At 69.8% G+C, this 54,829-nt stretch carries 48 protein-coding genes and 2 tRNA genes; 23 read left to right on the top strand and 27 right to left on the bottom strand.

The annotated features are described in order from the left end of the window. On the top strand, positions 1-303 hold a 303-nt coding region (locus ABZZ22_RS17335; RefSeq protein WP_354933521.1), incomplete at its 5' end, for an HNH endonuclease signature motif containing protein. Positions 304-804: 501 nt separating this feature from the next. Here ABZZ22_RS17335 and ABZZ22_RS17330 read toward each other — a convergent pair. The 3 genes from ABZZ22_RS17330 to ABZZ22_RS17320 all read right to left on the bottom strand — a co-directional run bounded on the left by ABZZ22_RS17330 (position 805) and on the right by ABZZ22_RS17320 (position 2,817). Continuing rightward, on the bottom strand, positions 805-1,434 hold the full coding sequence (locus tag ABZZ22_RS17330) for a response regulator transcription factor (protein ID WP_354933523.1): 630 nt from the start codon (positions 1,432-1,434) through the stop codon (positions 805-807). A gap of 32 nt (positions 1,435-1,466) precedes the next feature. Then, on the bottom strand, positions 1,467-2,612 hold the full coding sequence (locus ABZZ22_RS17325; protein WP_354933519.1) for a DUF5931 domain-containing protein: 1,146 nt from the start codon (positions 2,610-2,612) through the stop codon (positions 1,467-1,469). A gap of 132 nt (positions 2,613-2,744) precedes the next feature. After that, positions 2,745-2,817, bottom strand: a tRNA-Glu gene (locus ABZZ22_RS17320). A gap of 115 nt (positions 2,818-2,932) precedes the next feature. Here ABZZ22_RS17320 and ABZZ22_RS17315 point away from each other — a divergent pair. The 3 genes from ABZZ22_RS17315 to ABZZ22_RS17305 all read left to right on the top strand — a co-directional run bounded on the left by ABZZ22_RS17315 (position 2,933) and on the right by ABZZ22_RS17305 (position 7,940). After that, positions 2,933-3,006: transfer RNA gene (locus ABZZ22_RS17315), tRNA-Phe, on the top strand. A gap of 122 nt (positions 3,007-3,128) precedes the next feature. Next, a complete protein-coding gene (locus tag ABZZ22_RS17310) occupies positions 3,129-6,572 on the top strand; it encodes a hypothetical protein (protein ID WP_354933517.1) in 3,444 nt (1,147 codons plus the stop codon). A 33-nt stretch (positions 6,573-6,605) separates the two neighbouring features. Continuing rightward, positions 6,606-7,940: a hypothetical protein gene (locus ABZZ22_RS17305; RefSeq protein ID WP_354933515.1), complete on the top strand. Its 1,335-nt coding sequence runs from the start codon at positions 6,606-6,608 to the stop codon at positions 7,938-7,940. A 69-nt stretch (positions 7,941-8,009) separates the two neighbouring features. Here ABZZ22_RS17305 and ABZZ22_RS17300 read toward each other — a convergent pair whose 3' ends face one another. Further along, positions 8,010-8,201 carry a DUF3073 domain-containing protein gene (locus tag ABZZ22_RS17300; protein ID WP_179659908.1) on the bottom strand — a complete coding sequence of 64 codons (192 nt, stop codon included), beginning with the start codon at positions 8,199-8,201 and terminating at the stop codon, positions 8,010-8,012. A gap of 286 nt (positions 8,202-8,487) precedes the next feature. On the opposite strand from ABZZ22_RS17300, the gene ABZZ22_RS17295 reads away from it, so the two are divergent. After that, complete coding sequence (locus ABZZ22_RS17295) at positions 8,488-10,626, top strand: PhoX family phosphatase (protein WP_354933513.1); 2,139 nt, start codon at positions 8,488-8,490, stop codon at positions 10,624-10,626. A 141-nt stretch (positions 10,627-10,767) separates the two neighbouring features. Here the strand turns inward: ABZZ22_RS17295 and purM are convergent, their stop codons facing one another. Further along, positions 10,768-11,832, bottom strand: coding sequence for a phosphoribosylformylglycinamidine cyclo-ligase (gene purM, locus ABZZ22_RS17290; protein WP_354933511.1), 1,065 nt, complete (start codon positions 11,830-11,832; stop codon positions 10,768-10,770). Between the two features lie 14 nt (positions 11,833-11,846). Then, a complete protein-coding gene (gene purF / locus ABZZ22_RS17285; protein WP_354933509.1) occupies positions 11,847-13,364 on the bottom strand; it encodes an amidophosphoribosyltransferase in 1,518 nt (505 codons plus the stop codon). A gap of 179 nt (positions 13,365-13,543) precedes the next feature. On the opposite strand from purF, the gene ABZZ22_RS17280 reads away from it, so the two are divergent. From ABZZ22_RS17280 to ABZZ22_RS17270, 3 genes are all read left to right on the top strand, one after another. Further along, positions 13,544-15,433 (top strand): HAMP domain-containing sensor histidine kinase, encoded by a 1,890-nt coding sequence (locus ABZZ22_RS17280; RefSeq protein WP_354933507.1) that lies wholly within the window; start codon positions 13,544-13,546, stop codon positions 15,431-15,433. 48 nt (positions 15,434-15,481) lie between these two features. Further along, positions 15,482-17,317, top strand: a complete 1,836-nt coding sequence (locus ABZZ22_RS17275; protein ID WP_354933505.1) for an ATP-binding protein — start codon at positions 15,482-15,484, stop codon at positions 17,315-17,317. A 183-nt stretch (positions 17,318-17,500) separates the two neighbouring features. After that, positions 17,501-19,315 carry a HAMP domain-containing sensor histidine kinase gene (locus tag ABZZ22_RS17270; protein WP_354933503.1) on the top strand — a complete coding sequence of 605 codons (1,815 nt, stop codon included), beginning with the start codon at positions 17,501-17,503 and terminating at the stop codon, positions 19,313-19,315. A 102-nt stretch (positions 19,316-19,417) separates the two neighbouring features. Here the strand turns inward: ABZZ22_RS17270 and ABZZ22_RS17265 are convergent, their stop codons facing one another. Both ABZZ22_RS17265 and ABZZ22_RS17260 read right to left on the bottom strand, forming a co-directional pair. Beyond that, a complete protein-coding gene (locus ABZZ22_RS17265; protein ID WP_354933501.1) occupies positions 19,418-20,779 on the bottom strand; it encodes a dipeptidase in 1,362 nt (453 codons plus the stop codon). Between the two features lie 31 nt (positions 20,780-20,810). Further along, positions 20,811-21,167 carry a sterol carrier family protein gene (locus ABZZ22_RS17260; protein WP_354933499.1) on the bottom strand — a complete coding sequence of 119 codons (357 nt, stop codon included), beginning with the start codon at positions 21,165-21,167 and terminating at the stop codon, positions 20,811-20,813. A gap of 62 nt (positions 21,168-21,229) precedes the next feature. Here ABZZ22_RS17260 and ABZZ22_RS17255 point away from each other — a divergent pair, with 62 nt between their 5' ends. Beyond that, a complete protein-coding gene (locus ABZZ22_RS17255) occupies positions 21,230-22,012 on the top strand; it encodes a serine hydrolase (RefSeq protein WP_354933497.1) in 783 nt (260 codons plus the stop codon). A 43-nt stretch (positions 22,013-22,055) separates the two neighbouring features. Next, a complete protein-coding gene (locus ABZZ22_RS17250; protein WP_354933495.1) occupies positions 22,056-22,616 on the top strand; it encodes a GNAT family protein in 561 nt (186 codons plus the stop codon). Here ABZZ22_RS17250 and ABZZ22_RS17245 read toward each other — a convergent pair. After that, entirely contained in the window at positions 22,596-23,552 is a 957-nt protein-coding gene (locus tag ABZZ22_RS17245) for a YafY family protein (protein ID WP_354933493.1), read from the bottom strand. The two genes, ABZZ22_RS17250 and ABZZ22_RS17245, sit on opposite strands and share 21 nt — an antisense overlap. A gap of 214 nt (positions 23,553-23,766) precedes the next feature. On the opposite strand from ABZZ22_RS17245, the gene ABZZ22_RS17240 reads away from it, so the two are divergent. Genes ABZZ22_RS17240 through ABZZ22_RS17230 form a run of 3 tightly spaced genes read left to right on the top strand, consistent with a single transcriptional unit; the run spans position 23,767 to position 27,131 of the window. Further along, positions 23,767-24,780 carry an ATP-binding cassette domain-containing protein gene (locus ABZZ22_RS17240; RefSeq protein ID WP_354933491.1) on the top strand — a complete coding sequence of 338 codons (1,014 nt, stop codon included), beginning with the start codon at positions 23,767-23,769 and terminating at the stop codon, positions 24,778-24,780. Then, the gene (locus tag ABZZ22_RS17235; protein WP_354933489.1) at positions 24,777-25,583 is read left to right on the top strand and encodes an ABC transporter permease; all 807 of its coding nucleotides are present in this window, start codon (positions 24,777-24,779) and stop codon (positions 25,581-25,583) included. The genes ABZZ22_RS17240 and ABZZ22_RS17235 overlap by 4 nt, the downstream gene beginning before the upstream one ends. Positions 25,584-25,634: 51 nt before the next feature. Then, on the top strand, positions 25,635-27,131 hold the full coding sequence (locus tag ABZZ22_RS17230; protein WP_354933487.1) for a DHA2 family efflux MFS transporter permease subunit: 1,497 nt from the start codon (positions 25,635-25,637) through the stop codon (positions 27,129-27,131). 155 nt (positions 27,132-27,286) lie between these two features. Here ABZZ22_RS17230 and ABZZ22_RS17225 read toward each other — a convergent pair whose 3' ends face one another. Continuing rightward, positions 27,287-28,354 carry a CAP domain-containing protein gene (locus ABZZ22_RS17225; protein WP_354933485.1) on the bottom strand — a complete coding sequence of 356 codons (1,068 nt, stop codon included), beginning with the start codon at positions 28,352-28,354 and terminating at the stop codon, positions 27,287-27,289. A 20-nt stretch (positions 28,355-28,374) separates the two neighbouring features. Then, on the bottom strand, positions 28,375-29,109 hold the full coding sequence (locus ABZZ22_RS17220) for a TetR/AcrR family transcriptional regulator (protein ID WP_354933483.1): 735 nt from the start codon (positions 29,107-29,109) through the stop codon (positions 28,375-28,377). Between the two features lie 103 nt (positions 29,110-29,212). Here ABZZ22_RS17220 and ABZZ22_RS17215 point away from each other — a divergent pair, with 103 nt between their 5' ends. Then, a complete protein-coding gene (locus tag ABZZ22_RS17215; protein WP_354933481.1) occupies positions 29,213-29,962 on the top strand; it encodes a DUF2306 domain-containing protein in 750 nt (249 codons plus the stop codon). On the opposite strand, the gene purL is transcribed toward ABZZ22_RS17215, so the two are convergent. Together purL and ABZZ22_RS17205 are read right to left on the bottom strand one after the other, a co-directional pair. Then, entirely contained in the window at positions 29,881-32,169 is a 2,289-nt protein-coding gene (purL, locus tag ABZZ22_RS17210; protein ID WP_354933479.1) for a phosphoribosylformylglycinamidine synthase subunit PurL, read from the bottom strand. The genes ABZZ22_RS17215 and purL overlap by 82 nt on opposite strands. A gap of 56 nt (positions 32,170-32,225) precedes the next feature. Beyond that, positions 32,226-32,870 carry a hypothetical protein gene (locus ABZZ22_RS17205; RefSeq protein WP_354933477.1) on the bottom strand — a complete coding sequence of 215 codons (645 nt, stop codon included), beginning with the start codon at positions 32,868-32,870 and terminating at the stop codon, positions 32,226-32,228. 211 nt (positions 32,871-33,081) lie between these two features. On the opposite strand from ABZZ22_RS17205, the gene ABZZ22_RS17200 reads away from it, so the two are divergent. Further along, positions 33,082-34,434: a glycoside hydrolase domain-containing protein gene (locus ABZZ22_RS17200; protein WP_354933475.1), complete on the top strand. Its 1,353-nt coding sequence runs from the start codon at positions 33,082-33,084 to the stop codon at positions 34,432-34,434. 73 nt (positions 34,435-34,507) lie between these two features. On the opposite strand, the gene ABZZ22_RS17195 is transcribed toward ABZZ22_RS17200, so the two are convergent. Together ABZZ22_RS17195 and ABZZ22_RS17190 are read right to left on the bottom strand one after the other, a co-directional pair. Then, positions 34,508-35,014, bottom strand: a complete 507-nt coding sequence (locus ABZZ22_RS17195; RefSeq protein ID WP_354933473.1) for a general stress protein — start codon at positions 35,012-35,014, stop codon at positions 34,508-34,510. 28 nt (positions 35,015-35,042) lie between these two features. Beyond that, entirely contained in the window at positions 35,043-35,594 is a 552-nt protein-coding gene (locus ABZZ22_RS17190; RefSeq protein WP_354933471.1) for a TetR/AcrR family transcriptional regulator, read from the bottom strand. A gap of 170 nt (positions 35,595-35,764) precedes the next feature. Between ABZZ22_RS17190 and ABZZ22_RS17185 the strand changes: the two genes are divergently transcribed. Together ABZZ22_RS17185 and ABZZ22_RS17180 are read left to right on the top strand one after the other, a co-directional pair. Next, complete coding sequence (locus tag ABZZ22_RS17185; protein WP_354933469.1) at positions 35,765-37,204, top strand: MFS transporter; 1,440 nt, start codon at positions 35,765-35,767, stop codon at positions 37,202-37,204. 92 nt (positions 37,205-37,296) lie between these two features. Continuing rightward, complete coding sequence (locus ABZZ22_RS17180) at positions 37,297-38,652, top strand: glycoside hydrolase domain-containing protein (RefSeq protein ID WP_354933467.1); 1,356 nt, start codon at positions 37,297-37,299, stop codon at positions 38,650-38,652. 101 nt (positions 38,653-38,753) lie between these two features. On the opposite strand, the gene purQ is transcribed toward ABZZ22_RS17180, so the two are convergent. Together purQ and purS are read right to left on the bottom strand one after the other, a co-directional pair. Next, positions 38,754-39,422, bottom strand: a complete 669-nt coding sequence (gene purQ / locus ABZZ22_RS17175; RefSeq protein ID WP_354933465.1) for a phosphoribosylformylglycinamidine synthase subunit PurQ — start codon at positions 39,420-39,422, stop codon at positions 38,754-38,756. Next, on the bottom strand, positions 39,419-39,670 hold the full coding sequence (purS, locus tag ABZZ22_RS17170) for a phosphoribosylformylglycinamidine synthase subunit PurS (protein WP_183547970.1): 252 nt from the start codon (positions 39,668-39,670) through the stop codon (positions 39,419-39,421). Before purS ends, purQ begins: the two co-directional genes overlap by 4 nt. A gap of 79 nt (positions 39,671-39,749) precedes the next feature. Here purS and ABZZ22_RS17165 point away from each other — a divergent pair, with 79 nt between their 5' ends. After that, entirely contained in the window at positions 39,750-40,982 is a 1,233-nt protein-coding gene (locus ABZZ22_RS17165; protein WP_354933463.1) for an MFS transporter, read from the top strand. A 68-nt stretch (positions 40,983-41,050) separates the two neighbouring features. Here the strand turns inward: ABZZ22_RS17165 and ABZZ22_RS17160 are convergent, their stop codons facing one another. Next, the gene (locus tag ABZZ22_RS17160; RefSeq protein WP_354933461.1) at positions 41,051-42,613 is read right to left on the bottom strand and encodes a long-chain fatty acid--CoA ligase; all 1,563 of its coding nucleotides are present in this window, start codon (positions 42,611-42,613) and stop codon (positions 41,051-41,053) included. A 114-nt stretch (positions 42,614-42,727) separates the two neighbouring features. Then, positions 42,728-43,636 carry a phosphoribosylaminoimidazolesuccinocarboxamide synthase gene (locus ABZZ22_RS17155; protein WP_354933459.1) on the bottom strand — a complete coding sequence of 303 codons (909 nt, stop codon included), beginning with the start codon at positions 43,634-43,636 and terminating at the stop codon, positions 42,728-42,730. A gap of 53 nt (positions 43,637-43,689) precedes the next feature. On the opposite strand from ABZZ22_RS17155, the gene ABZZ22_RS17150 reads away from it, so the two are divergent. Beyond that, entirely contained in the window at positions 43,690-44,286 is a 597-nt protein-coding gene (locus tag ABZZ22_RS17150) for a hypothetical protein (RefSeq protein WP_354933457.1), read from the top strand. 28 nt (positions 44,287-44,314) lie between these two features. Here ABZZ22_RS17150 and ABZZ22_RS17145 read toward each other — a convergent pair whose 3' ends face one another. Further along, the gene (locus ABZZ22_RS17145; protein ID WP_354933455.1) at positions 44,315-45,523 is read right to left on the bottom strand and encodes an MFS transporter; all 1,209 of its coding nucleotides are present in this window, start codon (positions 45,521-45,523) and stop codon (positions 44,315-44,317) included. 85 nt (positions 45,524-45,608) lie between these two features. Here ABZZ22_RS17145 and ABZZ22_RS17140 point away from each other — a divergent pair, with 85 nt between their 5' ends. Continuing rightward, the gene (locus tag ABZZ22_RS17140) at positions 45,609-45,941 is read left to right on the top strand and encodes a transcriptional regulator (RefSeq protein ID WP_354933453.1); all 333 of its coding nucleotides are present in this window, start codon (positions 45,609-45,611) and stop codon (positions 45,939-45,941) included. Positions 45,942-45,945: 4 nt separating this feature from the next. Here the strand turns inward: ABZZ22_RS17140 and ABZZ22_RS17135 are convergent, their stop codons facing one another. From ABZZ22_RS17135 to purB, 6 genes are all read right to left on the bottom strand, one after another. After that, positions 45,946-46,524, bottom strand: a complete 579-nt coding sequence (locus tag ABZZ22_RS17135; protein WP_354933451.1) for an antibiotic biosynthesis monooxygenase — start codon at positions 46,522-46,524, stop codon at positions 45,946-45,948. 98 nt (positions 46,525-46,622) lie between these two features. After that, entirely contained in the window at positions 46,623-47,519 is an 897-nt protein-coding gene (locus ABZZ22_RS17130) for an oxygenase MpaB family protein (protein ID WP_354933449.1), read from the bottom strand. Positions 47,520-47,559: 40 nt separating this feature from the next. Beyond that, complete coding sequence (locus ABZZ22_RS17125; RefSeq protein ID WP_354933447.1) at positions 47,560-47,961, bottom strand: NUDIX domain-containing protein; 402 nt, start codon at positions 47,959-47,961, stop codon at positions 47,560-47,562. 13 nt (positions 47,962-47,974) lie between these two features. Next, entirely contained in the window at positions 47,975-48,745 is a 771-nt protein-coding gene (locus ABZZ22_RS17120; RefSeq protein WP_354933445.1) for a hypothetical protein, read from the bottom strand. Then, positions 48,742-49,323, bottom strand: coding sequence for a sigma-70 family RNA polymerase sigma factor (locus tag ABZZ22_RS17115; protein ID WP_354933443.1), 582 nt, complete (start codon positions 49,321-49,323; stop codon positions 48,742-48,744). Before ABZZ22_RS17115 ends, ABZZ22_RS17120 begins: the two co-directional genes overlap by 4 nt. A 43-nt stretch (positions 49,324-49,366) precedes the next feature. Continuing rightward, on the bottom strand, positions 49,367-50,800 hold the full coding sequence (gene purB, locus ABZZ22_RS17110) for an adenylosuccinate lyase (protein WP_354933441.1): 1,434 nt from the start codon (positions 50,798-50,800) through the stop codon (positions 49,367-49,369). Between the two features lie 47 nt (positions 50,801-50,847). Here purB and ABZZ22_RS17105 point away from each other — a divergent pair, with 47 nt between their 5' ends. The 3 genes from ABZZ22_RS17105 (at position 50,848) to ABZZ22_RS17095 (ending at position 53,733) form a co-directional block, all read left to right on the top strand. Further along, complete coding sequence (locus ABZZ22_RS17105) at positions 50,848-52,062, top strand: DUF4032 domain-containing protein (RefSeq protein WP_354933439.1); 1,215 nt, start codon at positions 50,848-50,850, stop codon at positions 52,060-52,062. Positions 52,063-52,139: 77 nt separating this feature from the next. After that, a complete protein-coding gene (gene purD, locus ABZZ22_RS17100) occupies positions 52,140-53,426 on the top strand; it encodes a phosphoribosylamine--glycine ligase (protein ID WP_354933437.1) in 1,287 nt (428 codons plus the stop codon). A 22-nt stretch (positions 53,427-53,448) separates the two neighbouring features. Beyond that, the gene (locus ABZZ22_RS17095) at positions 53,449-53,733 is read left to right on the top strand and encodes a hypothetical protein (RefSeq protein ID WP_354933435.1); all 285 of its coding nucleotides are present in this window, start codon (positions 53,449-53,451) and stop codon (positions 53,731-53,733) included. 4 nt (positions 53,734-53,737) lie between these two features. Here ABZZ22_RS17095 and ABZZ22_RS17090 read toward each other — a convergent pair whose 3' ends face one another. Beyond that, positions 53,738-54,649 (bottom strand): hypothetical protein, encoded by a 912-nt coding sequence (locus ABZZ22_RS17090; protein ID WP_354933433.1) that lies wholly within the window; start codon positions 54,647-54,649, stop codon positions 53,738-53,740. Positions 54,650-54,829: the final 180 nt, after the last annotated feature.

Raw genomic sequence — 54,829 nt, 5'->3', positions numbered from 1 at the left:
CTGATCCCCGTCGTACTCGGCACCGGCTCGGAGATTCTCGACTTCGGCCGCACTACAAGGCTGGCCCATCCGGTCCAACACCGTGCACTCCGGTTACGCGACAAGTGCTGCCAAGCCGAAGGCTGTGACGCGCCAGCGGCCTGGACCGAAGCGCATCATCTGAAACCGTGGTCGGCAGGCGGGCTTACGAATCTGGCGAACATGGTGCTGCTGTGTCCCAGCGATCATCGCCGGATCCACGACCCCAACCACGACCATGAACGCCTCCCGGACGGACGGATCCGGTTCACCCGCCACGCCTGACCGGGCTGCGGCATGCCCGGCCCACTCGGCCTGCCCCGGCCCGCCCGGCCTGCCCTGCCCGGCCTGCCCTGCCCGCCGGGCCGACCTTGTGAAGGGTTTCGCGAGGTCGGGCCCGCTGTCATAGCCGACGACCTCATGGTCTTCGCCAAGCCATAGGGGGCGGCCCCCTTGTGAACGATTCACGAGGTGTCATCGTCTAGTGCAGCGCCCCCGCAGACCCTCTCCCTGGCAGGACCGGCCAACCCGGTCCCCAATCCCGTGCGCAACCCAAAATCCGCTGCGCCATACCCCGCCGCCGACCCGATAACCAGCCAAAATTCTCGCCGGATCACGGTGTCAAGGACCGCGAAGCGGCCGGCGAAGCCGGCGGCCGAAGGCCGTCATCTCGACAAGCTCGATACATCGCCTTGACTCCGGGAGCCGGCGTGAACACCATCCACAACGGGTCGGCGGCCCCAACCCAACAAAGACGACCAGCCACCGAACCGAACCTAACCGAACCTAGTCGCCGTCCAGACCCTGCTCGATGGCGTAGCGCGTGAGCTCGACACGGTTGTGCATCTGGAGCTTGCGCAGGATGTTCTGTACGTGGTTCTGGACCGTGCGGTGGGAGAGGACGAGGCGGTCGGCGATCTGGCGGTAGCTCAGGCCCTTGGCGACGAGCTTGAGGATCTCGGTCTCGCGGTCGGTGAGCGTGGGCTTGTCTCCGCGTATCTCGGTGGCGGCGCTGTGCTGGAACTCGCCCAGGACCAGGCCGGCCAGGCCGGGGGTGAAGACGGGGTCGCCGGCGGCGACGCGGCGTACGGCCTCCAGGAGCTCGTCGCGGGAGGCCGACTTGATCAGGTAGCCGGTGGCTCCGGCCTTGACTGCTGCAAGGACGTCGTTCTGCTCGCCCGAGGCGGAGAGGATGAGGACCTTTGTCGTCGGGTGCAGGGAGATGATCTCGGTGGTGACCTGGACACCGTCGGGCTCCGGGATGTGCAGGTCGAGCACCACGACCTCGGGCCGCGTCGCGGCGAACCTGGTGATCGCTTCCCGGCCGGTGCTGGCGGTGGCGACGACTTCGAAGCCCGCGGCGGCGAGATCACGCTCGACCGCGTCGCGCCACATCGGATGGTCGTCGACGACCATCAACCTGACCGCGGTCACCGGTGGTCGAGCGGTCACCGGTGGTCGAGCCTGTCGAGACCCATGCGAGGAACGACCAGTTCCCATTCCGTTCCCATCCTTCCTGTGATGAGTTCGGCCGTGCCCCCGAGATCGAGGATCCGGCCCCGGATCGAACCGGCGATGCCCAGCCTGCCGTCCTTCTCGGCCGTGGCGACGCGACCATCGGGGATACCCGGGCCCTCGTCGCGCACCGAGATCTCGACATGGTCGGGGAACGCCTGCAGGAGCACCCAGGCGCGGGCGTCCTCACCGACATGGCGGCGTACGTTGTCCAACGCTGCCCGGGTCGCCGCGAGGATCTCCTCGGCGGGGCGTGCGGGCATCTCGACGGCGGTCGCGGGTCCGGAGACGGTCACGGTGCCGGTCTCCAGCTCGGCCAGCGCCGCGGCCAGATCGACCATCCCTGCGGCCGGGCCACGGCCGGGCTGCTCGCCACGGATCAACGCTCGCAGCTCCCGCTCCTGCTCCCCCGCCAGCCTGCCCAGCTCGGCACCGTCGCCACCGAGGTCGCCGCCGCGGCGTTGCACGAGAGCAAGCACCTGGAGTACGCCGTCGTGGACCGCCCGGGCGAGCCGCGCCCGCTCCTCGGCCCGGGCCGCCGCACGCTCGGCCCGATCCCGCTCGAGCGCCATCCGCTGCACCGACTCACACATGTAGCCGACCACCGGGCCGCCGATGACCAGCAGGAACGCGTTGCCGTAGATCGACTGGTCGATCTCCTGACGCAGGCCGAGGTCGACGGCCGCCAGTGCCACACCGGCCAGCAGACCGCCGATCCAGCGATAGTGGATCGCGCACGCGAGCAGCGCGCCGCTCACCCAGAAGCCCGGCACGCTCGCCTGGAACCCCGGGCCCTTCACGAGCGGCGTCACGAGCAGGAGCCCGAGCGCGATCACCAGGTCGGCGCCCACGAGCACCGCCGTGCGTCGGCTGGGTGCCGCGTACGCCCAGACGGCGAACGCCGTCCAGCTCACCATGACGAGCGCGCAGACCAGCGCCGCCGTCGGCGGATCGAAGTTGCCTGCCCGGTAGGCGGTCAGCCCGACGGCATTGACGAGAACGATCACGCGCAGCACCGCGAGAGCCCGGAAGAGCCGGTTCTCGACCTCGATCGCCGCCGGCGACGTCCACGCATTCACAGTGGGAAGTGTCGCACTACACCAGGCAACGTACGTCCCGGATATGAGTATCCGTGCGGATGCCGAAGCGCCGCGCGAGATCCAGAATCGAGGCATGGATCGAAGCGAGCTGATGCCACAGGCAAGCTGTTGTACCCCCTACCGGATTCGAACCGGCGCTACCGCCGTGAAAGGGCGGGGTCCTGGGCCGCTAGACGAAGGGGGCCTGCCGGGACATCCTAGAGGCCTGCGTCCTGGGCCGCCAAAGCGAGGGCGTACGTGCGTGCACGGACCCCGATTCGGACCGCTGCGGTCGTTTCCGGTAATGTTTCACCTCGCTTGGGCAGGTAGCTCAGTTGGTACGAGCGATCGCCTGAAAAGTGATAGGTCGGCGGTTCGACCCCGCCCCTGCCCACAAGCAGCAACCGGCTTCGACCCACAACCATGGGTCGGAGCCGGTTGCCATTTCGGGACTCGGCTCGGACCCTCTGCGTTTCCCGCACACGCATCGGCGGAACTACGCAAGGATGGTGGGCTGTGAAGTACGCCGATCCTGGTCGCTGCCCCGACTGCCGGGAGGCCCTCGAGCCCGGCACCAGCCCCTGCCCGAACTGTGGGCTGCCCCTGGAGAACGCAGTAGCCCAAGAGCTCTACGGGACGCTGCTGCGAGCCGACGTGCTCATGACCCGGTTGCGCTCGATCCGGGACGAGGCCAGCCGAGCCGTGCGACCGACCCCGCCGCCCCCTGCCGCGCCACCCGCCGCACCGCCCGCGGCGCCCCCGCTGATCCAGCCCGAACCCGTCGCCGAGCCTGTCGCCGCGACGGCGGCCACACCGGCGGCAGCGACAGCCGTCGCCGGGCCGGCCCCGTTCCCCGGCGCCCCGCTCGCGGCGGCCCGCCGCGCGCCGATCACGGTGCCGCTGATCCTGGTCGGCGTCGGCGTTCTCTTCCTGCTGGTCGCGGGCGTCATCTTCCTCGCGGTCGCCTGGGCCGCGATGGGTGTCGGTGGCCGAACGACGATGCTGCTCGTCTTCACCGCGCTCTTCACGATCGGTGGCGCGGTGCTGATGCATCTCGAGCTGCGCGCCGGCACCGAAGGCGTCTGGACCCTCGCACTGGGGCTGCTCGCCCTGGACATAGCCGGGATGAAGTACGCCGGTTGGCTCGGTGGAGCCGACTGGGACCGTGGCTTCCTGGTCATCGTCGGCGTCGCCGTCTTCATAGCCGGCACCGCGATGTCCCTGGTCGGGGAGCGCAGCGAAAAGCTCACCGCGGTGATCGGGCCACAGGTGGCGGCCGCCGCCGGCGTACTCACCGCGCTGATCGGTCTCGAGCTCATCTCCGACCTCATCTGGTTCCCGCTGGTCGCTGCGGTGATCGCTCTCATCGTGGTGATCGCGGCGAGCAAGGCCGAGCTGCGGGCCCTGACCCTCGGGGCGATGGTCGTGCTGGCGGGCTTCTGGCTGATGCTCCTCGTCCGCGGTCTGGCCGACCCCGCACTGACCGGCTCCGAGCTGCTGACCGGCGGCACCCTGCCCCTGCTGCTCGGCGCGGCCGCGGTGCTGGCGATCGTGGCGCTGCTGTTCCCGCTGCCCAAGGACGCCAAGGTCGCCATGGTCGGGGTGTCGCTGCTGATCGCCGCCTACACCTTCACCCAGCCGGCCCTCGACGACGGCCCGGTCACCTTGACCGTCGTGGCCGTCGTGGTCACCCTGGTCGCCGCCGGCGCGCTCTTGGCACTTCCCCGGCCCTGGCGCTGGGCGGCTACCGCGTTGACGCCGTACGCCGTGGCCCTGGGCATCACGGTCCTCATCCTGACCGCCTCGGCGGCCGTCCGGCTCGCGGCCGTGCCCTGGACCGAGTCGGCGTTCTCCCCGGTCACCGGCCCGGATCCGTTGCTGCCAGGCTGGCTGACGCTGCCGGCACTGCTCGCGATCCTCGCCCTCGGCACCGCCTGGTTCTACCAGTCCAACCCACCCGCCTTCCGCACCTACCGACCCACGGTCCGCTGGATCATCTTCTCCGGCGGTCTCTCCGGGTTCGCGATCACGGCCGCCTGCTACGCCGCCCCGCTGCTGGTCCCGGCGCTGCTGCTGCTCGGCGTCGCCGTCGCGCTGGCCTGGTGGGCGCAGCGGCGGCCGCGGCTCGTCGCCGCCGGCATCTTCGGCCTGGTCGCCCTCGCCGCCGCGTTGCCCAGCGACCTGCTCACCGTGGTCGTCGCGCTCGCGCTCGCCGGGGTGGCTGCGTACGCGGTTCGGGGTCTGGCCGGCGCCGACCGCGAGGTCACCGCCAGCTACTCGGTCGTGACGCTCAGCCTCGGCCTGTGGTCGCTCGCGCCGCTGGTCGACGTGGAGCGGCAATGGGCCGCGTGCGTGATCGTCACGGTCCTCGGGCTGATCACGCTCTTCCGGTTCCGGGCGTCGGGCTGGTGGGCTGCCGCGGCCAGCGCCGCGGTCTCGATCGGGATCGGCTCGGTCGACGTCACCTGGGCGGCGGTCCTGCTGACCATCGCCACCATCCTCGCCGCGGCCATCGGCCTGCACCATCGCCAGCCTCCCGCGTTGGCGGTGGCGGGCACCGTCGGGATCGGGGCGGCCACGGCCGCGGTCCTCTCGAACGACGTGCTCGCCCTGGCCGTGACCGTCATCCTCACCGCGCTTGCCGTCACGGTCGACCGTGTCCAGTCCGGCCAGACCAGGGAGGTCGCGACCGCCTACTGGATCCTCGCCCTGACGGCCGCCGTCTGGCAGGCGGCCCGGATGGCCGACGTCGATCGTCCCTACACCGCGGTGGTGGTCGTCGTCGCGATGGGCGCCATCGTGCTGGTACGCCGCAGTCCCGCCACCGAGGCCGCGGCAGCCACCGGCGCGGCCGTGTCGATCGTGCTGGGCGCCTTCGACGAGGGCGGCTCGGTGGACACCGACTGGCTGGCGATCCTGCTGCTCATCGCCGGCGTCATGTGCATCGCGACGATCCTGCGCCACGAGCCGGAGCAGTCCGGAGCGCGCCTCGCGATCGCCGGCGTGCTCGGCCTGGGATCTCTCGGCGCCGCGTTCGGCAACGACCTGCTGGCGCTGGTGGTGGCCGGGGTGCTCACCGCCGCCGCGGTCGCCGTCGACCGGCTCACCCGGGAACAGCAGACCAAGGCCGTCACCGCTCCCTACTGGATCATCACGCTGACGGCGTTCTGCTGGATGTTCGCCAACCTCAGCGACATCGCGCCGCCGCACGCCGCGGCCGGGATCATCGTCGTCCTGGCCGTCGTCACCATCTTCCGACTGCTGCCCTCCGCCGAGATCACCGCCGCGGTGGCCGCCGCGGTCACGATCTTCTTCGGCACGGTCAGCCTCGGCCCCTCGATCGTCCTGACACCGGACGGACCGGCTGCGGTCGGATCCAGCGGCGTCGACCTTCCCTGGCTGAGCATCCTGCTGACACTGGCCGGTGCCGCCGTCTCCGCGCACGCGATCGCCCGCCACGAGCGCCGCCGGCTGGGCTGGGCCGGCGCCACGCTGATGACCATCGCCCTATGGATCCGGTTGGGCGACACGTCGGTCGCGACCTGGGAGTACTACACCCTGCCGCCGGCGATCGCACTGGTCGCCTACGGCGTGGTCAAGCTCCGCCTCGACCGGGAGATCGCCTCGCTACCGGTGCTCGGGCCGGGCGTCTTCCTCGCCCTCGTCCCGTCCGTCCCCGCGGCGCTTCAGGACCCGATCTCGATGCGGAGCGTGGTGCTCGGTATCGCCTGCCTCGTCTTCATCATCGGCGGCGCCTGGCTGCGCTGGGCCGCGCCGCTGGTCGGTGGCGCCCTGGTCGCCTCGGTGCTGGCTCTGGCGCAGATGCCGTCGGCGGCGATGCTGCAGCAGTGGTGGGCGCTCGGTGCGGCCGGACTCCTGCTGCTCTTCCTCGGCATCACCTGGGAGGCGCGCCTCCACGACCTGCGGCGGGCCACCGCCTACGTTCGAGGGCTGCGTTAGGGCTGAAACCGAACGCGCGGAAGACTGGAACCGATGTTCCCAGAGTTCGAGATCGTACGTCGCCAGCGCCCCGTCACGATCGCTGTCGATTCCACCAGCTCCTCCCGGCCCGCGGCCAACGCCGCGATCGAGGTCGCTTGCGACGGCCCGGTCTCGCTGACCTTCACCTCGGGCGGCGATGAGCTCACCGGCAGGTACGACGGTCGGCGGGTGTGGCTCGAGGCGACGACCGGGTCACGGCGTACGACTCACGCGAGCCGGCGCCACGCCAGGGTCCGCCGCGGCGCCGGCCGATTCGCGCTGACGTTGACCGGGACCATGCTGACCGCGCTGACCCAGGAGACGGACGCCGCGTGGGTGGCGCGAGCGCGGGTCGACCTCTCCGAGCTCGGGATCGAGCCGCGTGACGAGGCCTGGCTCGCCGACCTGACCGCGGAACACGAGGGCGCGGCCGCAGACGTGCGCACCGGCGCCTTCGGACAGCTCGGCCTGCGCGACATCCGCGCGGTGACGTACGCCGACGGCTCACCGTTCCGGGACGACGACGGGACCGTGCTGCTCACCGCCACCAGCGCCGGACCGGGCTTCTTCCCCACCGCGCACACCTCGGTGTGGGCGCTGGACCCGACGACGTACGAACTCGTCCATCGCGGTGCGCTCTACTTCCGCCGGGAAGGGCTGGTCTACGGCGACCACGCCACCCACCTCATGCGTGACGGGGACGAGTGGGTCGTCACCACGAGCACATGGGCCGGTTTCAAAGCGCCCGACGAGAAAGACCCAGGCAAGCCGTGGAGCCCGGTCGGAGTCACGATCGCCCGCTCACGGGAGGACGTGACCCGAGGCGAGCACGTCCTCGACGCGACCCCGCTCTCTCTGCCGACGGACGGCCTGAGGTCGGTCGGCGTCTGGGACCCGCACCTGGTGCGCCGCGACGACGAATGGCTGGTCGGCTACGTCAGCGCCGAGAAGTACTTCGCCTTCCATCCGGTCCTCGCCAGCGGGCCGAGCCTGGACGCGCTCAGCCTGCGGGCAGCACGATCCGACCGGACAGCCACCGAGGGCACCACTCTTGTCCCGCTGGGCGGCACAGTCGTGGTAGGTGCCAGCGACGGACGCGACAACTCACGTCGCGTCCGTGCTCGCTACCCGATCTTCGACCTGGACCTCAACGAGGTCGCAGAACTCCGTTCGGCGTACGTCTCGAACCTGCCGTGGCCCACTCTGATCCCGGTCGGGGAGGAGTGGCTGCACGTAGCCTTCGACGGCACGCCTCACGGCGGGCTGCTACCTGGCTACGGCACCCACGGCGAGGTCGTCCTGAGCCGATCGACCCCGAGCCGATCAACCCGGGGCCGATCGGACTGAGGGGATACCGGTCAAGACGTTGCCACTTTGACCGGCCGCCCCCTTGAGCGCGTCTCTGAGAGACACGGCCTAAGGGCGCGAGGGCCCCGCGTCGTAGTCCGACCAGTCGTCATAGTCGTCCGGTATCGGATCGGCCTTCTGACTGGTGTCTTCATCACCATGAAGTTCGCGCGCAAGGGCCCCGAAGTCCGTCTCATAGGTCCGGTACTTCAGGTCGCGTGCGACCTTCGTCTGCTTGGCTTTCGCTCGGCCGCGCCCCATAGGGTCCAGCCCCCTCGTCGCACTTGGCCGGGATAGTCCCGGGCTGTTCACAGGTTTCTCGTAAGAGCAACGCTACCGGTTAATGCCAAGAATCCGCACGCCGGGGTGTCGAAAATCCGTTCGCTAGGAGCGAATGTTACCGAGGTCACATGATTCTGAGCCTGACGACTCGTCATTCCCCGTTCATCTCGCCGACAGGCTGAGGGGCCGGTCGGTTGTCTCGCCGCGCATAGCCTCCCTTCCGATTCTTGGGATCCTGACACAACGCGTCTTGAACGGAAATGCAGTGACCGAACTGAGCGACATCCAGACCGACACCGCCTGTCCCTCGTGCAGCGACCCTGGCGCCCCTGCCACGGACGGCCGCCGCACCATGCTGTCCTTGCTCCCCATGGCAGGCCACACGCGCGGCAAGCGCAGCGCCGTGACCTGCGCTCTCAAGTGCGACAGCGCGTGCGCCAAGCCCGCCCCCAACACCTCCGACAACGGCTACTTCCGCGACATCGCCGGCAAGGCAATCAGCCGCCGCCATGCGCTGGGTCTCGCCGGAGCCGGCGCCGTCGCCCTCGCGGTCGGCAGCAGCGGCCTGGCAGCCGCGGCCAGCCCTCAGGCCGGCCTGGCCGCGGGTCGTGGCCACGGACACGGGCACGGCGGGCGTACGAACCTGCCGTTCAAGCCGATCACCCCGGTCGCGGCGACCGAGGACACCTTCGTGGTCCCGCAGGGTTACACCTGGGAGCCGATCATCCGCTGGGGCGACCCGATCCTTCCCGGCGGCGTCCCCTTCGACGTCAACGACCAGTCCGCTGAGAAGCAGGCGCTCGCCTGGGGCTACAACAACGACTACACCGACGTCATCGTGACCAACAGGGCCGGCACCAAGGCCCTGCTGTGCTGCAACAACGAGTACGTCAACGCCGACATCATGTTCCCGCCCGACCTCGACGCCACCGAGCAGCTCAGGATCTCCATGGCCGCTCACGGCTTCGGGATCGTGGAGCTCGAGCGCTCCGCGCCGGGTGAGAAGTGGAGCTACGTCCCGTCTGCTCCGAAGAACCGCCGCATCACGGCCTCGACCCCGTTCGAGATCACCGGCCCGGCGGCCGGCAGCGACCTGCTCAAGACCGCGGCCGACCCGACCGGCACCGTCGCGCTGGGCACGATCGGCAACTGCGCCGGCGGCACCACGCCGTGGGGCACGATCCTGTCGGGCGAGGAGAACTTCAACGGCTACTTCCGCGCCAGCAGCGCCACCCCCGAGAACAAGCGCTACGGCCTGAACGAGAATGCGTCGTCGTACGGCTGGGAGGCCATCGAGCCGCGCTTCGACGCGCGCTCGGCCGACTACGCGAACGAGCCCAACCGGTTCGGCTACATCGTCGAGATCGACCCGACCGACCCGACGTCGACCCCGCGCAAGCACACCATGCTCGGCCGCCTCAAGCACGAGGGCGCGAACGTCGTCATCGCCAAGAACCGCAAGGTCGTGGCCTACACCGGTGACGACGAGCGGTTCGACTACCTCTACAAGTTCGTCTCCAAGGGGAGGTACAACCCCAACAACCGGAAGAAGAACCTTGACCTGTTGACCGAGGGCAGCCTCTACGTCGCCCGCTTCCACGGCGACTCTCCTGCCACCGAGATCGACGGCACCGGCACGCTGCCCAGCGACGGCAAGTTCGACGGCTATGGCCAGTGGGTCCCGCTCGTGGTCGACGGCCGCAGCAAGGTCGCCGGGATGAGCGTCGAGGAGGTCCTCGTCTTCACACGCCTGGCCGCGGACAAGGCCGGCGCCACCAAGATGGACCGCTGCGAGGACGTCGAGCCTTCGCCGAAGACCGGCAAGGTCTACGTCGCCTGCACCAACAACTCTCAGCGCGGCACCACGGGCAAGGCCGGGGTGGACGAGGCCAACCCGCGCAACTCCAACCGCGACGGCCACGTCATCGAGATCACCGAGGACGACGGCGACCACACCTCGCGCATCTTCCGGTGGAACATCGTCATCGTCGCCGGTGACCCGTCGGTGAACGAGTCGACCTACTTCGCCGGCTACCCGCAGGACAAGGTCTCGCCGATCTCGTGCCCGGACAACCTGGCCTTCGACTCCGAGGGCAACCTGTGGATCTCCACCGACGGCCAGCCCAGCTCGATCCAGAAGTCCGACGGGCTGTTCAAGGTTCCGCTGGAGGGTCGCGAGCGCGGCCACGTCCAGCAGTTCCTCGCCGTTCCCCGTGACGCCGAGACCTGCGGTCCGGTCATCCACGACCGCGACGGCTCGGTCTTCGTCGCCGTCCAGCACCCGGGCGAGGACGGGACCTGGGAAGCCCAGAACTCCCTCTTCCCCGACTACGTCGACGGCACCGCCGGCGAGGGCGAGTTCGCCGGTCCCCGGCCGTCGGTCGTGCAGGTCTTCAAGAAATAGCACCGCCGGTCGAGCCGGATTCGTGAGGTACGAACGAATCCGTGTCGAGACCAACACAGTCCCTATCGCGCTCGATGGGACCGTGTTGGTCTCGACACGCTCGGCCGCAGGCGGCCTCGCGGCTCGACCAGCGGGTCGGGCTCACCAGCCCGCGTACGCCCCGCTGAGCTCGACCTTGCCGCCAGTCGTCGCGGTGACCTCACCGGCGGCCCAGGCGCGGATGTCGTAGCCGGCGAGGATGCGGACGGCCTCGTCGACGTCCTCGGGGTCGATCAGGGCGACCATCCCGACACCGCAGTTGAGGGTCATCTCCAGGTCCTGCAGGGCGACGGAGCCGGTGCGGCGGACGAGGTCGAAGACCGGTGCCGGCGTCCAGGTGGTGCGGTCGATGCGCGCGGAGAGCTCCGGGGGCATGACCCGCTCCAGGTTGGCGGCGAGGCCGCCACCGGTGACGTGGGACATGGCGTGGGTCTTCGTCCCACGGGCCAGGTCCAGGCAGGCCTTGGCGTAGACGCGGGTGGGGGTGAGAAGCGCCTCACCGAGCGTGCTGCCGAGCTCGTCGACCTGCTGGTCGAGCGTGTAGGCGCCGGAGTTGAGCAGCACGTGGCGCACCAGGGAGAAGCCGTTGGAGTGCAGGCCGGAGGCCTCCATGGCGAGGACGACGTCGCCGGCCTTCACGAGGTTGGCACCGAGGAGGTTGTCGGCCTCGACGACACCGGTGGCCGCGCCGGCCACGTCGTACTCGTCGGCGGCCAGCAGGCCCGGGTGCTCGGCGGTCTCGCCGCCGACCAGCGCGCAGCCGGCCTCGACACAAGCCTCGGCGATGCCCTTGACGATGGCCGCGACCCGCTCCGGGACGACCTTGCCGGTGGCGATGTAGTCGGTCATGAACAGCGGCTCGGCGCCGCAGACGACCAGGTCGTCGACGACCATGCCGACCAGGTCGAAGCCGATCGTGTCGTGCTTGTCGAGCGCCTGGGCGATCGCGACCTTGGTGCCGACACCGTCGGTGGAGGTGGCGAGCAGCGGGCGCTCGTACGCCTTCAGCGCGCTCGCGTCGAAGAGTCCGGCGAAACCGCCGACCCCGCCGAGGACCTCGGGGCGCCGGGACTTCTCGATCCAGACCTTCATCAGGTCCACGGCGCGGTCGCCGGCGTGGATGTCGACGCCGGCTGCGGCGTAGGCGTTGGTCGGGGTCTGGCTCACTGGTGGATCTCCGATCACGGGTTGTTCAGGACCGGCAGGGCCTTGCCCGCGGTCGGGGACTGCAGCGAGACCTCGAGGAGGTGCTTGCCGAGCATGCTCTCGTCGGGCAGCTCCACGGGGTATTCGCCGGTGAAGCAGGCGGCGCACAGCGTGGAGGCGTCCTGGCCGGTCGCCGAGACCATCCCGTCGAGCGAGATGTAGCCCAGCGAGTCGGCGCCGACCGAGGAGGCGATCTCGTCGACGTCGAGCCCGTTGGCGATCAGCTCGGCGCGGGTCGCGAAGTCGATGCCGTAGAAGCACGGCCACTTCACCGGCGGGCTCGAGATCCGGACGTGGACCTCCAGCGCACCTGCCTCGCGCAGCATCCGGACCTGGGCGCGCTGGGTGTTGCCGCGCACGATCGAGTCGTCGACGACGACGACCTTCTTGCCACGCACCATGTGCTCGAGCACGTTGAGCTTGAGCCGGATGCCGAGCTGGCGCAGCGTCTGGGAGGGCTGGATGAAGGTGCGGCCGACGTAGGAGTTCTTCACGAACGCCTGGCCGAAGGGCAGGCCGCTCTCCAGCGCGTAGCCGGTGGCGGCGGGGATGCCGGACTCGGGCACCGGGATGACCAGGTCGGCGTCGACCGGGAACTCCCGGGCCAGCTCGCGGCCCATCTCCACGCGCGACTCGTGGACGTTGCGACCGGCGATGGTGGCGTCGGGGCGGGCGAGGTAGACGTACTCGAAGACACAGCCCTTGCGGTCGACCTCGGCGAACCGCACGGAGCGGAGACCGGACTCGTCGATGATGATCATCTCGCCCGGCTCGACCTCGCGGACCACGCTCGCGCCGACGGTGGCCAGCGCCGAGTCCTCCGACGCGATCACCCAGCCGCGGTCCAGGCGGCCGAGGACCAGCGGGCGGATCCCCTGCGGGTCACGCGCCGCGAACAGGGTGTCCTCGTTCATCCACACCAGCGAGAACGCGCCGCGGATCGTCGGCAGCACCTCCAGCGCACGCGCCTCCAGGGAGGAGTCGGGGTGGTAGGCGAGCAGCTCGGTGAGCAGCGACGTGTCGTTGGTCGACACCGGCGCGTGCCGGCCCTCGGAGTGCTCGGGCAGCGCCTCGACGGACGAGCGCATCTCGGCGACGTTGATCAGGTTGCCGTTGTGGCCCAGGGCGACCGAGCCGTCCGGGGTCGGCTTGAAGATCGGCTGCGCGTTCTCCCACACCGAGGCACCGGTCGTGGAGTAGCGGGCGTGGCCGATGGCGATGTGTCCCTTGAGGGACTCGAGGGTCGGCTCGTCGAAGACCTGGCTGACCAGACCCATGTCCTTGTAGACCAGGATCTGGCGACCGTTGCTGACCGCGATACCCGCCGACTCCTGGCCACGATGCTGCAGGGCGTACAGGCCGAAGTACGTCAGTTTGGCGACGTCCTCGCCCGGCGCCCACACACCGAAGACCCCGCAGTGGTCCTGAGGACCCTGATCGTGGGGGTCGAGGGCGGCGGTGAGCCGGCCGTCGCCACCCTTGCGTCGGGACACGTGCCTACCTGAGCTGGTGAGGTTGACCACGGCATCGAGTGTAAGGCCGTACTCCGACGATCAGCGAACCCTTGACAGTCCTGTAAGGGTGGTCACATGAACGTCTCGGATTCATGAATGCAAAGAACCGTCCACGTCTGCCCTACCGCCCGGGACCGACTTCCCGGATAATCGATCCGATGACTTCTTCAGCGCCCAAGCCCGCCGGCGGTCACCGTCTGACGGTGCCCCCGGGATTCGCGCCACCCCCGTTGGGCGGGAACCGCGCCAGAAGCGACCTCACCACGACGATGACGACGATCACCACCGATCTGGCCGAGATCGGCGGTCTGCTCACCCCCGGTGAGGATCTCTCCGACCTCCAGCTGATCGCCGACAGCCTGACCGCACTGGCCGGCTTCGAGATGGCCACGATCAGCGTCGCGCGACCTGACGGCAACCTCCACATGGTGGTGGTCTCGGGCCAGGAGTCGGCCCGCGCCGACCTGCTCGGCATCGTCACCCCGATCGAGCGCCTCGAGGCTGAGCTCGCCCGTGCCGACGACTGGGACATCTTCAAGTTCGTGCCGGCCGAGCGGCTGGATCCCACCGCCGATGTGTACGGCTGGATCCCGACGATGACGACGGTCGACGCCGCCGGCGCCTGGAACCCGCTCGACCTGCTGGTCGCTCCGCTGCGCGACGACGACGGCAAGCTCCGCGGCACCCTGATCGTCGACGTCCCGACCGACGGCCTCCGCCCCAGCCCGGAGAAGCGCGCCGTGCTCAACCGGCACGCGGTGCAGGCGCAGCGCGCGATCCTGCTCGCCCTGGAGCGCGAGGAGCTCTCCGAGCAGGTACGCCTCGCCGAGGCCGCCCGCGACGTCATCCGCCGAGCCGGACGCGAGCTGGACCCCGACGAGATCCTCAACTCGCTGAGCACGGGGTTGGTCGACGTGCTCGACCTGACCGACTTCTGGCTCCACATGTCCAAGCCGGGCGGCCGCGGCATCCGCACCAAGGTCTACCGGGAGGACTTCAAGCTCCCGATCGAGGACCTGACCAGCCCGTTCATGGTCGACTACGGGCAATACCTCTGGGACCAGCGCAGCATCACCGTGCAGACCCCCGACGGCGCCGAGCGGCTGCCCCACCCCGACCCGGAGACACAGCAGCTGATCACCGAGTGGATCCGCCACTACAAGGTCGGCTCGATCGTCGGGGTCCCGATCGGCTCCGGCCAGACCTGGTACGGCGCGATGCTCCTCGCCCGCGGTCCCGACAAGCCCCACTGGAGCGAGCTCGAGCTGATCACCGCCGCCGACCTCGGCCGCGACTTCGGCCGCGTGGTCCACAACTCCAGGGCCTACCTGCGCCAGCGGGCGGCGGTCGACTCCCTGCGTGAGCTCGAGGCCCACAAGAGCCGGCTGATCGCGACGGTCGCCCACGAGCTGAAGAACCCGCTCTCCGCGTTCCGGTGGAACATCGAGTCGCTGCCCTACGCGGAGTCCGAGGAGGAGTACGCCGAGGTGCTGACCGCGCTCACGCGCAACCGCGACCGCACCGAGAAGATCGTGGCGGACCTGGCGATGCTGTCGAAGGTCTCCGACCCCGACCACCTGCCACCCACGGTGCCGATCCAGGTCGCCCAGGTGCTCGAGGAGGTCCACAGCCAGCTCAGCGCCGAGATGCCCACCAGCGACGTCCACGAGCTCGTCTTCGAGGTGCCGTCCGACGACGTCTACGTGACCCTGGCTCCAGGCGATCTGGACCGCGTGGTGATCAACCTGGTCACCAACGCGATCAAGTACAGCCCCGAGGGCGGTCAGGTGATCGTGAGCACGCGGACCAGCCCAGGCTGGTTCGAGCTCCGGGTGACCGACCACGGCCTCGGGATCTCACCGGAGGACCAGGACCGGCTCTTCACCGAGTTCTTCCGTTCGACCAACCCCACCGCCCTCAAACAGCCGGGCACCGGACTCGGCCTGACCATCGTCTCGCGGATCGTCAGCCGCCGCGGCGGACTCATCTCGGTCGACTCGACCCCTGGCGCAGGAAGCACATTCCGTGTGACGCTGCCCATTGTTTAACCTTACGCACAGGTGACGAGGTGCGGATTTCATCTCGGCGGAGAACTCATGACCAGTACGCCCTCAGCGGGTTCGGACGTGCCAGACGGTGCCTCCGAGGCGTACCCGACCCCCGACCCGGGTCTGCAGCTGATCGCGGAAGGCGTCACCGAGCTCGTCGGTTTCGGCGCCGCCGTCATCAACATCCGCCGAGGTGACGAGTTCGAGATCGTCGCCGCGTACGGGGACGAGACCGGCCACACCGTCGACGGCGAGATGACCGTGGCCGAGATGCTGGGCACCCGGTTCCCGGTCTCGGTGGTTACGGACCTGCTGGACATGTCCGTCGACTGGGGCGACATCAAGTTCATCCCGCACGAGCAGAACACCATCGGGCAGGCGGAGGGCTACTGGGTCCCCGACACCGACGAGGACGTCCTGAAGGACCCTCAGGACTGGCACCGTCTCGACGAGCTCCTGGCGCCCTTCTACGACGAGAACGGCGAGCTCGTCGGCGTACTCTCGATCGATCGCCCGACCAACGGTCGCCGCCCGGGTCGCAGGCAGCAGCGGATCCTCAACCGGTTCGCCCGCCAGGCCAGGCGAGCGGTGCTGCTGACCCTGCAGCGCGAATACCTCGAGGAGCGGGCCAACAACCTGATCGAGGCGCAGAGCTTCCTGCGCGAGGCCAACTCTCAGCTCGGTCTCACCGAGGTGCTCGAGGCCACCCAGGAGGCGATGAGCCGAGGTCTCGACGCCGACGGTCTCTACGTGCAGGCCAAGGACGGGGACGGTGGGGTGGTGGCGTACGCCTCCCCCGGCGTCCGGTGGAACCGCAAGGAGCACGCGCTCGCGGGCGCGCAGTCCTACCAGAGCACCCGGCTGTGGGACGAGGGCGAGCACGCCATCGTCGACCGCGCCCTGCTCCAGCAGGTGACCCGCGGCGGCGACCCGGAGCGGAGGAAGTACGCCAAGATCGGACTCGAGTTCCTGAACGCGGTCGGGGCCGACTCGCTTCTCGTCGTACCGATCGGCGTGGAGACCACCGCGCTCGGTCACCTCGTCCTGCTCCGCGGGGCGGGACGCCCCCAGTGGACCGACACCGAGGGACGACTCGCGATGGAGTTCGGTCGCGACTTCGGGCGCATCGTGCTCACCTCCAACGCCTACACCCAGGAGCGTGACCTCGCCCAGCGTCTCGCGACCGCCGACAGGGTCCACAGCCGGCTCATCGAGTCCGTCGCGCAGGAGCTGCACAACCCGCTCATCGCCCTCACGACCGGCATCGACGCCCTGCGTCACGAGGACCGCGGATCATCGACCTGGTTCCAACAGGTCGGCAACCTGATCAGCCGGTCCGACCAGCTGGTCGCCATGGTCGACGATCTGCTCCTGTTCTCGCGCTTCTCCGACCCCTCGTCCCGGCCGACCCTGACCTACGTCGATCTGGTGCCTCTCCTGCGAGAGATCTTCGAGCAGAGGACGTACGAGTCCGAGAAGCGTGGCATCGAGGTGAGCATCGACGTGCCCGCTCACAGCATCCAGGTCTTGGGCGATCGCAGCGAGATCAAGGCGGCGGTCCTCCGGCTGGTCGACAACGCGCTCGTCTACACCCATCGCGGCGGACACGTGCGGCTCTACATCGTGGAGAGTGCGAGCGAGGCGGCGATCTCGGTGACCGACAACGGCGTCGGCATCCCGGCCGCCGAGCAGCTCCAGGTCTTCACCGAGTTCTACCGCGGCACGAGCCAGGCCGTCGGCGGCCGGAAGGGTGTCGGCCTCGGGCTCAGCATCGTCGACCGGGTCGTACGCCGCCACGACGGCCGCGTCACGCTGCGCTCGGAGCCCGGCACCGGCACCCGCGTCTCGATGGTCCTTCCGTTGGCCAACGACGCCTCGATCTAGAGATCGCGCGGCAGGCGGCCATACCCGCGCCATCTATTGTTAACCGAACGTCACAATCTGGTCGAGACGTCGCCCTACCCCTGCACAGGATGGGCGATTCATGCAACACTCCGTGGTGCCAAGGTCCTCAGGACTGCCACGCAGTTGCAACACCTGCCCTGACCGACCTACCCGAGAGCAAGGATGCCCCCACCACAGTCAGCCGAAGCCCTCGACGTGCCGCAGCGTACGCCGAGCAGGCAGTCGTCGTCTGTGCCCCTCTCGGCCGTCGACCCTGCTCTGCAGATGATCGCCGAGGGCATCTGTGAGCTGCTCGGCTTCGGCATCGCGGCGATCAACGTGACCCGGGGTGACGAGCTCGAGGTGGTCGCGGTCCACGGTTTCACCAGCGGCCTGAACGCGCACGGCCACCGGGAGTCGGCCGAGGAGATCCTCGGCACCCGATGGGCCCTCGCCGACCTGCGCGGCAACCTCTCCCACGGTGAGAACTGGGGCGCGTGGCGGTTCGTCCCGCAGGAGCGGGTGAACCTTCACGAGGGCAGCTGGGTCTCCACCACCAACATGATCGACGCACCCGACGCGTGGCACCCCCACGACATGCTGATCGCACCGATCATCGGCGACGACGGCTCCATCCAGGGCTGCCTCTCGGTGGACATGCCGGTCAGCGGACGACGGCCGGACTTCACCCAGCGCCGAGTGCTCAACCGGTTTGCGAAGCGAGCCCAGCGGGTCGTGCTCGGCTACCTCGAGCGCGAACGACTCTACGAGCGCGCGGCGAACCTCGAGACCGCCAAGGAGTTCCTGCGCGACGCCAGCTCCAAGCTCAGCCTCGCCGACGTGCTCGACGCCAGCCATGACGCCCTGGTCCGCGGCCTGGGGGCCGACGGGATCTGGATGGCGACCAAGGGTCCAGGCAACCAGATGGTCGTGCATGCGACCCCCGGCCTCGACTGGGAGCCGGAGCCGGACCTGGCCGCGCTCACCGCGAAGAACACGTCCCGATACTGGGCAGAGGGCAGCTACTCGATCCTGTCCCGCCAGCAGATCAACGGCCCCTCGGACTGGTACGAGGAGGCCGCTGTCGTCGACAGGTTCTTCAGGACCCTGGGAGCGGACAGCGCCCTGGTGGTGCCGGTCGGGGCCGACCACGAGTGGCTGGGCCACATCGTCCTGCTCCGATCGCCCGGGCGGCCTGTCTGGAGCGATGCCGAGGGCCGGCTGGCGCTGGAGCTGGGCCGCGACTTCGGACGTATCGTGCTCACCGCTGACGCCTACACGCAGGAGCGCGACCTCGCCCGGCGACTAGCCGAGGCCGACCGCGAACGCAACCTGCTGATCGAGGCTGTCGCCCGCGAGCTCAGGATCCCGGTGAACGCCCTCGGCACGTCGCTGAACGCGCTGAGTGCCGAGAAGGTGAACACCTTGCCGTGGATCGTCCAGGTGGAGACGCTCACCGTGCGCAGCGCTCAGATCGAGGGCATCGTCAGCGACCTGCTGCTGCTCTCTCGGATCCGGGACCCAGCCAACGCTCCGGGCGAGACGACGATCGAGGTCTCCGAGATGCTCGACGACGTGCTCGACGAGCTCGATCCCGACGCCGCCCAGAAGGACATCGAGTGCGTTCTGACGACACCGACCGGGCCTGCGTACGTCGTCGGTGACCCCCGCGAGCTGCGCGCAGCCTTCCTGCATCTGGTGAAGAACGCGCTGACCTACAGCCACCGGGGCTCCCGGGTGCACGTGATGCTCTACAGCGCCGGCAACGAGGTCACGATCATCGTCGCCGACGCCGGTGTCGGCATCTCCGACGAGGAGCAGTCGAAGGTCTTCGAGCCGTTCTACCGAGGCACCAACTCCGCTCTGGGCGGTTCGCGTGGCGCTGGGCTCGGGCTGACGCTGGTCGACCTGATCACCAGGCGTCACCACGGGTTGGTCGAGCTCGACTCGCGCCCCGGTGAGGGCACCCGGGTCGCGCTGACGCTGCCTGGCGTGTAGCGGCGCGTGCGGATGTTCACCGAGGTACCTCGGTGAGCACACACTGCCTTCGCGGAACTCCGCGAAGGCAGTGTCACTCCACCGAGGTGACTCGGTGAACGATCAGCGCCCCAGCTTCTGGAGCAGCAGCGCCTCGGCGACGACGACGCGTCGGAACTCGGCGAGGTGGAGACCCTCGTTGGCGCCGTGGGCGCGGGTGTCGGGGTCCTCGACGCCGGTGACGAGCACGCTGGCGCGCGGGAACGCTTCGAGGAACTCCGCGATGAACGGGATCGAGCCGCCCACGCCCATGTCGATCGGAGCGGTGCCGTCCCATGCCTCGGTGAAGGCGGAACGAGCCGCGTCGTAGGCCGGGCCGGTCGCGTCCAGGGCGATCGGCTCACCGGTGTCGACGACGTTGGTGGTCAGCTCGGCACCCCACGGGACGTGCTTCTCGAGGTGCTTCTGCAGGGCGGCGACGGCGTTCTCGCCGGAGTCACCGGGCGCGATCCGGATGGTGACCTTGGCGCGGGCGCTGGCGGCCAGGGTGTTCGAGGCGCCGTCGACCTTGGGTGCGTCCAGACCGGTGATCGTGATCGCCGGCTGCGTCCACATCCGCTCCACGGCGCTGCCCTTGCCGACCCACTGCAGGCCGGCGATGGCACCGGACTCGGCACGGAGCCGCTCCTCGGGGTAGTCGACGTCCGCCGCCGGGCCGGAGACGAGCCCCTCGACCGCCGGCGCGCCGTCCTCGTCCCAGAGGGTGTTGAGGAGGCGGACGAGCGCCATGATCGCGTCGGGAGCCAGACCGCCCCACATGCCGGAGTGGACCGCGTGTCCCAGGGTCCGGAGCTCGACGTCGACCCGGATGAGACCACGCAGCGACGTGGTCAGCGCCGGGACGCCGATGTCCCAGTTGCCGGAGTCGGCGATGACGATGACGTCGGCCCTCAGCTTGTCCTGGTACTTCCCGAGCAGCTCGGGCAGGGTCGCGGAGGCCACCTCCTCCTCGCCCTCGATGAAGAGGCGAACGGTGACCGGCAGGTCGCCGTTCTCGTCGAGGCTGGCCAGCGCCCGGACCGCGCCGATGTGGGCGGCGATGCCGGCCTTGTCGTCGGCGGCACCGCGGCCGTAGAGCCGGTCGCCGACCTCGGTGGGCTCGTAGGGCGGGGTGTTCCAGTCGGCGTGGTCGTTCTCCGGCTGGACGTCGTGGTGGGCGTAGAGCAGCACCGTCGGGGCCCCCTCGGGGCCCTTCTTCTCGCCGACGATGGCCGGCGGGGCGCCGTCGAAGGCGCGCACGATCTCCACCTCGAACCCCTCGGCCGCGAAGAGGTCGCGAGTCATCTCCGCGCTCTTCTCGACCTCGCTCAGACGGGCGGGGTCCGCGCTCACGGACTCGATCCGCACCAGATCCTCGAGGTCCTTGCGGATGCCGGGGAACAGCTCGTCTACCCGGGCCTTGATGTCTTCGGTGGAGTGGGTCATAGGGTGAGATTACAAGTCGAGCCGTGACGGTCTACAGGGGCAGGTACGCCGACAGGTCGGTGCGTTCTCCCGAGGCCCGGACGCGGGCCTGGTCGACGGCCTCGGGCCAGGTCATCCCCCCGGTGGCAAGGGCGATCCAGGTTTCCGCGTCGGTCTCGATCACCGCCGGCGGGGTGCCCCGGGTGTGCCTGACACCTTCGACGCACTGCACCGCGGCGTACGGCGGGACCCGGACCTCGACGCTCCTGCCCGGCGCGCGCTGCTCGAGCACGGCGAGGAAGTGCTTGGTGAGGAGTCGTAGGTCGGCCTTGGCGGGCTCCTCGGCGCGTACGCGATCCAGAGCGTCGGCGACGTCGGCGGCGTCCGCGGGCTTGAGTCGAGCTGGCACGTCGCCACCCTATCTGCGGCAGTTCCCCACCCTGGCGGCACGCGACCACTACGCTCCGGAACGTGGGACGGGAGAGACTCGAGTCGGCACATGTCGAATGGTCGATCCTCGCGGTCGAGACCGGCTCCGGCGAGGTGATCGTCGAGTCCTCCCCGGAGCTGCTGCTGCCGACGGCCAGCGTCGGGAAGCTCTTCCTGCTGCACCACCTCGCCGAACTGCTCGACGAGGACCCGTCGCTGGCACAGCTGATGCTGCGCAAGGACGGTGTCGCTCCGGTGGCCGACAGCGGGCTGTGGCAACACCTCGACGCCTCCGCGCTGACCGTGGCCGACTGTGCCCGCCTGGTCGGCGCGGTCTCGGACAACCTGGCCACCAACGTGCTCCTCGACCACGTCGGTCTCGACCAGGTCCAGACCGTCGCGGGACGGTTGGCCCCGGGCGGGTCGATGCTGAACGACTCGGTTCGGGACGTACGGACGCCGGCTGACCCGCCGTTGCTCTCCGTCGGCTGTGCCGCCGACTGGGCCGCCTACTTCCGTACGCCGCACCCGACCGTCCTGTCCTGGCTGGCGCCGTCCGCGGATCTGTCGATGGTCTCCTCCGCCTTCGGCCTGGACCCGCTGGCTCACTCCCAGCCGTCCCCCACCGATCTGGCCGACGAGCTCCAGGTGTGGAGCAAGACCGGCACCGACGACGGCGTCCGCGCCGAGGTCGGCCTGCTGGACGTCGGCGGCCGGCAGGCGGCGTACGCGGTCATCTGCCGCTTTGATGGGGAGGTCGTCCCGGTGCTGGCCCGGATGCGGGCGTACGGCACGCTCGTCCTCGACGCGCTGCGGGACGGCTGAGAGCGTACGATCCAACTCCCGGTCCGGCAGGGTAGGAGACCAGTTGTTCAGCATCGACCTCGGGAGCGGCGCGGAGATCGTTCTGCGTGACCGATCGACCGACTTCGCCATCCACAAGCTCATCAACGCCAACCTCGACCATCTCCGCGAGTGGGAGCCGTGGGCGCACGGCCAGCAGAGCATGCTCAGCGTCGCCGGATTCGGCACCTACCTGCTCGACCGGTGGGTCAAGGGCGAGGCGATCCCATGCGTCATCCGCCAGGACGGCCAGGTCGCCGGCGCCGCCACCGCGCGGATCAACCTCTACGAGAAGTCGGCCACGATCGGCTACTGGCTGGGCGAGGCCTACGAGGGGCGCGGCCTGATCACCCGAGCCGTCTCGGCGCTGCTGGACATGCTCTTCGACGAGTACGAGATCGCCAGGGCGATCATCGACACCTCGGTCATGAACAAGCGCAGCCGAGCGGTCGCCGAGCGCCTCGGGTTCACCCACGAGGGCACCATGCGTGGCGCCCAGGCCTACCCGGGTGGTCGCCGGGACCTGGTGGTCTACGGGCTGCTGCGCGAGGAGTGGCTGGCCCGCTCAGGACGTGACGGCGCCTGAGCGGACGAACCGCTCCCCCGCCCGCTTGACCATCTCGGCCAGCTCGGCGGGCTGCTCGACCGTGAACTCGGCATCGACGCCGGCCAGGATCATCATCGGCCAGCCCAGGTCGTCGGCCTGCATCCGCAACCGGCAGCCGCCTTCGGCGGCCTCGACCTGGCCCCAGCGCCCCACGTGCCGCGCGACCACGTCGGCCTCGACCTGGAGGTGTACGCAGATGTCGTAGGCGGCTGACCGGGAGCGGATCCCGGCCTGGACGTATGCCGCCGCGTCCCCGCCGGGGATCTCCCGCGGGCGGAAGATCTGACCGGTGGTCGTCGGCTCGCTGATCCGATCGACCCGGAAGGAGCGCCAGTCCTGACGGACCCGGTCATAGGCGAGGAGATACCAGCGGTTGCCGAGCGTCACCAGCCGATGAGGCTCGACGCGACGCCGGGTCGGCTCGGCCTCGGGCGCCTGGTAGGTGAAGGTCAGCGCCTCGTCGTCGCGGCAGGCCTGCGCCAGGACACCGAGAACTCCGGCATCCAGCGACACCCGCCCTCCCCACGGGATCGAGTCCGTCTGCGAGGTGACCGCGTCCATCCGGCGCCTCAGCCGCGGCGGCATCAGCGCGACGACCTTTCCCAGCGCCTGGGCCGACGTCTCCCCCATCCCGGCCACCGGGCCGGCGGCTGCCGTGCGCAGCCCGACCGCGATCGCGACCGCCTCCTCGTCGTCGAGCAGCAGCGGGGGCAGCGCGTTGCCGGCGCGGAGCTGATAGCCCCCAGCCACCCCGCGGGTGGCGTCCACGTCATAGCCGAGGTCTCGCAGCCGCTCGATGTCACGGCGCAGCGTACGTTCGCTGACCTCGAGGCGTACGGACAGCTCCGTGCCGGGCCAGAAACGGTGGGTCTGCAGCAGCGAGAGAAGCTGCAGCATCCGGGCGCTCGTACTCATGACACATGACCCTAGGCGCCAATGCGGTCAACTCATGACCTGATTGCCCAGCAACCCGGATCGAGCCCGCGCGACGGCCGGCTCGCCCCCTCCTCGAGCCGCCCGCCGCCGCGCTGTCTGTCTCTTACCCATTCGTCGGGTTTCTAAACCGGTTCGCGGAAGAAATTTTCGAAAGCGGTCAGAAATTGACCGGATGCTTTCAGAGGCTGGAGCCATGACGAACCAAACCCACCAGCAGCCGGTGATCCGCGCTCAAGGGCTGACGAAGCACTTCTCCAGGAGCAAGAAGACCGTCGAGGCGGTGCGCGGGCTCGACCTCGAGATCCATCGAGGTGAGCTCGTCGCCTTCCTCGGCCCCAACGGAGCCGGCAAGTCGACCACGCTGCGCATGCTGACCACCCTCATCCCACCCACCGCCGGCACCGCCGAGGTCGCTGGCCACGACGTCGTCCGCGCCCGGGCGGCCGTCCGGCGCTCGATCGGCTATGTCGGCCAGGGCAACGCCGCCGCATTCATCCAGCGCGGACGCGACGAGCTGATGTCCCAGGCTCGCGCCCACGGCATCCCGCGCGCTGCCGCGAAGACACGCATCGAGGAGCTGCTCTCGGCCTTCGACCTGGCGGAGCATGCAGACCGCCAGGTCCAGACGCTCAGCGGGGGCCAGCGTCGGCGTCTCGACATCGCGATCGGCCTGCTCAACCACCCGGAGGTGCTGTTCCTCGACGAGCCGTCGACCGGTCTCGACCCGCAGAACCGCGCCAACCTGCAGGACCAGATCCGCCGGCTCCACGACGACGGCACCACGATAGTGCTCACCACCCACTATCTCGAGGAGGCGGACGCGCTCGCCGGCCGGGTGATCGTCATCGACCACGGCCTGGTGATCGCAGACGACACCGCCCCCAGGCTCAAGGCGAGGCTCGGCGACCTGGTGCTGCTCACCTTCGGCACCGAGGCGGATGCGACCGCCGCGGCCACGCGCGCCGAGGCAGGGCTGGCCAGCGCCGTTGTCGAGCGCACCGGCACGCAGGTGTCGATCCGGAGCCCGCGAGGCGCTGACACCGCCCCCGCGCTGGCCATCGACCTCGCTGCCCACGGGACGCCCGCGATCCGGATGGAGGTCCGCACCCCCACCCTCGACGACGTCTTCCTCGACCTGACCGGGCGCAGTTTGCGCGAGTCCGCCGAGTCCGCCAGCAACACCCAGACCGAAGGAGCTGCAGCATGACCACCCTCACCGTCCCGACCGCCCGGTTCCAGCGCACCACTCACACGCTCAGCAGGCCGACCGGGTTCCTCACGGACACCTGGACCGTGCTGGTCCGCGAGCTCACCCCGAAGCTGCGTCAGCCCGCCTCGATGCTCTTCGCGATGATGCAGCCGCTGGTCTTCCTGGCCCTCTTCGCACCGCTCCTGCCCGACGTCGAGAACGGCAGCGCGCTGCAGTGGTTCGTGCCGGGCATCGTCGTCATGACCGCGCTGATGGGCGCCTCGATGACCGGCGCGGACCTGACCGCGGAGATCCGGTCCGGCTCCCACGAGCGGCTGCTCGTCTCGCCCCTCTCTCGGCCGTCACTGCTGATCGGACGGGCCCTGAAGGAGGTCGTGCCGGTGCTGGTCCAGACGGCCGTCATCCTCGCCGTGGTGACCCCGTTCAGCTTCGACCTCCACATCGGTGGGGTCCTTGTCGGATCGGTCATCGTCTCGCTCTTCGCGATCGGCCTCGGTGCGCTCAGCTTCGCCCTCGCCACCGCCGCGAAGGAGCAGGACTGGGTCTTCTGGACCGTCCAGCAGATGCTGATCTTCCCGCTGCTGCTCCTCTCCGGCGTTCTCCTCCCTCTCGACGGCGCTCCCAGCTGGCTCCGGCTCCTCAGCGACATCAACCCGATGACGTACGTCGTCGAGGCGGCACGAGCGCTCTTCGCCGGCCAGTTCCCGGCCGATGTCGTCATCAGCGGCTTCGTCGCGGCAACGGCCGTCGCCGTGGTCGGAGTGCTCGTCGGCGTACGAACCATGGAGAGGTCGAACTGAAGCGGTCGAGACCCTTGACCTCAAGTTCACTTTAGCTTCGAGACTGGGCTCATGACTCCCAGACTCCGCACGCCCCCGAGCCCGACAACGATCGTGCTCACCGTCATCGCCGGCACGGTGATGATCCCGATCGACATCACGATCGTCGCGGTCGCGATCGCCCGTCTCTCCCAGGAGACGGGCGCTTCGCTACCGGTGATCCAATGGGTGGCCACCGGCTACACGCTCGCCCTGGCGACGGTCATCCCGGCCGCGGCCTGGGCGATCAGCCGGTTCGGCGCCCGCCGGGTGTTCTTGAGCGCGATCGGCGTCTTCACGATCGGCTCCGGCCTGGTCGCGGCGTCCTGGAACGTGGAGTCGCTGATCGCGTTCCGAGTCCTGCAGGGTCTCGGCGGCGGCTTCGTGATGCCGGCGGCGATGACCCTGACCCTCCGCTCGGCGCCCCCGGCGGAACGGGGTCGGCTGATGGCCCTGATGGGCCTGCCGGTGCTGATCGGCCCCGTCTTCGGGCCGGTGCTGGGCGGCTGGCTGCTCGACACGATGTCGTGGCGCTGGATGTTCCTCATCAACCTGCCGCTCGGGCTGATCGGCATCATCCTCGGGCTGCGCAACCTCCCGCGCCTGGACAGCGGGCCGAGCGCCCGCCTGGACGTCCGCGGCCTGCTCCTGCTTCCTCCTGCGATGGCTCTCCTCGTGCTGGGCACCTCGTACGCCGAAGGGACGCTGCTCTCCGCAGAGGTGCTGGTCCCGGTCGGAGCCGGGATCGTCCTCGTTGCACTCTTCGTCCGGCACGCGCTCCGCACCGCGGCACCGCTCCTGGACGTCAGGCTCCTCAAGCGTCGCCTGACCGGCGGCAGCGCTGTGCTGCTGTTCTGCTTCGCCGGCGGCTACTTCGGCTCGATGATCCTGGTGCCCCTCTACTGGCAGGTCGTCCGCGGCGAGTCCGCCACCACCGCCGGCCTGCTGATGGCTCCCGCCGGCATCGCGGCCGGGATCATGATCCAGGTCGCCGGCCGTCTCGTCGACCGGTTCCCGCCGCTGCCGGTGATCGGCTCGGGCATCGTGGTCTCCACCCTGGCCTTCGCGGCCCTGGCGCTCCAGCTGAGCTCGGATGCTTCCATGCTGGCCCTGGCGACGACCCACGCCATCGCGACCGCCGGCGCCGGGTTCGTGATGCTGCCGACCATGACCATCGCCACCCGCTACCTCGAGGACAGCGCCATCCCCGCCGGCTCGACGATGATCAACGTGATGAACCAGGTCGCCACCGCCCTGTGCACCGCCGGCGTCTCGGTACTCCTGGCCGCCGCGCTCTCCGCACGCCTGCCCGGCCTGGGCAGCGACGGCATCGGAGCACTCAGCGCCCTTTCGCCCGCCGAGCGGGTTGCCGTCGCGCCGCTGGCCGCCGACGCCCTGCAGGTCGCGTTCTGGCTCCCGGTCACGATGATGGCGATCTCGGCCGTGGTCGCGTTCGCGGTCTTCCGGCGTACGCCCTCTGCTCGTACCGCTGCCGTCGCCCAGCCCGTCCGCATCGCGGTCGCCGACTAAAGGAATGCCGAGTCGGCCCAAACTGACGAGCCTCCGCGTCGAGTCGGCGCGTCATGACGGGCCGACTCGACGGCGATCTCAGTCAGAACGAGCCGACTCGGCGCGTCTCCATCGACGGCCCGCGGCCCGTCGCCGCGGCGGTCGCCGACTAGGTCCTACCAGGGGCGGCGGTCGCCGGGATACTGCTTGGGGCCGCCCAGGTTGGGACGACCAGGGTTCGGGTAACGCGGGTTGGGGTGACCAGGACCGGGTCCGGCGGGATGGACCTGGCCCCGATAGACCGGTCCACCGCCGGGGTACGGCCCGACGGGCCGGACGTGCCGAGGGCCATGCAGGTCAGGCCGGAGTGGTTCGCGGCGCCGGCGCCGGGCCAGAAGGAGTGCGATGAGCAGCCCCAGACCCGACAGCGCGAGCAGCCCGACGGCGATCTCGATGAAGCCGATCCCGAAGAGCCCGCTCGAGCCAGGAGTCGGACCGCCCGAGGCGTCGGTGAACGTCACCGGGCCCGCCGTCTCCGAGTCGCCCAGGACCAGGGCATCGGCCGACTCCGACGTCGACACGGAAGGCGAACCGGAGAGCGACGCCGATGGCGACTGCGACGCAGACGCGGAAGCCGAGGGCGTACGCGACGGGGCCGGCGACCCAGACGCCGACTGCTCGGGTCGCGGAGTCTGAGTCGGCGACTGGGTCGGCGCCTTGGCCGGTGCATTGGTCGATGCCGGCGCGTTCGGCGCCCGCGGGGAGGGCTTGGGCTTCGCGGTCGGACGCACGCCCGGCGGATACTTCGCGAAGACCTGGACGCCCCAGCTGGTGCCGTCGACCACGACGAAGGCGATCCCGATGTGGGTGTAGTCGCCCAGGATGTTGGCCCGGTGCCCGTCGGAGTTCATCCAGCCCCGGTGCATCTCGGCACCGGTCGGGTAGCCCATGGCGACGTTCTCCCCGACGCCCTGCCACCCCTCCGGCACCTGCTCGGAGAGGTCTGGGTTGTGCGAGAGCGCCCCGTCGGCAGCGATCTTGTGGGCCCACTTCCTGGCCAACGCATCGAGGTCTGGATCGCGCGTGAGCGGGCCGCGACCGGCCTCGGCCCGCGCGGCGTTCGCCAGCCGCTTGATCGTGCCGCCCTCCCCCGCGGACGCCGGACCAGCGCTGAGCAGCAGCGCAGCTGCCGCGAGCAGCAGGGCGAGGAGACAGGACACGAGACGATGCAGGTGGGGGAACATCCCCGCCAGGGTATCGACCTTTACTCAGGCGTGCTTCGCTCGACATGGCGCTCGATGTGGGCCTCGATCCCGGCGAGCAGCAGCCCCTGACCGAAGGCAGAGGCGTCGTCAGCCTCGGAGCGCTCTCCGGGCGCGGCCGGGCTCCAGGTCGCCAGGGACGCCATCAGGCTCGGGAAACGCTCCGGATCGGCGTACGTCACGAGCATCTGCTCGAAGGAGGCGAACGGGTCGTCCTCCTCGGACAGCGCGGCCTCGACCTCGATCCTCGCCTCGCCCAGGGTGTACTGGGAGAGGATGCCGACGATCGCCAGCTTCTCCTCGGCGGGCAGCGCCACATCGCGCAGGTAGTGGAACGCCAGGTCGATCCAGGCGAGCCGGTTCGGCCCCGGAAGCGTGACGGCGAGCGGCAGGTCGAGGAACCACGGCTTCCTCAGCGCCAGGTCGACCTGCGCACGCATCCACGCCGCCAGTCCCTCACGCCACCCCAGATCTCGCGAGGGCTCCGCCAGCTCCGCACAGAGCCGGTCGGAGAGCAGGATGAGCAGCTCGTCCTTGTTCTTCACGTGCCGGTAGAGCGCCATCGGCGAGCAGCCCACCTCCTCCGCGACCCGTGCCATCGAGACGGCAGTGAGGCCGTGCTCGTCCGCTAGGACGTAGGCGGCCTCGACGATCTGGGCGAGGCTCAGCGCCGGCTTGGGACCGCGTCGGCCGGCCGGAGGCTTGCCCCACAGGCGAGGGATCAGGTCGGAGCTCATCACGCCCATCATGCCCTGCCCCTCCATGAAAGCGGTTGACCGCCCGATTGATTTGCGTAATCTATAAACAGTTAACGTCATACGCTATTAGATCGGATGATTCATGAGCACATGGAAAAGACCTCTGGCACGCCAATGGTGGGTCTTCCCGCTCGCGGCCGCGACGGTGATCTTCCTGGTGACGGCGCTGCCTCGGTATGTCGGCCTGGACCCGTCCCAGTCGCTGTCCCCCGCCGACCGCGGGCCGGTCTTCTATCCAGCGCTGGTGACACACATCTTCTTCGGCTCGGTGATGCTCTGCTGCGGCGTACTCCAGCTGTGGCCGTGGCTGCGCAACACCCACCCGAAGGTGCACCGCTGGACCGGTCGCACCTATGTCGTCACCGCGATCCCCACCGGCGTGGGGGCGCTGGTCACCAGCCAGTTCCCCGCGGCCGGTCCCTCTCAGCAGGTCGGCAACACCTTCCTGGCTGTGCTGTTCCTGCTGTTCACCGTGCAGGGCTACCGCGCCGCGCGGCAGCGTCGCTTCAAGGACCACCGGGAGTGGATGTACCGCAGCTATGCGATGGCGTTCTCGATCATCGCCAACCGCTTCTGGGGCATGGCACTGATCATGATCTTCGTGCCCGACATCATGACCAACGCCGACCTCGGCACCGAGGATCCCACCCTCGCCAGCGCCGCCGCGGCCTCAGCGTGGGTCAGCTGGGTCGTGAACCTGCTGATCGCCGAGTGGATCATCCACCGCAAGCCGCGCCGGCGCACCGAGCGTCAGGCCAGCGCGTCCCGCAGGGTCGAGCGCCAGACCCCGGTGAGCTCCTCGAGCGGGATCTCGACGGTGCCGCCGTCGTAGGAGATCGAGTACGCCGCGCCACCCGTCACGCCGAGCTGTGTCGCCGCGACCCCGTGGCGCTCGGCCAGCGAGGTGAGCCGCTCGACGTCGGCGGCCTTCACGGTGACGATCGCACGGGCCACCGACTCCGAGAAGAGCGCGACGAACGGGTCGCCGGCGAGCGTGACCGAGACGCCGATCCCCGACGACATCGCCGGCTCGGCCAGCGCCTGCATCAGGCCACCGTCGGAGAGGTCGTGGGCGGAGGTGACGAAACGCGCCTCGCCCAGCAGCTCGGCGAGCGCCTTCTCGGCAGCCAGGTTCACCTTGGGCGGCAGCCCGCCGAGGTGGCCGTGCACGACGTGGGCCCACTCCGAGCCGGAGAGCTCCTCGTGGGTCTCACCGAGCAGGACGACGGCCTCGTCGGCCGCCTGGAAGTCCGAAGGCGTACGCGTGGTGACGTCCTCGATCACACCGAGCGTCGCTACCACCGGCGTCGGGTGGATGGCGGTCTCGCCGGTCTGGTTGTAGAGGGAGACGTTGCCGCCGGTGACCGGGATGCCGAGCTCGAGGCAGGCGTCCTTCAGGCCGCGGGTGGCCTCGGCGAACTGCCACATCACGTCGGGGTCCTCCGGCGAGCCGAAGTTGAGGCAGTCGGAGATGGCCAGCGGCTTCGCGCCGACGGAGGCCACGTTGCGGTAGGACTCCGACAGCGCGAGCTGGGCACCGGCGTACGGGTCCAGCTTGGCGAAGCGCCCGTTGGCGTCGGTGGCCAGCGCGACACCGAGGTTGGTCGACTCGTCGACGCGGATCATGCCGCCGTCGGCGGGCTGGGAGAGCACGGTGTTGCCGCGCACGTAGCGGTCGTACTGCTCGGTGATCCAGGACTTGTCGCACAGGTTCTCCGAGGCGACCAGCTGGAGGACGGTCGAGCGGAGCTCGTCGGCCGAGGCCGCGCGCGGGAGCTTCTCGGCGACGTCGGCCTGCAGCGCGTCCTGCCACGACGGGCGGGCATAGGGGCGCTCGTAGACCGGGCCGTCGTGGGCCACGGTGGTCGGGTCGACGTCGACGATCGTCTCGCCGTGCCAGTCGACGCGCAGCCGGCCCTCACCGGTCACGGTGCCGATCACGGCCGCCTCGACGTCCCACTTGGCGCAGACGTCCATGAAGGTCGCCTCGTCCTCGGGCGCGATGACCGCCATCATCCGCTCCTGGGACTCGCTCATCAGGATCTCCTCCGGAGCGAGCGTCGAGTCGCGCAGCGGCACCCGCTCGAGGTGTACGTGCATGCCGCCGTCACCGGCAGCGGCGAGCTCGGAGGTGGCGCACGAGATGCCGGCCGCGCCGAAGTCCTGGATGCCGCGCACGATGCCGGCGGAGAAGAGCTCGAGGGTGCACTCGATCAGCAGCTTCTCCATGAACGGGTCGCCGACCTGCACGCTCGGCCGCTTCGCGGGGCCGTCCTCGTCGAACTCGACGCTCGCGAGGATCGAGGCGCCGCCGATGCCGTCGCCGCCGGTGCGCGCGCCGTACATGATCACCAGGTTGCCGGCGCCGCTCGCCTTGGCGAGATGCAGGTCCTCGTGGCGCAGCACGCCGACGCAGAGGGCGTTGACCAGCGGGTTGCCGAGGTAGGAGGCGTCGAAGACGGCCTCACCACCGATGTTGGGCAGGCCCAGGCAGTTGCCGTAGTGGCCGATGCCGGACACGATCCCGGGCAGGACACGGTGGGTGTCTTCCTCGGCCAACGGGCCGAACCGGAGCGGGTCCATCACAGCGACCGGACGGGCACCCATCGCGAGGATGTCGCGGACGATCCCGCCGATGCCGGTCGCGGCGCCCTGGTGCGGCTCGACGTAGGAGGGGTGGTTGTGCGACTCGACCTTGAAGGTCACCGCGTAGCCCTGGCCGACGTCGAGCACGCCCGCGTTCTCGCCGATGCCGGCGAGCATCTTGCCGGCCGGGGTCTCCTGCGGGATCTCGCCGAACTGCTTCAGGTGGACCTTGGAGGACTTGTAGGAGCAGTGCTCGGACCACATCACCGAGTACATCGCCAGCTCCGCACCGGTCGGCCGGCGGCCGAGGATGCGCTTGATCTCGGCGTACTCGTCCTCCTTCAGACCGAGCTCGGCCCAGGGCTGCTCTCGGTCTGGGTCACCGGCAGCGTGGTGCACGGTGTCCAGGAGCGGAAGATCGGACGCAACGGCAGCGGACGAAGTCTCGGTCACGGGCAGAAATCTACGTCAGAAGTGCCTGATCCCCCGAGTCGTCACCCAGGGACTGGTCATCTGGGTAGCCCGCGCCACTCCCGCAGGTCGCGGATCTCACCGAACTCCTCGAGGGCCGCCCGGGCGACCTCGGCGTCCCCGGCGTACGCCGAGACGCTCCAGCCGTGGCCCTCGACCATCTCGGCGGTGATCCAGGTGGCTTCGCCGTGCGGGGTCGGCAGCCGGCGCGGACGCCAGGAGAGCGACATCGCCCCGTCGGTGCGCTGCTCGATACCGGGGGTCGAGCCGGTCGCGTCGTACTTCTTCCGCCCGGCCTGCCACTCGCCCCAGTGGGCGTAGTGCAGGTGGACCTGGTCGCCGCTCCAGGACATCGAGCACTCGACGAAGAGATCACGCCCGCCGGCCTCGCGGCGGGTGCACTCACCGCGTCGGGCAGCGTATTCGTGACCAGGGAAGACCCAGCTCAAGCCGTCCTCGCCGCGCGGATCCGGACAGCGGGTCAGCGAGCCGGACCCGTTCCCGTCCCAGCAGACGTAGGGCGTGTTGGTCCGCTCGGTGGTCGAGCTGACCTGGTCGGCGGCGGCGAACGGACCGACCACCTCGCCGCCGTGGGCGAGGTGGATGATCCCGGCGACCGTCAGCGCGAGCAGGATGGTGAACGCAAAGAGGACGGGCGTGACCCGGTCACGTCGCTTCTGCACAGGCCCCACCCCCTAGCAGTCCGTCCTTTACCAAGGTAACGCCGCAGCGCCGCTTTGGTTAGGGCCGATAAGCCAGGGACCAAGGTCCTTCATGCCCACGACCGAGCTTCGAACGCCGCCCCGGCAAACCCGATGTCAGGTCAACTAAACCTCGCCACCCAGGCGAGTCCTCTGGTGTCGATGTGACTGTTGTGACTACCGTGACGAAACTATGGGGGATTTCAGTAGGATCAGGTACGTCAGACGGGCGCTCGGCGCCGGTTTGATCGCCGGCGTGGTGGGGGTCGCGGGACTCGCCGCACCCAGCCCCGCGGCCGCGGCCAACCCGGTCACACCGGGCAGCTTCACCGGCTTCGGCTTCGACCAGTGCGAGGCGCCGTCACAGACGGCGATGGACCGCTGGTGGAAGCACTCCAACTTCGGCGCGGTCGGCATCTACATCGCCGGCAACTCGCGCGGCTGTCGCAAGCAGACGAATCTCAGCGCGACCTGGGTGCGCAAGCAGCAGGCCCGTGGCTGGCGCCTGCTGCCGATCACGCTCGGGCCGCAGGCGTCCTGCAACCCGCACTTCCCGCGCTACCGCGACGACCCGCGGATCAGCGCCAACCCGGCCAACCAGTACGCCGCGGCCAAGCGCCAGGGCCTCAGCCAGGCCAACGCGACCGTGGACGCCGCCAAGCGCTACGGCATCGCCGCCGGGAGCACGATGTTCTACGACCTCGAGGGCTTCGACACCGGCAACAAGCGCTGCCGCGAGTCGGCGATGTGGTTCGTCTCGGCGTGGAACCACCGGATCAAGAAGCTCGGCTACCGCCCCGCGATGTACTCGAGCGCGGCGTCCGGGGTCAAGGCGATGTACGCCGTCTGGAAGGCCCAGCCCCGCGGCTTCGTCTACCCCGCGGACCTGTGGATCGCCGACTGGGACGGCCGCGCCAACACCTCGACCAAGTACCTCCCTGACACCCCCTGGAACCCGCACCGCCGCGTCAAGCAGTACCGAGGTCCACACAAGGAGACCCACGGCGGTGTGACCATCGAGATCGACTCGAACTACGTCGACCTCGGCCGCGGCTCCTCCGCCCGTCCGGTCACCCACTGCGGCGGCGTGCCGGTCAGCTTCACCAGCTACCCCGACCTGAAGCCGCGCACCAGCTCGTACACGCCCTCGCCGATCTACACGAAGGCGCTCGAATGCATGCTCCGCGAGCGCGGTGGCTTCAACGGCGCCATCGACGGGACGTACGACGCGGGGCTGGTCAGGTCGATCAACGCCTGGCAGCGCTCCCACGGTCTGGCGGTGCGCAAGACCTGGACCCGGGCGGCCTGGAAGACGCTGTGGGCAGCCAACAGTCGGCCCCTCCTCAAGCGCGGATCCACCGGCGAACGCGTCCGCGACCTCCAGCGCGCCCTCAACGCAACCACCGCGCCCGAGCGCGCGAAGATCACCGGCGTCCTCGACTGGAACACCCACGTCGCCCTCGTCGCCTATCAGAAGCGCCTCGGACGGACTCCGACCGGCATGGCCACCGAGGTCACCTGGTACGACCTGGCCCACGGCCGCTGACCCGCGCTTGGGGTTGTGAAACTGAGAGTGCCCTATAGACCACTCTCGGCTTCACAACCCTACAGGCGTGCGCTCAGGCGAACGGGTTGGGCAGGGCGCCGGGGAGATCGGCGAGGAGCTCGCGGGCGCGGGCGGCGACCTTGTGCTCGACCAGGACCTCGTACTTCGTCGGCACGATGACCTTGACGCTCGAGAAGTCGCGGGTGCCGCGGGTGGCGGCGTAGCCGATCAGCGACCAGACGAGGCCGAAGACGACGCCGAGAAGCATCGTCGACAGCAGGATGAACAGGAAGTTGTCGTCACCGAAGAGCGACATGATCAGGCCGACGAAGACACCGAGCCAGGCTCCGGAGAGGACGCCGGCGAGGGCGACCTTGCTCCAGGTGAGGCGGCCGGTGATCCGCTCGATCTGCTTCAGCTCGGTGCCGACGATCATGCAGTTCTCGACCGGGAACTCGTGGTCGGCGAGGAAGTCGACCGTCTTCTGCGCAGCGGCGTAGTCGTCGTAGGTCGCGAGCGACTGGGGAAACTCCAGCTTCAGCGGGCTCTGCGGGTTGCGGACCGGCGAGTTGAAGGACATGCCCCCAGTGTGCCCCACCGCTGGAGAGTCAGGCCTTGAGCACGCCGTTGGCGATGACGTCGAGCATGGGACGTACGTCCTCGGGGGCGAGCGAGGAGTGGTCGGCCATGGTCGCGACGCCGCCGAGGAGGCGGCATACGTCGAGGTTGTCGACACCCTCGCGCAGCACGCCGTGGTCCGCCATCTGCGCGAGAACACTCTCGTTGGCGTCGGCATAGGTCTGGCACTTGGTGCGCAGCGGGGAGTCCTGGCAGCCAAGGGAGGCCGTGATCTTGGCGGCGGCGCCCTGGTGGCGGGTCAGCAGAGCGACGTACTCCTCGAACCAGGCGAGCAGCTTCTCCCGGCACCCGCCCTCGGTCGCCATCGCCTTCTCGACCTGGCCGGCAACCTCCTCGATCCAGGTCGCCATGATCGCCTCGTGGAGCGCCTCGCGCGTGGGGAAGTGACGGTAGAGGGTGCCTGGACCGACGCCGGCCCGCCGGGCGACCTCGTCCATGGGCGCGTCCAGCCCGCGCTCCTTGAAGACCTCGTGAGCGACCTCGATCAGCCGCTCGCGGTTGCGCTGCGCGTCGGCTCTCATCCGGACCTCCTCAGTGGCTCCCGCGGGCTGCGGGCCCTCAAGTTAACAGCAGCCTTCGCCGCATCCTTCAAATGCATTGCTAACCGGAGACGCTCTCCGCTAATCTCAATCAAGCGGAGCATGTCTCCGTTTCACTGTACTCCTCCTCCGTCTCCAACAGGAGCTCTTGAATGACATCCACCGTGGCACCACCCAAGCCACCCGCGGCCGCCAAGGCCGCCGGCGCCGGGATCGCCCTGGTCCTGGTCGCCCAGCTGATGATCGTGCTCGACTCGGCCGTCGTGAACGTCGCACTCCCCCGGATCGCCGACGATCTCGCGTTCACCCCCGCGGCACTCACCTGGGTGCTCAACGGCTACTCGCTCGCCTTCGGCGGCCTGCTGCTGCTCGGCGGCCGGCTCGGCGACGTCTTCGGCAGGCGGCGTACGTTCGTGGCCGGCCTCGCCGTCTTCACCCTCTTCTCCTTGGCCGGCGGGCTCGCGCCGACCGACGACCTGCTGGTCATCGCCCGCGCGCTGCAGGGCTTCGGCGCCGCGATCGCCGCGCCTCAGGTGCTCGCGCTGCTGACCACGTCCGCGAAGGACGAGGCCGGGCGCGCCAAGGCGATCGCGCTCTTCGCGGCCGTCTCCTCCAGCGGTGCGTCGATCGGGCTCATCCTCGGCGGCATCCTCACCGACATCGCGTCGTGGCGCTGGACGCTGTTCATCAACGTACCGATCGGCCTCGTCGTGCTCGCCCTCGTCGGCCGCCTCGTCGCCGAGACCGCACCACGGCCTGGACGCTTCGACATCGTGGGCGCGGTGACCGCCACCGGTGGCGCGGCCGCGATCGTGTGGTCGCTGATCGGCGCCCCCGAGCACGGCTGGACCTCCGCGCGCACCATCGGCGGCATCGTCGTCGGCCTGCTCCTGCTGGTCGCCCTAGTGCTGACCGAGCGTCGCGTCGCCCACCCGCTGCTGCAGCTCCAGCTCTTCGACAGCCATCGCCGCGTCGCCGCCTTCATCGCCGCGGTCGGGCTGGTCGGTGCCCAGTTCGCGACGTTCTATCTCACCGTGATCTACCTGCAGGGCGCGCTGGGTCTGGGGCCACTCGCCTCCGGTCTGGCGTTCCTGCCGCTCACCCTGATGATCTTCGCGATGTCCCGGGTGGCGCCCCGGATCGCGGCCCGGATCGGGATGCCGGGGGTGCTGGTCCTCGGCGCCACGGGCCTGACCGGCTCGTTCGTGTGGCTGAGCACGCTCACCGAGACCAGCACGTACGCCGGCGCCGTCCTGGCTCCGTTCCTCCTCAACGGCGCCTTCGCCTCGCTCGTCTTCACCTCCACCACGGCCCTCGGCCTGGAGGGCGTCGACGCCGCCCACGCCGGTGCGGCCTCGGGTCTGGTGCAGACGATGCAGCAGCTCGGTGGCGCCATCGGCCTGGCCGTGATCGCCTCGGTCTACGTCGCCAACGGCACTCCCGGCGAGGTCGTCCCGGGCATGCGCGAGGCCTTCTACGCCGCGGCCGCTCTGGGCTCCATCGGGATCATCGCCTCGCTCACCGTGGTGCTCCGTCGCCCCTCCGGGAGACGTTCGTACGTTGCCGGGCGAGTGGCGGTCGAGGTCGACTGAGATCACCGCGCATGACATCGGGGACATAGGACCCAGGACACGAGTCGTTCGGCCCCTGACGCCCGAGGCAGCGGGCCTGCTATTGACAAACCATGGGGGTTTTCACTCGACTCAGGGGCACCCGGCGCATCCTCGCCGCCGGTGTCATGTCAGGCATCATGACCGTCGCGGGGCTGGCTTCGGCCGGCCCCGCGACGGCCGCCAACCCGGTCACTCCGGGCAACTTCACCGGCTTCGGATTCGACCAGTGCCAGGCGCCGTCGCAGACCGCGATGGACCGATGGTGGAAGGACTCGAACTTCACCGGCGTGGGCATCTACATCTCCGGCAGGTCGCGCGCCTGCCGCACCCAGACGCATCTCTCGGCCACCTGGGTGCGCAACCAGCAGGCGCGCGGCTGGCGACTGCTGCCGATCACGCTCGGTCCGCAGGCCTCGTGCAACCCTCGCTATCCACGCTACGGCGACGATCCGAAGATCAACCCTGACCCGACCGACGGCTACTGGGCGGCGAGGCGTCAGGCGATCAACGAGGCCAACGCGGCGGTCACCGCCGCGAAGGGCTACGGGATCGCGGCCGGCAGCACGATGTTCTACGACCTCGAGGCCTTCGACATCGCCAACCGGGTCTGCCGCGAGTCGGCGATGTGGTTCATCTCGGCGTGGAGCTACCGGATCAAGGTGCTCGGCTACCGCTCGGCGATGTACTCGAGCGCGGCGTCGGGGATCAAGGCGATCTACGACGTCCGGCGCGCGCAAACGCCCGGATTCACCTATCCATCGGACATCTGGATCGCCGACTGGGACGGCAAGGCGAACACCTCGACGACCTACATCCCGGACTCGGTGTGGAGCGACCACGACCGGGTCAAGCAGTACCGCGGCGGTCACGACGAGACCCACGGCGGCATCACGATCAACATCGACACGGACTACCTCGACGTCGGCCGCGGCTCCCACGCCCCGCCCGTGATCCGATGCGGTGGCGTACGCGTCGACTTCGACTACTACCCCGACCTCAAGCCGCGCACCAGCACCTACACACCGCCGGCTGCCTACGTGAAGGCACTCAAGTGCATGCTCAAGACGCGCGGCACCTTCAACGGCGTGATGAGCGGCTACTACGGCTCCGCACTGCGCTCCGCGGTCCACAACTGGCAGCGCAGCCACGGACTGGTGGTCCGCGACCTGTGGACCCGCGGTGCCTGGAAGACACTGTGGGCCGCCAATCGGCACCCGATCCTGAAGCGTGGCGCCGCCGGCGACCAGGTCCGCGACCTCCAGCGCGCCCTCAACTCCACCACCCGCACCGAGGAGCGGGTCAGGGTCAGCGGGGTCCTCGACTGGAACACCCATGTCGGCCTGGTCGCCTACCAGCGGCGCCTCGGGCGCACTCCCAACGGGATGGCCACGGCCGTCACCTGGTACGACCTGTCTCGGGGACGCTGAGGTGTTCCTTGGTCAAGGTATGCAGCCGAAAGCACACATCCCTCGCGGAACTCCGCGAGGGATGTGTGCGCTGACCTGCATACCTTGACGGAGGACCCGCCTCAGGCGAAGGTCTTCTCAGCCAGCGAGGTGAAGAAGCCGAGGCCGTCGGTGCCGGAGCCGGTGAGGGACTCCACGGCGTGCTCGGGGTGGGGCATCAGGCCGACGACGTTGCCGGCCTCGTTGGTGATGCCAGCGATGTCGTTGACCGAGCCGTTGGGGTTGACGTCGAGGTAGCGCGCGACGACGCGGCCCTCGCCCTCGAGCCGCTTGATGGTGTCGGCGTCGGCGACGTACTGGCCCTCGCCGTTCTTCAGCGGCACCACGATCTCCTGGTTCTGCGTGAACGCAGAGGTCCAGGCGGTCGAGGTGTTCTCGATGCGCAGCTTCTGGTCACGGCAGATGAACTTGAGGTGGTCGTTGCGCAGCAGACCACCGGGGAGCAGGTGGGACTCGACGAGCATCTGGAAGCCGTTGCAGATGCCGAGCACCGGCAGACCCTTCTGCGCACCCTCGATGACCTCGGTCATGATCGGCGCGAAGCGGGAGATGGCGCCGCAGCGCAGGTAGTCGCCGTAGGAGAAGCCGCCCGGCAGGATCACCGCGTCGACGCCCTGCAGGTCGTGGTCGCCGTGCCAGAGCGCGACAGCCTCGTTGCCGCCGACACGGACCGCCCGCTGCGCGTCGACGTCGTCGAGCGTGCCCGGGAAGGTGATGACCCCGATCTTCACTTGGCCGGCTCTTCCACGCGGACGACGAAGTTCTCGATCACCGTGTTGGCGAGGAAGGTCTCGGCGAGCTTCTCGATCTGGGCGAGCGCGTCGTCGGTGATCTCAGGGATCTCCAGCTCGAACCGCTTGCCCTGACGGACCTCGGTGACCCCGGTGAACCCGAGCCGCGGCAGGGCGCCGAGAACGGCCTTCCCCTGCGGGTCCAGAATCTCGGGCTTGGGCATGACGTCGACGACAACGCGAGGCATGGCTGCAGTGTAGGTGTGCCACACGCCGCTCACCTAAACCGATCGCTATCGGCAGCCCGGGTCTCTACTGTCGGTCCTCGTGCGCCATCTGCTGATCGACATCGCGCCGCTGCGTACGTCTCGGGCTTTCCGCAGGTTCTTCATCGGACGGGCGGTGTCCGGCCTCGGCGGGCAGATCGCGGTCGTCGCGGTGATGTTCCAGGTCTGGGAGACGACCCACAGCCCGTTCTGGTCCGGCAGCGTCGCGCTCGCCCAGCTCGTGCCGATGCTCGTCGTCGGTCTCTGGGGCGGTGCCGTCGCGGACCGGGCGGACCGACGCTCGATCCTGATGGTCACCACCCTCATCCAGATCGTGCTGGCGCTGCTGCTGACGGCTCAGGCGCTGTGGCTGGGCACCTCACCGTCCTCGCTCGCCCCTGTCCTCGTGCTGGTCGCGCTCATGGCCGCCGCCCGCTCGGTCGCCGCCCCCGCAGGCATGGGCGTGATCCCGCGACTGCTCCCCACCGACCAGGTCGCCGCCGGGCTCGCCCTCAACCGGCTGAGCTTCCAGGGGTCGATGCTCGTGGGCCCCGCGCTGGGTGGGCTGATCATCGGCTACGCCGGGCTCGAGATCGCGTACGCCGTCGACTCGCTCTCTTTCGTCGCCGGGCTCCTCGGCGTCGTCGGACTCCCCCGCCTCACCCCCGTGACCAGGACGAACGGCGGCGGAGTCCTCGAAGGACTGCGCTTCGCAGCCACCCAGCCGGTCGTCCGCGGCGTGCTCCTCGTCGATCTGGCAGCCACGGTCCTGGCGATGCCCGTGAGCCTGTTCCCGCTGATCAACGAGGAGCGGTTCGGCGGCGATCCGCGTACGCTCGGGCTGTTCCTGACGGCGATCGCGGTCGGCGGCGTCGCGGCCTCGCTCGCGTCCGGCTCCTTCACGAGGCGCAGCCGGCCCGGCCTGATCACGATCGGCGCCGCGGCCGTGTGGGGCGCCAGTCTCGGCGCCGTCGGTCTGGCCACCTCGGCCTGGCTGTGTCTCGTCCTGCTCGCGATCGCCGGCGCCGCGGACTCGGTCAGCGTGGTCACCCGCGGGACCCTGATCCAGCTCGCGGTGCCCGACGACCTGCGCGGCCGCACCGCCGCGGTCGAGATGATCGTCGGCGCCGGTGGCCCGGAGGTCGGCAACCTTCGCGGCGGCGGTGTCGCCGAGCTGACCTCGGGCTCGTTCGCCCTGGTCAGCGGGGGCATCGCCTGTCTCCTCGCCCTGGCCGCCGTCGGCGCCACCTCGCGCCCGATGCTCGCGTTTCGTACGGACCGGGACGCCGCTTAACTCGAAGATCGCAGCCACCAGGTGACTGCGATCTTCGAGCTACGGCTGCTGCCGGCGTACGGAATGTCCTACTTGAGCTCGCGCTTGAGGATCTTGCCGGTGGCGGTCATCGGCAGGGCGTCGACGATCTCGACGATGCGCGGGTACTTGTAGCCGGCCATCTGCTCCTTGGACCAGGCGACGATCTCCTCGGGGGTTGCGGAGGCGCCGGGCTTGAGCACGAGGACGGCCTTGATCTCCTCGCCGTGGGAGTCGTGCGGGACGCCGATCACGGCCGCGAGCGAGACCGCCGGGTGGGTCAGCAGGACCTCTTCGATCTCGCGCGGGTAGACGTTGAAGCCGCCGCGGATGATGAGCTCCTTGGCGCGGTCGACGATGTAGTACCAGCCGTCCTCGTCACGCTTGGCGAGGTCGCCGGAGCGGAACCAGCCGTCCTCGGTGAGCACCTCGGCGGTGGCCTCCGGGCGGTTGTAGTAGCCCTTGAAGATGGCGTGGCCCTTGATCGCGATCTCGCCGATGGTTTCGGGGGTCCACTCGACCTCGTCCCAGGACGCGGGGTCGATGAGCTTCATCTCGACGCCGGGGATCGGGACACCGATCGAGCCGGGACGAACCGGCTGGCCGTAGACCGAGAACGACGCCACCGGCGAGGTCTCGGAGAGGCCGTAGCCTTCGAGGATGGAGACGCCGAAGCGCTTCTCGAACTCCTTGTGGATCTCGACCGGGAGCGCGGAGCCACCGGCGGCGGCGAGGCGGAGGTTCTTGGCGAGGGTGGCGACGTCGGTGTCCTCGGAGAGAGCACCGAGGAGGCCCCAGTACATCGTCGGGACGCCGGCGAAGAAGGTCACGCTCTCCTTCAGCATCGTCGCCAGCGCGGCCGCGGCGTCGAAGCGCGGCAGCAGCACGACGGTGCCGCCGAAAGCGAACGCGCCGTTCTGCACGACGGACTGGCCGAACGCGTGGAAGAGCGGCAGCACGGCGAGGTAGGTGTCCGGACGGTCGGCGTCGGCGCCGAAGAGGTCGGCACCCGACATCGCGTTGTCGCGCATGTTGCGGTGGCGCAGCTCGGCGCCCTTGGGCTGCCCCGTGGTGCCGGAGGTGTAGAGGATGACCGCGGTGTCGTCCTCGTCGGTTGCCACCGTGTCGAAGGTCGGCGGCTGGGCCGCGATCCCCTGGCCGAGCGTGGTGACGCCCTCGATCGGCGACGGGGCGGTCGGGTCGGCGGTGATCAGGAAGAAGTCCTCGACCCCGGCCTCCTGCGCACCGGCGTGCGCCTCGGCGCCGATGGCCAGCTCAGGAGTGCCCTGGAACGCGAAGAGGGCCTTCGCGTCGGAGTCCTTGAGGTGGTAGGCCACCTCACGGCCCTTGAGGAGCACGTTGAGCGGTACGACGGTGGCGCCGGCCTTGAGGATGCCGAAGTAGACCATCGTGAAGTAGGGCAGGTTCGGGCTCATCAGGGCAACCCGGTCGCCTGCGCCGATGCCCTTGCTCGCCAGCAGGTTCGCGACCTGGTTCGCGGCGCCGTTGATCTGGGCGTAGCTCAGACGAGTGTCGCCCAGGACGATCGCGGTGCGCTCGGGATAGTTCGCCGCGGAGTCTTCCAGCAGCGAAGCAAGGTTGTACGTGGACACTTAACCTCCAGTGGTGTGCGTGTTACGCGTCACAACCTACCCGCGCGTAGCCCCTCAGGGAACAACGTCTCGATTTTAGTGCGACACGCGTCCCTGAAACTTTGCCGGGGCGCCTCAGAAGTGGTGGCCGGTGAGTTTCTCGTACGCCTCGACGTACTTCGCTCGCGTGCGGGCGACGATCTCCTCGGGCAGCTCCGGCGGCGGGCCGCCGGCGGCGCGGTCCCAGCCGGCCTCGGGCGAGAGCAGCCAGCGACGGATGACGTCCTTGTCGAAGCTCGGGATCGCGGAGCCGGGGTGCCACTGGCTCGCGTCCCAGTAGCGGGACGAGTCCGGCGTGAGCACCTCGTCGGCGAGCACGATCGTGCGGATGCCCAGGTCGTCCTGGCGTACGCCGAACTCGAACTTCGTGTCGGCCAGGATGAGGCCGCGGCCGCGGGCGATCTCGTCGGCGCGCTGGTAGACCGCCAGGGTGAGCCGGCGCACCGCGGCGGCGTCGTCCTCACCGATCAGCTTCGAGACGTACTCGTAGGTGACGTTCTCGTCGTGGTCGCCGAGCTCGGCCTTGGTCGCCGGGGTGAAGATCGGCGGGGTCAGCCGGGAGCCGTCGACCAGGCCCGCAGGCAGGCGGATGCCGCAGACCTCACCGGTGGTCTCGTACTCGCGCAGACCCGAACCGGTCAGGTAGCCACGCGCGACGCACTCGACGGGCAGCATGTGGAGCTTCTGGGCGACCACCGCACGGCCGGCCACCGACTCCGGCACGTCGGTGGAGAGGACGTGGGTCGGCACCAGGTCCTCGAACTGCTCGAACCACCACAGCGAGAGCTTGGTGAGAATCTCGCCCTTGTCCGGGATGACCGTGTCGAAGACGTGGTCGAAGGCCGAGATGCGGTCGCTGGCGACCATCAGGAGCTGGCCCGTGTACCGCCCCTCCTCGAGCTCGTAGAGGTCGCGCACCTTGCCGGAGTGGAGGTGCTTCGCGCCCGGGATCGCCGGCGCCGGCGGGATGTTGAGTTCAGCCACGGGACCAGCCTAAGAGATGGGCGGACTTCGCCCACTGTGGCATCGTTCGAGCCATGGCCGAGACAGCTGAACAGATCTACGCCCGGGTCCAGGCCGCTGGGGAGCTGCCCGCGCCGAGCGTGACCGAGTGGGACGTCTTCCCGTGGGTCGTACGCGACGGGGAGATCTCCCCCAAGCCGCTCGCTCCCCCGGCTCCCGAGGAGCCGCGCCACGGCGAGGGCGGGGTGGACTGCGACCTGTGCGGCTCCGCGCTGCCGGGGGTGATCTGGCAGGACGAGAGCTGGCGGGTCAAGCACCTGGAGCAGTCCGGGCTGCCGCTGGTGCTGGTCCTCGAGCCGCTCGAGCACTACGACCTGCCCGATCTCGACGAGCACCAGGCGGCCGAGTTCGGGGTCCTCACGGTGCGGATCGCCCGGATCGTGGAGAGCCTGCCGAACATCGCCCGCTGTCACGCGATGCGCATCGGCGACGGCGCCGAGCACCTGCACATGTGGTTCCTGGCCCGCCCGAAGGACCTGCCCTCCGTACGCGGCAGCTTCTCTCCCGACTGGGACGACATCCTGCCGCCCGGACCCGAGGACGTCTGGCGCGCCGACCTCGCCGAGGTCGCCCGCAAGCTCGCCACCCACGGCGGCGAGGCCCTCGCCTGAAACCTCGTCTGAAACCTCGCCTGATGGGTCAGTCGTTGCTGCGCCAGCGCAGCACCCCGGCCGCCGCGGAGAGCATCGCGACGACGGCGCCGTAGCCGTAGGTCGTGGCCGTGAGACCGATCTGCGGCGTCAGCACCCCGGCGACGACCGCCGGGACACCGAAGGCCAGGTAGGACACGATGAAGATCACCGAGAAGACCTCGGCCCGCTCATGCGCAGGCAGGAGCGGCATGATCGTGCGCAGGATGCCGAAGAAGGCCGTGCCGAAGCCGGTGCCCGCGACGACCACCGCGACGAGGTAGGCCGCCGCCGAGCCGGTCGCGAGCGCGAGCAGGCTGAGCACCGTGCCGCCGGCCAGCGCGGCCGTGCCGTAGAGCGTCGTCGCCCGGGCCGAGCGGTTCCGGAAGGCGTACGACGCCAGCGCCCCCGCACCCGCGAGGGCCGCGATGACCAGCCCCTGCAGGACGTGGCTGGTGGCGCCCAGCTCGGTGCGTACGATCGAGGCGCCGAGGGAGAGGAACAGCCCGCCGGTGGCCCAGCCGGCGAAGATCGCCGGGGCGCTGCGGGCGAGCAGGGCCCGGATAGCCGGCGGCACGGCGATCCGCGGCCGCAGCGAGGCGATCAGGCCTTCGTGGCGAGGCGCGGTCTCCGGGACGAGCCATACGCCCACCGCGAACAGGAGCGCCAGCAGGACGAGGGCGTCGAAAACGAGGAGTCGCGCGTCACCGGTCGCCTGCATGGCCACCCCGGCGACGACGGCGCCGACCGCCAGGCCGGCCATCGGCGCGACGGCATTGGCCACCGCCGCGGAGCCGGGCCGCGAAGGCCGTTCGAAGTCGGCCACGGCGGCCGACAGCGTCGAGAGCAACAGTCCGCTCGCGACGCCCTGCAGGATCCGCGCCTCGAAGAGGGCGGCGGCGGCGTCGGCGCCCCGAAAGAGGGCGAAGCTGGCCGCCAGCAGGAGGAACCCGACGGTCACCAGCGGGCGGCGGCCGACGTGGTCGGAGACCGAGCCGAACACGAGCAGGGTGGCCAGCAGGGCGACGGCGTAGACCGCGAAGACCGCCGTCATCACCCAGGGCTGGAGCCCGAGGCCCGCCTGGAGGTCGGGATAGAAGGGCGAGGGAGCACTGGCTCCCGCCATCATCAGCACGACCGCCCCGAGCGCCACTCCCGCGCCGAGTCGCCGCCCGGCAACTGCGTCCGCCGTCGTCCCGCTCACTGCTTCTGCCGACATCACCACTCCATCTATTGTTCGAACTGTTTCGAACTATTTAGGAGCGTACGTGCCGTTCCGCTGATTGTGCAACTATTATCGAACCATGAGTTCTTCCCCGGACCTCCCGCATCCCGAGCGGTCGGAGATCTCGCTGACGACCGTGCTCTTCGCGCTCAGTGATCCCGAGCGCCTGGCGATCGCGCGCCAACTGGTCGACGGTCCCCTCGACATGGCGGAGTGTCACCTGAGCAACCCGGACGTGCCGAAGTCGACCAAGTCGCACCTGATGAAGGTGCTGCGTACGGCCGGCGTGGTGCGCAACGAGGCCAACGGCCGCGCCCGGCGCCTCTCGCTGCGGCGCGACGATCTGGACGCGCGCTTCCCGGGGCTGCTCGACGCCGTGCTCTCCGCCGAGGACGACGGACCGAATTCCTAGGACCCTAGCCGCGGCGCCAGGGGGCCGGGCGGCCGTGCAGGAACCACTCCATGTTGCGGGTGATCCACGGCAGTCCGAAGTAGGTCATGAACGGCACCGTCACGACCATCACGGAGAGCACCTTCAGCGGCAGCGCCCAGTCGGTGGTGAGCGGCCCGATCAGCCAGTTGGCGAGCAGGCTGACCGGATAGAACATCAGGAAGATCGTGATCGTCTGCTTCCACCGCGCCGGCGCGGTCGCGACCCCGGAGACCTGCTCGACGTCGTAGGTGCTCGGCGGGTCGAACCACCCCTCGATGCCGGTACGCCGCTCGATCGTGGTCTCCTCGACGAACGGCTCGCCCGCACCCAGCCACCAGGCGCGCTGACGACTGGTGTCCCAGCTCCCCAGGGTCTCGTGGGAGTCGAAGCGGTAGAGCAGGTGCCACTGGTCGGACTCCGGCGAAGGCCGCACCCAGCCCGCGCCGAGGAAGCCGGGGAACTCGCTGGCCAGCCGGATGCCGGCCTGCATCCACGCGACCATCTCGTCGCGACGCTCCACGGAGACTCGTCGGGCGATGGTCACGGTTACCGGATCGGACATGCCGTCATCGTCGCAGGCAGATCCGCCACTTTCCGATCCGTCGCGTGGGTTTGCGGCCTTTCTGTGGCGAAGATCAAACCGATCCGGCTCCGGAGACGTCAGACGGCGACGTCGGAGACCCCGGGGATGCTGACGCCGCCGCGGCGTACCAGGGCCTGCTCGCCTCGCTGGACGACCTTGTAGAAGCGCTCGCTCCGCCCGCGCAGCAGCGGTGTCGGCCCGAGCAGCGAGAGCCGGCCGTGAGCCAGGCGGCTCGTGGTGCGTACGGCGCGCCATCTCGTCTCGTGGGCGGGCGACCACGGGATGCCGTAGCGCTCCCGGACGAGCGGCGGGAGGCTCCCCTGGACGACGGTCCGGAGCGTCTCGGAGGTCAGCGACCCACCCGGAAGGTGGTATCCGGCGGTGCCGGCGATGTGGCGCCCGACCAGGCGGGCCTCCTCGACCAGGTGCGGCTCGTCCGACGCGAGCCAGGAATCGAAACGACGGCGGAAGTCGGGATAGGACGCCGGCGCGGCCGAGGCGGGCATGCCGAAGAGGCCGGCCCAGGTCACGAAGTCGTCGAAGAGCTCTTCACGCTCGGCCGGACGGAGCGGGCGAACCAGGGCGTCGTACATGAACTCGGTCGAGTCCAGCGCGAACGCCGCCGTCCACCACATCAGCCCGGGGTCTGCTGCGGAGTAGGGCGAGCCCGCGGGATGGGCGGGGCCGCCGTCGACCGCCATCGCTCCTTCGACGGGTACGTGCCGCTTCGCCGTGAACGCGAGCGCCCGGTCGGCCTCCTCCTTGCTGCCGAGGAAGACCGTTTCCATCAGCCGAGCGGTCAGCGCGAGCCGGGTATAGGGCGTCGTCCGGTGGGCCGTGTGCTGGGCGGTGCCGATGAAGAGCCGCGGGTGCAGCCCACCGAGCATCAGCGCCCGCTGACCCCAGGTCAGCCCGACGGCCCGCTGGCGCATCGCGCGGACCACCATCGAGTCTGCGGCGAAGTACCCGGGCATACCGACAGTCTGCCACCGTCCGGGTCCGACGACCGGTGGTTCAGGCGGGCTCGAGCGCCGGAACGACGTACTCCCTGGTCAGCGGCGCGAACTCCGCACCCTCGGTGATCTCGGCCAGGCTCGCCCAGCGCAGCTCCGCGATCTCGGCGGCGGCATCCGGCGTCACCTCGCCGGCCCAGGTGAAGACGGTCGAGCGGACCAGATGGCCCGGCTCGTTGGCGGCGTCCGCCTCGAACTCGCCGAGCAGCATGAGGTCCTCGACCCCGAGCCGTACGCCGAGCTCCTCCGCCACCTCGCGGACGGCCGCCTCCGCGGCCGACTCCCCCGGCTCCAGCTTCCCGCCTGGAAGCATGAACTTCGCGGTGCCGCTCTTGCGGACGGTCAGCATCCGCCCGTCGCGGTCGCGGAAGACAACCGCCGCGACGGTGATGACCAGGCTCATGCCGGCAAGGATGTCATCGCCTCACGACGCGGTCGAACTCCGCGGCACCGACCCACCTCAGGCTCTTCAGGACCGCGGCGAACTCGTCCGCGTCCAGGGTGGTCGACTCGATGAGGATGCTCGGGGCCGCGCCGGCGCCGCTCGACTCACCGATCGGCGGCGTCACCGCGAAGACGAACCCCTCCTCCGGCACGGCGCCGGACAGCGCCTCCACACCCGCGATACGGGTCTCACCGGTGAAACGGGTGCAGTACTTGTCGTTTCCGCGCGGGTCCCCGCCGGTGCTGGTCACATAGACCTCGCCGCCGGGGCCGGTCCAGCGCTCGGCCCCTTCGTGGTCCACGCCCGTCCAACCGGGGGCGTCGACGATCAGCTGCTTGCCCTGGGCCACCTGCGGGACGGAGACGGTCGTGGGCTCGTACGCCGGGCACGGATCTTCCACCTCCATCTCGGGCTCGGCCGGACCGAGGGAGGGGGTCCCGCCCGCCAAGGTCTCGCCCGACGTGGGGGCCTGGCTCGACTCGTCAGCGGCGGGCGGGCCGGCCGCCGGCACAGCGGTGATCTCCGGCGGCTGGGTGGCAGCCCAGACACCGACAGCGATGACGGCAACCGCCGCGGCTGCGGCGGCGGGCACCAGCCAGCCTCGATGGCGCCTGCGGGTGGTGGTCTCGTCGGACATGATCTCCTCCAGGAGCAGTTGTCGCTCCCGAGGAGGCACCGCGCTGCGAACCCGGTCTGCATCGACGGGGTTGTGGCGCCGCAGTCTCTCGATCGGGTCGGTCATCGGCCCTCCTCGGTCGCGAAGTCGTGGGGTACACCCCGCACATGTCCGGCCGACGAAGCAGCGTCACCCGGTGCAGCGTCGCCCAGGGCCTCGGCGAAGCGCGACCGCGCCCGCGCGAGCCGCATCCGCGCGGTCCCCGCCGCGATCCCCAGAACGGCCGCCGCCTCGCTGGGGCTCAGGTCGTCCCAGGCGATCAGGGTGAGCAGCTCCCGGTCGGCCTCCGACAGGAGCGCCAGGGCGCGGCGTACGCGATCCTGCTCGGCCACCACGTCGGCCGGGTCGGGGGCGTCCGAACCCGCCAGGAGCGTACGAAGCCGCTCCCCCAGCCGCGCCCGGCGCCGAGTCGAGCGGTGCTGGTTGAGGAGTACGTTGCGGGCGATCCCGAACAGCCATGGCCGGAAGTCACCGGCCGGGGCGTCCTCGAGCCGCCGCCACGCGACCAGGAAGGTCTCGCTGACCACGTCCGCGGCGTCGGCCGGCTGGTCGACGCGGCGCAGCGCGTAGCCGAGGACGGCCTGGAAGTTGGCGTCGTAGAGCGCCCGGAAACGCACGGCGGACGGTTCGGCGAGACGGCTCACGCCCCACCATGTCCGGCTCGTCACCGGGCGTCACACATGAGCTCTAGAGAATCTCGCCAGGAGCGTAGGCGGCGGCCTCGGGGTAGCGGGCGGTGACGGCCTCCACGCGGCGTACGACTTCCTGCACCTGCGCGACGGCGGCACCGGTGAACTCGATCGGCTCGGCGACCAGCGACTGGATCTGGTCCTCGGTCAGACCGAGACGGGAGTCGGCGCCGAGCTTGGCGAAGACGTCGTTCTCGGCCTGCCCCTTGCGCATCGACAGCGCGGTGCCGACGGCGGCCTCCTTGATCGCCTCGTGCGCCTCCTCGCGCCCGACCCCGTTGCGGACGGCGGCCATCAGCACCTTGGTGGTCGCCAGGAACGGCAGGTAGCGGTCGAGCTCGCGCTGGATCACGGCCGGGAAGGCACCGAACTCGTCGAGCACCGTCAGGAAGGTCTGGAAGAGGCCGTCGGCGGCGAAGAACGCGTCCGGGAGCGCGACGCGGCGCACGACGGAGTCGGAGACGTCGCCCTCGTTCCACTGGTCGCCGGCCAGCTCGGAGATCATCGAGAGGTAGCCGCGCAGCACGACCGAGAGGCCGTTGACCCGCTCGGTGGAGCGCGAGTTCATCTTGTGCGGCATCGCCGAGGAGCCGACCTGGCCCTCCTTGAAGCCCTCGGTGACCAGCTCGTTGCCGGCCATCAGCCGGATCGTGGTCGACAGGTTGGAGGGGCCGGAGACCAGCTGGACCAGCGCCGAGACCGCGTCGAAGTCGAGGGAGCGCGGGTAGACCTGGCCGACCGAGGTGAAGACGTTGTCGAAGCCGAGGTGGGCGGCCACCCGCTCCTCCAGCGCGGCGAGCTTCGAGGCATCGCCGTCGAGCAGGTCGAGCATGTCCTGAGCCGTGCCCATCGGGCCCTTGATCCCGCGCAGCGGGTAGCGGGCGATGAGCTCCTCGACGCGCTGGAGACCGACGAGCATCTCGTCGGCGACGGTCGCGAACCGCTTGCCGAGCGTCGTCGCCTGGGCAGCGACATTGTGCGACCGACCGGCCATGACGGTGGTCTCGTGCTCGCTGGCCAGCCTGCCCAGCCGCGCCAGCGTCGCGACGGCACGGTCGCGGATCAGCTTCAGCGAAGAGAGCACCTGGAGCTGCTCGACGTTCTCGGTCAGGTCCCGCGACGTCATGCCCTTGTGGATGTGCTCGTGACCGGCCAGCGCGGCGAACTCCTCGATCCGCGCCTTCACGTCGTGACGCGTCACCCGCTCACGGGCCGCGATCGAGTCGAGGTCGACACCGGCCTCGCCCTGGGCGACGACCTTCTCGTACGCCTCCACGACGCCGCCGGGGACCTCGATGCCGAGATCCTTCTGGGCCTTGAGCACCGCGATCCAGAGCTGTCGCTCGAGCACGATCTTGTGCTCGGGGCTCCAGATCCCGGCGAGGTCGGCGGCCGCGTAGCGGTTGGCGAGAACGTTGGGCACGACAGTCACGGCGAACATTCTCCCATGTTCGATGCTCACCCCACTAACGTGGCGGTATGGCTCTGCAGATCCTCGCCAGGCGGCCCGACCCGGCGATCTACACCCTCCCCTGGTCTCAGGCCCTGGAGGACTGGCCGGACGATGTCGTGGTGCCGCTGACGCGTGGTCTGAGCCGCCATGTCGTGCGCATCGTGCGCGTGCGCAACCACCTCTACGCCGTCAAGGAGACCCAGGCCGACATCGCGCGACGCGAGTACGACATGCTGCGTGAGCTGCAGCGCCTCGGGCTGCCGACGGTGGTCGCCAAGAGCGTCGTCACCGGTCGCACGGACCACGACGGCAACGAGCTCGGCGCCGCGCTGATGACCGAGCACCTCACCTACTCGCTCCCCTACCGCGCACTGTTCGAGCGGGGCATGGCCGCCGACCGGCTCCCCAGCCTGATCGATGCCCTCGTGGTCCTGCTCGTCCGCCTCCACCTGGCCGGCTTCTACTGGGGCGACGTGTCCCTGTCGAACGTCCTCTTCGTCCGCGACGCGGCCGGGTTCGCCGCCTACCTGGTCGACGCCGAGACCGGGGAGCTGAAGGCCGAGCTCTCCGACCGGCTGCGCGAGTACGACATCGAGGTCGCCTGTCAGAACATCTTCGGCGAGCTGCTCGACCTGCAGGCGAGCGAGGCGCTGCCGGAGGCCTTCCCGATCGACGCGATCGTCGAGCGGCTGCAGAGCCGCTACGACGCTCTTTGGCGCGAGCTCACCGAGGAGCAGGTCTTCTCGGCCGAGGAGATGTGGCACATCGAGCAGCGCATCGAGCGCCTCCACGACCTCGGCTTCGACGTCGAGGAGCTCGACATCACCACCAGCGAGGACGGCGACACCGTGGCCCTCCGCCCGCGGGTGGTCGAGCTCGGCCACCACCGTCGCGAGCTGCGTACGCTGACCGGGCTGGACGTCCAGGACGCCCAGGCGAGGCGGATCCTCAACGACATCTCCGCCTTCCGTGCCACCCGCGAGCTCGGCGACCTGCCGATCGAGGTCGCCGCGGGCCGCTGGCTGCGCGAGGTCTACGAGCCCATCGTCGCGATGCGCCCGCCCGACGCCACCGCCAAGCTCACCCCGGCGCAGATGTTCCACGAGATCCTCGAGCATCGCTGGGTGCTCTCCCAGTTCGCGGGCGAGTGGGTCAAGCTCATCAACGCCGCCGAGTCCTACTACGAGGACGTCCTCCACAGCCGCCCCGACGAAGCGGTCACTCCGCCGACGCCGGAGTGAGCGATGGGTTGTGAAGCTGAGAGTGACCTATGGACCACGCTCAGCTTCACAACCCGGTCGCGGCATAAGGTGGCTCTGTGAAGATCCTCGTCGTCGGCACCGGTGGTCGTGAGCACGCGCTCGCTCTGAAGCTCTCCCAGGAGGGGAACGAGGTGTACGCCGCACCAGGGAACCCCGGGATCGCGCAGTTCGCCACGCTCCGGGAGGTCGACATCATGTCCGGCCCCGCGATCGCCTCGCTGGCGGTCGACCTGGGCGTGGACCTGGTCGTCGTCGGGCCCGAGGCGCCGCTGGTGGCCGGGGTCGCCGACGCCGTCCGCGACAGCGGGATCGCCGTCTTCGGGCCGTCGCAGGCGGCCGCGCAGCTCGAGGGATCGAAGGCGTTCTCCAAGGACGTGATGTCGGTCGCCGGCGTCCCGACCGCGGGCTCGCGGGTCGCGACCACCCCCGAGGAGGCGGCCGCGGCGCTGGACGAGTTCGGCGCTCCGTACGTCGTGAAGGACGACGCTCTGGCCGCCGGCAAGGGCGTGGTGGTGACGCGTGATCGTGACGAGGCGCTGGCGCACGCAGCCGCCTGCGAGCGGGTCGTCATCGAGGAGTTCCTCGACGGCCCCGAGGTCTCGCTGTTCGCGATCTGCGACGGCTCCCGCGCCTACGCCCTGCAGCCGGCGCAGGACTTCAAGCGGATCTTCGACGGCGGCAAGGGCGGCAACACCGGTGGGATGGGTGCCTACTCCCCGCTCCCGTGGGCGCAGCCGGACCTTGCGGCGGTCGTGCTCGAGACGGTCGTCGAGCCGACTCTCGCGGAGATGACCGAGCGCGGCGCGCCGTTCGTCGGGTGCCTCTACGTCGGGCTGTCGCTGACCGCCAAGGGCCCGAAGGTGATCGAGTTCAACTGCCGCTTCGGCGACCCCGACGTGCAGCCGGTTCTGGCTCTTCTGGAGTCCTCCCTCGGCGACCTGCTCCTGGCGGCCGCGACGGGTGCGCTGGACACCGTCCCCGAGCCGACCTTCTCCGACGGCGCCTCGGTGACCGTCGTGCTGGCCTCGGCCGGTTACCCGGAGTCCTCCTCGAAGGGCGACGTCATCACCGGTGCCGGCAACGCCAACTCGATCAACGACGTGGACGTGATCCACGCCGGCACGGCGATCGTGGACGCCTCCACGGCCAAGGAGCCCGACCACCGTCACCTGGTCACCGCGGGCGGCCGCGTGCTGGCGGTCCGTGCCAAGGGCTACGACATCGACGACGCGCGCTCGCGGGCGTACGCCGCCGCCGACCTGATCACCTTCGACGGCCTCCAGCGACGCTCCGACATCGCGGCCGAGCCGCTCGGAGTGGTCGAGGGCGCCTCGCTGCTTTGAGCCCGGGCGTAGTCTCCCGAGCATGACCTGGGTCGTGTTCGGCGTGGCTGTCGCCGTCGTTCTCGGTCTCATGATCGCCGCCTGCAACAAGGCGCTGCGCTCCTCGCGACGCGGCGTATCGTCCGGGATCGGGGATGGGCTCGGCAGCTTCATCGACGTCTTCGACCCCGGGAACGCGCGCGCCGCGCGCGACCTGAAGGAGCAGGACAACGTCGGTCATGTCGTCCCCTCACCCGACGGCGACGACCCACCCCACGGGGTGGACCTGAAGGCCGGACGGGTCACGATCCGCCGCTCGGTGAGCTGAGCGCTCAGGCCGCGGCAGGGACGCCCAGCGCCATCAGGTCCCGGGCCATCTTCTCCGGTTCGTCGCGGAGTTCGCGAGAGGTGCATCTGACGATGATGCGATCGGTCGCCGCGAGTGCACGTTGCCTCGCCAGATCGTCCTCCCAGTGTTCGGCCTCCATGTGGAAACCGCCGTCCACCTCCAGGACGAGGGTTCGTCCGTCCGGGAGCCGCCACTCGCAGTCGGTGTAGCGGATGCGGCCGTCGGCATCGCGGCGCTTCACCTGACGCATCGGATTCGCCAGGCCGAAGGCACGGCACATGCGGCGGACGTCCATCTCCGCCAGCGACTGAGCGCCTCCCTCGATGTCCTCGATCGCCCGCCTCAGCGTGGCCGTGCGTCTGAGCGGTGCCAGCCGATCCAGCCACTCGAGCAGATTCTCTGGGCTGGTCAGCTGTTGCTGAACAGCTGCTGCCAGTACGCCCTGAGCCGTCCGCTCCGATCGATCGGCCGCCGCGAAGAGAAGGATCGCCGGCTCGATGCGACACCGCGGTGGAGACCCCACCGCTCGCAAGGGCCGGCGGACGCGAACGAACCGAACATCCGGGAGCGGGCTCGGCCGGCCACGTCGGTAGGGCACAAGGACGGTGATCTCGTCCCGGCGCCAGTTCTTCAGTCCGGCGAGCGTCGCCGCGGTCAGACCGCCGGCCATCGCGCCGTCGCCGGCGTGCAGGACCGCGTGCCAGATCCTCTGCTCGTCGCTGAGCTCGCCCGTGGTCGTCGCGATCACGGTCGGCGACAGCAGCTGCCATCGTTCCGAGGCGATCCGATGAGCGACACTCCATCGCGCCATGCCCGCCTCGGCCAGCTGCCCACGCGTGATCAGTCCACCCTGCGCATCGGCGGCGCCTCGCCAGTCTCCAGCTTCGCTCCCCATGCCCGCCACCCCAGACCACCCGCCCGTGCAGGGCAACGCCAAAAAGTGGAGGCTGTGGATAACCAAGAGTTGTGAAGCTGAGAGCGGCCTATAGGCCACTCTCAGACCCGCCGACATCTTGGAGACCTCGCCCATCGTGCCGCCGCTCGTCGAGCTCGGCCGGGCGCTGGGTTGGTCGCC

Origin of the sequence: Nocardioides sp. NPDC006273 (genome assembly GCF_040613495.1) — a bacterium.
GTDB lineage: Bacteria > Actinomycetota > Actinomycetes > Propionibacteriales > Nocardioidaceae > Nocardioides.
Note: the sequence above shows the minus strand (reverse complement) of the source record. Positions and strands in the feature narration are given on the sequence as shown.

Excerpts from the sequence above, each read along its gene's own strand:
- ABZZ22_RS17095 (WP_354933435.1), top strand. The coding sequence starts at position 53,449 with ATGACCTGGGTCGTGTTCGGCGTGGCTGTCGCCGTCGTTCTCGGTCTC.
- ABZZ22_RS17135 (WP_354933451.1), bottom strand. The coding sequence starts at position 46,524 with ATGTCCGATCCGGTAACCGTGACCATCGCCCGACGAGTCTCCGTGGAG.
- ABZZ22_RS17270 (WP_354933503.1), top strand. The coding sequence starts at position 17,501 with ATGCCCCCACCACAGTCAGCCGAAGCCCTCGACGTGCCGCAGCGTACG.
- ABZZ22_RS17190 (WP_354933471.1), bottom strand. The coding sequence starts at position 35,594 with ATGAGAGCCGACGCGCAGCGCAACCGCGAGCGGCTGATCGAGGTCGCT.
- ABZZ22_RS17245 (WP_354933493.1), bottom strand. The coding sequence starts at position 23,552 with ATGAGTACGAGCGCCCGGATGCTGCAGCTTCTCTCGCTGCTGCAGACC.
- ABZZ22_RS17120 (WP_354933445.1), bottom strand. The coding sequence starts at position 48,745 with ATGACCGACCCGATCGAGAGACTGCGGCGCCACAACCCCGTCGATGCA.
- ABZZ22_RS17225 (WP_354933485.1), bottom strand. The coding sequence starts at position 28,354 with ATGTTCCCCCACCTGCATCGTCTCGTGTCCTGTCTCCTCGCCCTGCTG.
- purS (WP_183547970.1), bottom strand. The coding sequence starts at position 39,670 with ATGCCTCGCGTTGTCGTCGACGTCATGCCCAAGCCCGAGATTCTGGAC.
- ABZZ22_RS17180 (WP_354933467.1), top strand. The coding sequence starts at position 37,297 with ATGGGGGTTTTCACTCGACTCAGGGGCACCCGGCGCATCCTCGCCGCC.
- ABZZ22_RS17150 (WP_354933457.1), top strand. The coding sequence starts at position 43,690 with ATGGCCGAGACAGCTGAACAGATCTACGCCCGGGTCCAGGCCGCTGGG.
- ABZZ22_RS17240 (WP_354933491.1), top strand. The coding sequence starts at position 23,767 with ATGACGAACCAAACCCACCAGCAGCCGGTGATCCGCGCTCAAGGGCTG.
- ABZZ22_RS17090 (WP_354933433.1), bottom strand. The coding sequence starts at position 54,649 with ATGGGGAGCGAAGCTGGAGACTGGCGAGGCGCCGCCGATGCGCAGGGT.
- ABZZ22_RS17125 (WP_354933447.1), bottom strand. The coding sequence starts at position 47,961 with ATGAGCCTGGTCATCACCGTCGCGGCGGTTGTCTTCCGCGACCGCGAC.
- ABZZ22_RS17195 (WP_354933473.1), bottom strand. The coding sequence starts at position 35,014 with ATGTCCTTCAACTCGCCGGTCCGCAACCCGCAGAGCCCGCTGAAGCTG.
- ABZZ22_RS17140 (WP_354933453.1), top strand. The coding sequence starts at position 45,609 with ATGAGTTCTTCCCCGGACCTCCCGCATCCCGAGCGGTCGGAGATCTCG.
- ABZZ22_RS17300 (WP_179659908.1), bottom strand. The coding sequence starts at position 8,201 with ATGGGGCGCGGCCGAGCGAAAGCCAAGCAGACGAAGGTCGCACGCGAC.
- ABZZ22_RS17305 (WP_354933515.1), top strand. The coding sequence starts at position 6,606 with ATGTTCCCAGAGTTCGAGATCGTACGTCGCCAGCGCCCCGTCACGATC.
- ABZZ22_RS17275 (WP_354933505.1), top strand. The coding sequence starts at position 15,482 with ATGACCAGTACGCCCTCAGCGGGTTCGGACGTGCCAGACGGTGCCTCC.
- ABZZ22_RS17235 (WP_354933489.1), top strand. The coding sequence starts at position 24,777 with ATGACCACCCTCACCGTCCCGACCGCCCGGTTCCAGCGCACCACTCAC.
- ABZZ22_RS17220 (WP_354933483.1), bottom strand. The coding sequence starts at position 29,109 with ATGAGCTCCGACCTGATCCCTCGCCTGTGGGGCAAGCCTCCGGCCGGC.
- ABZZ22_RS17215 (WP_354933481.1), top strand. The coding sequence starts at position 29,213 with ATGAGCACATGGAAAAGACCTCTGGCACGCCAATGGTGGGTCTTCCCG.
- ABZZ22_RS17185 (WP_354933469.1), top strand. The coding sequence starts at position 35,765 with ATGACATCCACCGTGGCACCACCCAAGCCACCCGCGGCCGCCAAGGCC.
- ABZZ22_RS17145 (WP_354933455.1), bottom strand. The coding sequence starts at position 45,523 with ATGTCGGCAGAAGCAGTGAGCGGGACGACGGCGGACGCAGTTGCCGGG.
- ABZZ22_RS17230 (WP_354933487.1), top strand. The coding sequence starts at position 25,635 with ATGACTCCCAGACTCCGCACGCCCCCGAGCCCGACAACGATCGTGCTC.
- ABZZ22_RS17280 (WP_354933507.1), top strand. The coding sequence starts at position 13,544 with ATGACTTCTTCAGCGCCCAAGCCCGCCGGCGGTCACCGTCTGACGGTG.
- ABZZ22_RS17200 (WP_354933475.1), top strand. The coding sequence starts at position 33,082 with ATGGGGGATTTCAGTAGGATCAGGTACGTCAGACGGGCGCTCGGCGCC.
- ABZZ22_RS17265 (WP_354933501.1), bottom strand. The coding sequence starts at position 20,779 with ATGACCCACTCCACCGAAGACATCAAGGCCCGGGTAGACGAGCTGTTC.
- ABZZ22_RS17105 (WP_354933439.1), top strand. The coding sequence starts at position 50,848 with ATGGCTCTGCAGATCCTCGCCAGGCGGCCCGACCCGGCGATCTACACC.
- ABZZ22_RS17130 (WP_354933449.1), bottom strand. The coding sequence starts at position 47,519 with ATGCCCGGGTACTTCGCCGCAGACTCGATGGTGGTCCGCGCGATGCGC.
- ABZZ22_RS17330 (WP_354933523.1), bottom strand. The coding sequence starts at position 1,434 with ATGGTCGTCGACGACCATCCGATGTGGCGCGACGCGGTCGAGCGTGAT.